Annotated in this window: 71 protein-coding genes (1 of these 71 cut by a window edge); 54 read left to right on the plus strand and 17 right to left on the minus strand. The window is 59.4% G+C overall.

Annotated elements, in window-relative coordinates:
* The first annotated feature begins 77 nt into the window (after window positions 1–77).
* From AC27KI_RS02085 to AC27KI_RS02130, 10 genes are all read left to right on the plus strand, one after another.
* Window positions 78–482, plus strand: coding sequence for a hypothetical protein (locus tag AC27KI_RS02085; protein WP_284402769.1), 405 nt, complete (start codon window positions 78–80; stop codon window positions 480–482).
* Between the two features lie 59 nt (window positions 483–541).
* A complete protein-coding gene (locus AC27KI_RS02090) occupies window positions 542–1,126 on the plus strand; it encodes a hypothetical protein (protein ID WP_284402770.1) in 585 nt (194 codons plus the stop codon).
* 42 nt (window positions 1,127–1,168) lie between these two features.
* Complete coding sequence (locus AC27KI_RS02095; RefSeq protein ID WP_487112326.1) at window positions 1,169–1,765, plus strand: hypothetical protein; 597 nt, start codon at window positions 1,169–1,171, stop codon at window positions 1,763–1,765.
* A gap of 80 nt (window positions 1,766–1,845) precedes the next feature.
* A complete protein-coding gene (locus AC27KI_RS02100) occupies window positions 1,846–3,042 on the plus strand; it encodes a PFL_4669 family integrating conjugative element protein (protein ID WP_487112328.1) in 1,197 nt (398 codons plus the stop codon).
* A gap of 44 nt (window positions 3,043–3,086) precedes the next feature.
* A complete protein-coding gene (locus AC27KI_RS02105; RefSeq protein ID WP_487112330.1) occupies window positions 3,087–3,635 on the plus strand; it encodes a hypothetical protein in 549 nt (182 codons plus the stop codon).
* Window positions 3,636–3,714: 79 nt separating this feature from the next.
* Window positions 3,715–4,182 (plus strand): single-stranded DNA-binding protein, encoded by a 468-nt coding sequence (locus tag AC27KI_RS02110; protein WP_487112332.1) that lies wholly within the window; start codon window positions 3,715–3,717, stop codon window positions 4,180–4,182.
* 83 nt (window positions 4,183–4,265) lie between these two features.
* Entirely contained in the window at window positions 4,266–4,607 is a 342-nt protein-coding gene (locus AC27KI_RS02115; protein ID WP_487112334.1) for a hypothetical protein, read from the plus strand.
* Between the two features lie 47 nt (window positions 4,608–4,654).
* Entirely contained in the window at window positions 4,655–5,005 is a 351-nt protein-coding gene (locus tag AC27KI_RS02120) for a hypothetical protein (protein ID WP_284414779.1), read from the plus strand.
* 94 nt (window positions 5,006–5,099) lie between these two features.
* Window positions 5,100–7,040: a DEAD/DEAH box helicase gene (locus tag AC27KI_RS02125; protein ID WP_487112336.1), complete on the plus strand. Its 1,941-nt coding sequence runs from the start codon at window positions 5,100–5,102 to the stop codon at window positions 7,038–7,040.
* Window positions 7,041–7,060: 20 nt separating this feature from the next.
* On the plus strand, window positions 7,061–7,324 hold the full coding sequence (locus tag AC27KI_RS02130; protein ID WP_487112338.1) for a hypothetical protein: 264 nt from the start codon (window positions 7,061–7,063) through the stop codon (window positions 7,322–7,324).
* A gap of 251 nt (window positions 7,325–7,575) precedes the next feature.
* Here AC27KI_RS02130 and AC27KI_RS02135 read toward each other — a convergent pair whose 3' ends face one another.
* Complete coding sequence (locus AC27KI_RS02135; RefSeq protein ID WP_487112340.1) at window positions 7,576–8,553, minus strand: hypothetical protein; 978 nt, start codon at window positions 8,551–8,553, stop codon at window positions 7,576–7,578.
* Between the two features lie 551 nt (window positions 8,554–9,104).
* On the opposite strand from AC27KI_RS02135, the gene AC27KI_RS02140 reads away from it, so the two are divergent.
* The 4 genes from AC27KI_RS02140 to AC27KI_RS02155 all read left to right on the plus strand — a co-directional run bounded on the left by AC27KI_RS02140 (window position 9,105) and on the right by AC27KI_RS02155 (window position 12,270).
* Window positions 9,105–10,043 carry a hypothetical protein gene (locus tag AC27KI_RS02140; RefSeq protein WP_487112342.1) on the plus strand — a complete coding sequence of 313 codons (939 nt, stop codon included), beginning with the start codon at window positions 9,105–9,107 and terminating at the stop codon, window positions 10,041–10,043.
* Window positions 10,044–10,059: 16 nt separating this feature from the next.
* Window positions 10,060–10,569, plus strand: coding sequence for a hypothetical protein (locus AC27KI_RS02145; protein WP_487112344.1), 510 nt, complete (start codon window positions 10,060–10,062; stop codon window positions 10,567–10,569).
* 248 nt (window positions 10,570–10,817) lie between these two features.
* Window positions 10,818–11,627 carry a hypothetical protein gene (locus AC27KI_RS02150; protein ID WP_487112346.1) on the plus strand — a complete coding sequence of 270 codons (810 nt, stop codon included), beginning with the start codon at window positions 10,818–10,820 and terminating at the stop codon, window positions 11,625–11,627.
* A gap of 415 nt (window positions 11,628–12,042) precedes the next feature.
* Window positions 12,043–12,270, plus strand: coding sequence for a hypothetical protein (locus AC27KI_RS02155; RefSeq protein ID WP_487112348.1), 228 nt, complete (start codon window positions 12,043–12,045; stop codon window positions 12,268–12,270).
* A gap of 549 nt (window positions 12,271–12,819) precedes the next feature.
* Here AC27KI_RS02155 and AC27KI_RS02160 read toward each other — a convergent pair.
* Complete coding sequence (locus AC27KI_RS02160) at window positions 12,820–13,734, minus strand: DNA-binding protein (protein ID WP_487112350.1); 915 nt, start codon at window positions 13,732–13,734, stop codon at window positions 12,820–12,822.
* 333 nt (window positions 13,735–14,067) lie between these two features.
* Here AC27KI_RS02160 and AC27KI_RS02165 point away from each other — a divergent pair, with 333 nt between their 5' ends.
* The 28 genes from AC27KI_RS02165 (at window position 14,068) to AC27KI_RS02300 (ending at window position 31,769) form a co-directional block, all read left to right on the plus strand.
* Window positions 14,068–14,826, plus strand: a complete 759-nt coding sequence (locus AC27KI_RS02165) for a DUF3577 domain-containing protein (protein WP_487112352.1) — start codon at window positions 14,068–14,070, stop codon at window positions 14,824–14,826.
* 130 nt (window positions 14,827–14,956) lie between these two features.
* Entirely contained in the window at window positions 14,957–15,190 is a 234-nt protein-coding gene (locus AC27KI_RS02170; RefSeq protein ID WP_487112354.1) for a hypothetical protein, read from the plus strand.
* Between the two features lie 17 nt (window positions 15,191–15,207).
* On the plus strand, window positions 15,208–15,474 hold the full coding sequence (locus tag AC27KI_RS02175; RefSeq protein WP_175537852.1) for a hypothetical protein: 267 nt from the start codon (window positions 15,208–15,210) through the stop codon (window positions 15,472–15,474).
* Between the two features lie 365 nt (window positions 15,475–15,839).
* Entirely contained in the window at window positions 15,840–16,454 is a 615-nt protein-coding gene (locus AC27KI_RS02180) for a DUF3275 family protein (RefSeq protein ID WP_487112356.1), read from the plus strand.
* Window positions 16,455–16,982: 528 nt separating this feature from the next.
* Entirely contained in the window at window positions 16,983–17,399 is a 417-nt protein-coding gene (locus AC27KI_RS02185) for a hypothetical protein (RefSeq protein ID WP_487112358.1), read from the plus strand.
* A gap of 111 nt (window positions 17,400–17,510) precedes the next feature.
* Window positions 17,511–17,822: a hypothetical protein gene (locus tag AC27KI_RS02190; RefSeq protein WP_487112360.1), complete on the plus strand. Its 312-nt coding sequence runs from the start codon at window positions 17,511–17,513 to the stop codon at window positions 17,820–17,822.
* Between the two features lie 231 nt (window positions 17,823–18,053).
* The gene (locus AC27KI_RS02195; protein ID WP_487112362.1) at window positions 18,054–18,374 is read left to right on the plus strand and encodes a hypothetical protein; all 321 of its coding nucleotides are present in this window, start codon (window positions 18,054–18,056) and stop codon (window positions 18,372–18,374) included.
* A gap of 78 nt (window positions 18,375–18,452) precedes the next feature.
* Window positions 18,453–18,737 (plus strand): hypothetical protein, encoded by a 285-nt coding sequence (locus AC27KI_RS02200; protein ID WP_284414810.1) that lies wholly within the window; start codon window positions 18,453–18,455, stop codon window positions 18,735–18,737.
* 15 nt (window positions 18,738–18,752) lie between these two features.
* Window positions 18,753–19,241 carry a DUF7673 family protein gene (locus AC27KI_RS02205; protein WP_272552844.1) on the plus strand — a complete coding sequence of 163 codons (489 nt, stop codon included), beginning with the start codon at window positions 18,753–18,755 and terminating at the stop codon, window positions 19,239–19,241.
* Window positions 19,242–19,369: 128 nt separating this feature from the next.
* A complete protein-coding gene (locus tag AC27KI_RS02210) occupies window positions 19,370–20,494 on the plus strand; it encodes a DUF6094 domain-containing protein (RefSeq protein ID WP_487112365.1) in 1,125 nt (374 codons plus the stop codon).
* 223 nt (window positions 20,495–20,717) lie between these two features.
* Complete coding sequence (locus tag AC27KI_RS02215) at window positions 20,718–21,155, plus strand: hypothetical protein (RefSeq protein ID WP_284402793.1); 438 nt, start codon at window positions 20,718–20,720, stop codon at window positions 21,153–21,155.
* 260 nt (window positions 21,156–21,415) lie between these two features.
* On the plus strand, window positions 21,416–21,829 hold the full coding sequence (locus AC27KI_RS02220) for a hypothetical protein (RefSeq protein ID WP_284402794.1): 414 nt from the start codon (window positions 21,416–21,418) through the stop codon (window positions 21,827–21,829).
* Window positions 21,830–21,953: 124 nt separating this feature from the next.
* The gene (locus tag AC27KI_RS02225) at window positions 21,954–22,265 is read left to right on the plus strand and encodes a hypothetical protein (RefSeq protein ID WP_487112368.1); all 312 of its coding nucleotides are present in this window, start codon (window positions 21,954–21,956) and stop codon (window positions 22,263–22,265) included.
* Window positions 22,266–22,278: 13 nt separating this feature from the next.
* On the plus strand, window positions 22,279–22,509 hold the full coding sequence (locus AC27KI_RS02230) for a hypothetical protein (RefSeq protein WP_487112370.1): 231 nt from the start codon (window positions 22,279–22,281) through the stop codon (window positions 22,507–22,509).
* 108 nt (window positions 22,510–22,617) lie between these two features.
* Window positions 22,618–23,058: a hypothetical protein gene (locus AC27KI_RS02235; protein ID WP_487112372.1), complete on the plus strand. Its 441-nt coding sequence runs from the start codon at window positions 22,618–22,620 to the stop codon at window positions 23,056–23,058.
* Between the two features lie 118 nt (window positions 23,059–23,176).
* A complete protein-coding gene (locus AC27KI_RS02240; protein WP_487112374.1) occupies window positions 23,177–23,467 on the plus strand; it encodes a hypothetical protein in 291 nt (96 codons plus the stop codon).
* Window positions 23,460–24,101, plus strand: a complete 642-nt coding sequence (locus AC27KI_RS02245) for a hypothetical protein (RefSeq protein ID WP_487112376.1) — start codon at window positions 23,460–23,462, stop codon at window positions 24,099–24,101. Before AC27KI_RS02240 ends, AC27KI_RS02245 begins: the two co-directional genes overlap by 8 nt.
* A gap of 92 nt (window positions 24,102–24,193) precedes the next feature.
* Window positions 24,194–26,530: a DEAD/DEAH box helicase family protein gene (locus tag AC27KI_RS02250; protein WP_487112378.1), complete on the plus strand. Its 2,337-nt coding sequence runs from the start codon at window positions 24,194–24,196 to the stop codon at window positions 26,528–26,530.
* Window positions 26,531–26,819: 289 nt separating this feature from the next.
* Window positions 26,820–27,371 (plus strand): tyrosine-type recombinase/integrase, encoded by a 552-nt coding sequence (locus AC27KI_RS02255; RefSeq protein ID WP_487112380.1) that lies wholly within the window; start codon window positions 26,820–26,822, stop codon window positions 27,369–27,371.
* 44 nt (window positions 27,372–27,415) lie between these two features.
* Window positions 27,416–27,694 (plus strand): type II toxin-antitoxin system RelE/ParE family toxin, encoded by a 279-nt coding sequence (locus AC27KI_RS02260; RefSeq protein WP_487112382.1) that lies wholly within the window; start codon window positions 27,416–27,418, stop codon window positions 27,692–27,694.
* Between the two features lie 9 nt (window positions 27,695–27,703).
* The gene (locus AC27KI_RS02265; RefSeq protein ID WP_106448344.1) at window positions 27,704–27,988 is read left to right on the plus strand and encodes a HigA family addiction module antitoxin; all 285 of its coding nucleotides are present in this window, start codon (window positions 27,704–27,706) and stop codon (window positions 27,986–27,988) included.
* Entirely contained in the window at window positions 27,988–28,230 is a 243-nt protein-coding gene (locus AC27KI_RS02270; protein WP_487112385.1) for a hypothetical protein, read from the plus strand. The genes AC27KI_RS02265 and AC27KI_RS02270 overlap by 1 nt, the downstream gene beginning before the upstream one ends.
* Window positions 28,231–28,273: 43 nt before the next feature.
* A complete protein-coding gene (locus AC27KI_RS02275; RefSeq protein ID WP_487112387.1) occupies window positions 28,274–28,432 on the plus strand; it encodes a hypothetical protein in 159 nt (52 codons plus the stop codon).
* A 28-nt stretch (window positions 28,433–28,460) separates the two neighbouring features.
* Window positions 28,461–28,739 (plus strand): hypothetical protein, encoded by a 279-nt coding sequence (locus AC27KI_RS02280; RefSeq protein WP_487112389.1) that lies wholly within the window; start codon window positions 28,461–28,463, stop codon window positions 28,737–28,739.
* Between the two features lie 28 nt (window positions 28,740–28,767).
* Entirely contained in the window at window positions 28,768–30,471 is a 1,704-nt protein-coding gene (locus tag AC27KI_RS02285) for an AcrVA2 family anti-CRISPR protein (protein ID WP_487112391.1), read from the plus strand.
* Window positions 30,472–30,509: 38 nt separating this feature from the next.
* Complete coding sequence (locus AC27KI_RS02290; protein ID WP_487112393.1) at window positions 30,510–30,890, plus strand: hypothetical protein; 381 nt, start codon at window positions 30,510–30,512, stop codon at window positions 30,888–30,890.
* Window positions 30,891–31,230: 340 nt separating this feature from the next.
* Complete coding sequence (locus AC27KI_RS02295; RefSeq protein WP_487112395.1) at window positions 31,231–31,509, plus strand: hypothetical protein; 279 nt, start codon at window positions 31,231–31,233, stop codon at window positions 31,507–31,509.
* 20 nt (window positions 31,510–31,529) lie between these two features.
* On the plus strand, window positions 31,530–31,769 hold the full coding sequence (locus AC27KI_RS02300; RefSeq protein WP_487112397.1) for a hypothetical protein: 240 nt from the start codon (window positions 31,530–31,532) through the stop codon (window positions 31,767–31,769).
* Window positions 31,770–31,779: 10 nt separating this feature from the next.
* Here AC27KI_RS02300 and AC27KI_RS02305 read toward each other — a convergent pair whose 3' ends face one another.
* On the minus strand, window positions 31,780–32,331 hold the full coding sequence (locus AC27KI_RS02305; RefSeq protein WP_487112399.1) for a hypothetical protein: 552 nt from the start codon (window positions 32,329–32,331) through the stop codon (window positions 31,780–31,782).
* Between the two features lie 301 nt (window positions 32,332–32,632).
* Window positions 32,633–33,058 (minus strand): hypothetical protein, encoded by a 426-nt coding sequence (locus AC27KI_RS02310; RefSeq protein ID WP_487112401.1) that lies wholly within the window; start codon window positions 33,056–33,058, stop codon window positions 32,633–32,635.
* A 424-nt stretch (window positions 33,059–33,482) separates the two neighbouring features.
* Here AC27KI_RS02310 and AC27KI_RS02315 point away from each other — a divergent pair, with 424 nt between their 5' ends.
* The 4 genes from AC27KI_RS02315 to AC27KI_RS02330 all read left to right on the plus strand — a co-directional run bounded on the left by AC27KI_RS02315 (window position 33,483) and on the right by AC27KI_RS02330 (window position 36,989).
* Window positions 33,483–33,770 (plus strand): hypothetical protein, encoded by a 288-nt coding sequence (locus AC27KI_RS02315; protein WP_487112403.1) that lies wholly within the window; start codon window positions 33,483–33,485, stop codon window positions 33,768–33,770.
* Window positions 33,771–33,781: 11 nt separating this feature from the next.
* Window positions 33,782–34,348: a hypothetical protein gene (locus AC27KI_RS02320; RefSeq protein WP_487112405.1), complete on the plus strand. Its 567-nt coding sequence runs from the start codon at window positions 33,782–33,784 to the stop codon at window positions 34,346–34,348.
* 632 nt (window positions 34,349–34,980) lie between these two features.
* Window positions 34,981–35,925, plus strand: coding sequence for a hypothetical protein (locus AC27KI_RS02325; RefSeq protein ID WP_487112407.1), 945 nt, complete (start codon window positions 34,981–34,983; stop codon window positions 35,923–35,925).
* A gap of 14 nt (window positions 35,926–35,939) precedes the next feature.
* A complete protein-coding gene (locus AC27KI_RS02330; RefSeq protein WP_487112409.1) occupies window positions 35,940–36,989 on the plus strand; it encodes a TRAP transporter substrate-binding protein in 1,050 nt (349 codons plus the stop codon).
* A 21-nt stretch (window positions 36,990–37,010) separates the two neighbouring features.
* Here the strand turns inward: AC27KI_RS02330 and AC27KI_RS02335 are convergent, their stop codons facing one another.
* Entirely contained in the window at window positions 37,011–37,952 is a 942-nt protein-coding gene (locus AC27KI_RS02335) for a LysR family transcriptional regulator (RefSeq protein WP_487112457.1), read from the minus strand.
* A gap of 167 nt (window positions 37,953–38,119) precedes the next feature.
* Here AC27KI_RS02335 and AC27KI_RS02340 point away from each other — a divergent pair, with 167 nt between their 5' ends.
* From AC27KI_RS02340 to AC27KI_RS02350, 3 genes are all read left to right on the plus strand, one after another.
* Window positions 38,120–39,064, plus strand: coding sequence for a tripartite tricarboxylate transporter substrate binding protein (locus tag AC27KI_RS02340; protein ID WP_487112459.1), 945 nt, complete (start codon window positions 38,120–38,122; stop codon window positions 39,062–39,064).
* 11 nt (window positions 39,065–39,075) lie between these two features.
* Entirely contained in the window at window positions 39,076–40,257 is a 1,182-nt protein-coding gene (locus AC27KI_RS02345) for a CaiB/BaiF CoA transferase family protein (RefSeq protein ID WP_487112411.1), read from the plus strand.
* Window positions 40,258–40,405: 148 nt separating this feature from the next.
* Window positions 40,406–41,497 (plus strand): tyrosine-type recombinase/integrase, encoded by a 1,092-nt coding sequence (locus tag AC27KI_RS02350; protein ID WP_487112413.1) that lies wholly within the window; start codon window positions 40,406–40,408, stop codon window positions 41,495–41,497.
* A 117-nt stretch (window positions 41,498–41,614) separates the two neighbouring features.
* On the opposite strand, the gene AC27KI_RS02355 is transcribed toward AC27KI_RS02350, so the two are convergent.
* From AC27KI_RS02355 to AC27KI_RS02375, 5 genes are read right to left on the minus strand one after another with little or no spacing between them, the layout of a single operon-like run.
* Window positions 41,615–42,544, minus strand: coding sequence for a hypothetical protein (locus AC27KI_RS02355; protein ID WP_487112415.1), 930 nt, complete (start codon window positions 42,542–42,544; stop codon window positions 41,615–41,617).
* 15 nt (window positions 42,545–42,559) lie between these two features.
* Window positions 42,560–43,189 (minus strand): hypothetical protein, encoded by a 630-nt coding sequence (locus AC27KI_RS02360; protein ID WP_487112417.1) that lies wholly within the window; start codon window positions 43,187–43,189, stop codon window positions 42,560–42,562.
* 26 nt (window positions 43,190–43,215) lie between these two features.
* On the minus strand, window positions 43,216–43,962 hold the full coding sequence (locus AC27KI_RS02365; RefSeq protein WP_487112419.1) for a DsbC family protein: 747 nt from the start codon (window positions 43,960–43,962) through the stop codon (window positions 43,216–43,218).
* 11 nt (window positions 43,963–43,973) lie between these two features.
* On the minus strand, window positions 43,974–44,189 hold the full coding sequence (locus tag AC27KI_RS02370) for a hypothetical protein (RefSeq protein WP_487112421.1): 216 nt from the start codon (window positions 44,187–44,189) through the stop codon (window positions 43,974–43,976).
* A gap of 19 nt (window positions 44,190–44,208) precedes the next feature.
* The gene (locus AC27KI_RS02375; RefSeq protein WP_487112423.1) at window positions 44,209–44,787 is read right to left on the minus strand and encodes a PH domain-containing protein; all 579 of its coding nucleotides are present in this window, start codon (window positions 44,785–44,787) and stop codon (window positions 44,209–44,211) included.
* A 32-nt stretch (window positions 44,788–44,819) separates the two neighbouring features.
* On the opposite strand from AC27KI_RS02375, the gene AC27KI_RS02380 reads away from it, so the two are divergent.
* From AC27KI_RS02380 to AC27KI_RS02390, 3 genes are all read left to right on the plus strand, one after another.
* Window positions 44,820–45,209, plus strand: coding sequence for a hypothetical protein (locus AC27KI_RS02380; RefSeq protein ID WP_487112425.1), 390 nt, complete (start codon window positions 44,820–44,822; stop codon window positions 45,207–45,209).
* An 18-nt stretch (window positions 45,210–45,227) separates the two neighbouring features.
* Complete coding sequence (locus AC27KI_RS02385; protein ID WP_487112427.1) at window positions 45,228–45,506, plus strand: hypothetical protein; 279 nt, start codon at window positions 45,228–45,230, stop codon at window positions 45,504–45,506.
* Between the two features lie 131 nt (window positions 45,507–45,637).
* A complete protein-coding gene (locus AC27KI_RS02390; RefSeq protein ID WP_487112429.1) occupies window positions 45,638–46,246 on the plus strand; it encodes a hypothetical protein in 609 nt (202 codons plus the stop codon).
* Window positions 46,247–46,541: 295 nt separating this feature from the next.
* On the opposite strand, the gene AC27KI_RS02395 is transcribed toward AC27KI_RS02390, so the two are convergent.
* Window positions 46,542–47,321, minus strand: a complete 780-nt coding sequence (locus tag AC27KI_RS02395) for a SprT-like domain-containing protein (protein ID WP_487112431.1) — start codon at window positions 47,319–47,321, stop codon at window positions 46,542–46,544.
* A gap of 74 nt (window positions 47,322–47,395) precedes the next feature.
* On the opposite strand from AC27KI_RS02395, the gene AC27KI_RS02400 reads away from it, so the two are divergent.
* Both AC27KI_RS02400 and AC27KI_RS02405 read left to right on the plus strand, forming a co-directional pair.
* The gene (locus AC27KI_RS02400) at window positions 47,396–47,653 is read left to right on the plus strand and encodes a hypothetical protein (RefSeq protein WP_487112433.1); all 258 of its coding nucleotides are present in this window, start codon (window positions 47,396–47,398) and stop codon (window positions 47,651–47,653) included.
* 122 nt (window positions 47,654–47,775) lie between these two features.
* Complete coding sequence (locus tag AC27KI_RS02405; RefSeq protein WP_487112435.1) at window positions 47,776–48,180, plus strand: hypothetical protein; 405 nt, start codon at window positions 47,776–47,778, stop codon at window positions 48,178–48,180.
* Between the two features lie 2 nt (window positions 48,181–48,182).
* On the opposite strand, the gene AC27KI_RS02410 is transcribed toward AC27KI_RS02405, so the two are convergent.
* The 6 genes from AC27KI_RS02410 to AC27KI_RS02435 all read right to left on the minus strand — a co-directional run.
* Complete coding sequence (locus AC27KI_RS02410) at window positions 48,183–48,767, minus strand: conjugal transfer protein TraG N-terminal domain-containing protein (RefSeq protein WP_487112437.1); 585 nt, start codon at window positions 48,765–48,767, stop codon at window positions 48,183–48,185.
* Window positions 48,743–49,837, minus strand: coding sequence for a conjugal transfer protein TraG N-terminal domain-containing protein (locus AC27KI_RS02415; protein ID WP_487112439.1), 1,095 nt, complete (start codon window positions 49,835–49,837; stop codon window positions 48,743–48,745). Before AC27KI_RS02415 ends, AC27KI_RS02410 begins: the two co-directional genes overlap by 25 nt.
* A 25-nt stretch (window positions 49,838–49,862) precedes the next feature.
* Window positions 49,863–50,111: a hypothetical protein gene (locus AC27KI_RS02420; protein WP_487112441.1), complete on the minus strand. Its 249-nt coding sequence runs from the start codon at window positions 50,109–50,111 to the stop codon at window positions 49,863–49,865.
* 125 nt (window positions 50,112–50,236) lie between these two features.
* Window positions 50,237–50,677: a hypothetical protein gene (locus AC27KI_RS02425; protein WP_487112443.1), complete on the minus strand. Its 441-nt coding sequence runs from the start codon at window positions 50,675–50,677 to the stop codon at window positions 50,237–50,239.
* Window positions 50,674–52,065, minus strand: coding sequence for an integrating conjugative element protein (locus AC27KI_RS02430; protein ID WP_487112445.1), 1,392 nt, complete (start codon window positions 52,063–52,065; stop codon window positions 50,674–50,676). Before AC27KI_RS02430 ends, AC27KI_RS02425 begins: the two co-directional genes overlap by 4 nt.
* Before the next feature lie 41 nt (window positions 52,066–52,106).
* Window positions 52,107–53,200, minus strand: partial view of a TraU family protein gene (locus tag AC27KI_RS02435; RefSeq protein WP_487112447.1) — the 3' portion only. 166 nt of this gene lie beyond the right edge of the window; only the last 1,094 of its 1,260 coding nucleotides appear in the window; its start codon lies beyond the right edge, outside the window; it ends in the stop codon at window positions 52,107–52,109.

The raw sequence follows: 53,200 nt of genomic DNA on the forward strand, positions 1-53,200 counted from the left end.
ACGTGGAGCGTTTTGCACCAACCTGTTCCTAGGCCACTCAATTCACTATTTCATCAACTCAATAAAAGGGAAGAACCATGGCAAAAAAGATAACGAGCGAACGCCTGTTTGTGGAGCTTTTGCACCGTCTGGGCAAGTACAGCGATGCATTGATGCTTCATACCGCGCTGCGGGAGCAAGCAGATGTCGCCGAATGGAAGACAGCAGTCACTCAAGTTTCGCAGTTCGCTCTGGACGGCCAGATCAACAAGTGGCAGGCACAGCGCGCACTGGACCGTCTTACCCAGCTGGGCCTGATCGAAGTGCGTATCCACACCAAGACCGCAACCCACATCAAGGTGGACCGCGATGCCGTCATGGAACTGCTCCAGCAGCCCGTGTCGAGCCAGTTGCCCGGCATGCGCGGCAAGGACTTCGCGTTCCTGCAGGCCTGGAACGACTCTGCCGCCGCCGCTGCGAGCGCCGTCGAGGATGCGTCGTGATGCGGGGCCTGCGTCTTTCTCAGTCGTCCGTATGGTCTCTCTTGCCGCTCTTGGGATTGATGAACGAGGCCAAGGCACAACCGGCGATCGCCACGGCGATGAACGCCCCGAAAGTCCAAAATACTGAAATAACGTTGAGTTTCATTTGCGGTCCTGACGGGCTGTTCCTGATTCACGATGCCTGGCTCATGCTCTTCATGCCTGCGATGATGGTCCTGGCATGGGGCGCCATGGTACTTGCCGACCTCATGCACTCCACAGTCAGGCAGCAGCTTCAGTCCTCCACCTTTGCGAAATCCAACGGAGCATCCTCCCTGTTGTCGGGACTGACTGGGGTCTCGGTCCGCGCCATCCTTGTCAGTGCGCCTTTGCTCGCCGTGTTCTTGCTTGTGTTCGCCACCGGACAGGCCGAGACCTCCACTGCCACCCTGCATGCCATCGGCACTTGCACAAACGGCGTTCTCCAACTTCACACGAGCTGGTTCTTCTTCGCTCTCGGCTCCATCGTGCTTGCCGTCTGGCTCGCCAGCGCTCTGCAGCTTCCTCGAGGCCAGTCCATGTATCGCGCCGCGTACCGCCCTACCGATGGTTCGGCCCACGGCAATCGACTCGCATCGTCCAGCCAGGCACGGGAGGCACCGTAATGCTGGGCCCTGTTTGCACCAGATCAGCGATCGCCTCGCTTGATGACCTCTGTCACCTTGACAACCAAGATTGCAATCTCCGCCACAGCCAGTAATCCCAGAAACCACAAGAACGGCCCAATCATGTCCCCAACAGTTTCTTTGCTCAGCATTTGTTCTCCCGATGGTGTATTGAAGGTCTTCGACGTCTGGCTGGCCATGCTCGCGCCGAGCATCTTCATCATGGCCCTGGGCGCCATCACCATCCGCAACGTCGTCGACGAAGTGTGCTGGCACCTGGCACGCCGCAGCGCTTCGCGGCGCGCGGATGGTAGCCGATCGCTTCCTGCACTCCCCAAACCCCGGATGACCGCACTGGTGGCAAGCGTGCCGTTGCTGGCCCTGCTGGCTGGCCCCCTCGCCTGGATGCTCTGGACCGACCGCATCGAGATCGGCTCTGCCACCCACACCGCCGTCGGCCTGTGCACCGAGGGCGCGCACTTCATCGGCTACTACCCCATGCTGGTCCTGGCCGGCGGCATCCTCGTTTGCCTGCTGATGGCGCGCTGGTTCTTCGACCACGTGTTCGAGCCTTGCATGGGCTGGATCGCCACCTCGATCGTTCGCCGCATCGTCCCCGGCACACCGACCAATCACTGAGGGCATCCAGCCATTCAATCGTCTTCGTCTCGCACCCCTCATCGACAACCCCTCTCACCCCTCGAATCAAGGAGGACCCCATGGCCACCAGAGCCGCAAAGAAACCCGCTTCACCGACTGCCATCGCCGCAGCCACCGCGGCCACCGTTCCCGCACCCGTCCAGAACAGCACGATCCTGGCACCGCCCCGTTCTCGCCTGACCTTCTCCACTGAACCCAAGTCGCCCTTCCAGGATGGCTACTCCATTTCGGGCGAAGAGGCGGTGCTCGCCGAGTTTCTCGCGGGCGACATGTCCGAATCCGACCCGCTGTACGACCGCTACGTGGAACTGGAAGACCGCAAGGATCGCCTGGAGCGCATGCAGGCGGACTTCCAGACCCGCCGCGGTGCCGACCCGCTGGTTGCGCCCAAGGAGTTCTTTTCCATGCTGGAGGTGGGCAATCTGGTCGATACCGATGTCGACCAGATGTCGGTGCACACCAAGGAAGCCATCCGCATGTTCATGGGGCGCACCCGCGAGCCGGGCAAGGAAGCGGCTCCCATCATCGGCGGCAAGCGGATCGCAGCCGCGCTGCGCAACCTGTGGATGCTCACGGCCAACGACAACCCCTATGCCGACTGGGCGCTCCTGCGGCACGAGGAATCCATGCAGCAGGTCCAGCGGCGGCTGGCCCGCGAATCCAAGGACGCCCTGGGCGTGCTGGAGGAGCAAAAGCGCAAGGGCCTCACCTATTCGCTGCTGCAATCGTCTCAGCCGCAGGTGCTCAACCTGGGCTTTCGGTCGCCTTATGGCTACGCTGTCTCCAGCCTCATCGTGGACTTCGATCACTACGTGCGGGTGCAAAAGACGCTGGCGCGCAAGAACCTGCGCTCGGACGACCAGACGCGCCAGTCCATCTCGGAGATCACCCGGTTCATCCGCCGCGTCTTCAACGAGACCGCGCGGTTCGATCGCTGGCTCACGCGCGAGGAAGTCCGCGGTCTGTGCCGGGCGGATTTCGTTCCGGAGGCTGGCGGGGAAGCCAGTTCGCAAGCAGCCAAGCGCCTGGAGTTCGCCACCGAGGTGTTCGGCGCGGTGCCGGCCGACGTCTTCACCACCAAGCTGCAGCCACGCCATTCGCGCCGCCGCATCCAGATCAGTGCCGTCGAGCGCCAATTGCTGCAGACGGTCGGTGCCAGATTGGCCAAGGCCGAACAGGCCGATGGGTCTGCAGTCTCCCTGGATGCAGCTGACGGAACTGCCCAAGGCGCGGAACCAGCAGAGGTCGCTCGCTGATGCCATGGTCCGGCCTCTGGGGCACACCCGCGAACCGCGCTGACTTGACCGCCGTCGTTGATGAAAGGGCTGTGGTGGTGAAAGGGCGTGTGTATGAAAGGGCCGAACAACCCACGTCGCAAGTGGAGCGTGTTGTCAATTCGGTCGAGTGGGCGCGCGAATCGCTCAAGGACGAGACGTGTCAAGAACGAGCTGACACAAAGGCCTTTACGGGTAAGGGCACCCGCCAGGAGCTGCGCCAACTGATCGCCGAGATCGACCGGCTGGAACAGGCCATGCGTGAACTGGCAAGCGTTGTCCGCCAAGTTCCTGGCGCATCCATCTATCTGATGCTGCACCACAAGCGCTCCAACGGCTACACGTTCCTGCGCTGGCGCGAACTGGGGGCCGGCAAGCGGCACCTGTCCTGGGCCGATGTTCAAGCCTTGCTGCGATCGCGGGAGGCCAGCGCCCGTGCCTGGTACGGCCAGGCCACCGAGCAGGCCCTGTCGCTCAATGCCCAGCACCTGACCGCGCGCAAGCGCATCCGCGCCCTGCGTTTCATCCTCACCCGGGCGCAGCAGCCGGTGTACGCACGCCGGATTCCCGGATGACTGATTCCCGAATGACTTCCAACCGCCCCTGGCCTGGTGCAGCCAGGGATCGGTCAATCAACGCACTGTGGAGAAATTGATGCAGAACCTTTTTATCGGCAAGGGCAACCTGGCCAAGCCGCCCACGCTGGAACGCAACATCTCGCGCAGGACTGGCGAGGAGTTCATCGTGGCCAAGATGCGCGTGATGTTCAGCCGCTATGGGCAAAACAATGATGGCGACTTCGAGCAGGTCGGCGGCTTCTGGCGCGAGGTGGAGATCTACGGCAACAAGGCCGAGGCCTGCGCGAGGTTCCTCAAGACGGGCGCGCGCGTCCTGGTGGTAGGCGAGGAGCGCGACTTCATGGCCAAAAACGAGGCCGGCGACGAGGTACAGGTCATCAAGATCGTGGCCGAGGACGTCGCGCTGCAACTGTCGCGCATCGAGTCGATCCAGTTCACCCCATCCCGTGGGCAGCAGCAAGTGCCCAACCCAGGAAGTGACCAAGGCGGTTACCAAGGCGATTACCAGAGCCAGCCGCAGGAATTCGACGAAATTCCCATGTGACCCTCAGCGCTCAGTAACTCACCTTTCCGGGAAAACGTCGCCAATATTAGAAATTAATTCAACCGGAAATATAGGAGTCGAGTATGAGTAAAACAATCGATGGAGTTCAGAGAGAGGATTTACTCGGGAAATTCGATGAAAAGTCCTGGCGCGAGGTGTGCGAAAAACTGGCCGACCAAGCCGCCAAGGGATGCGGTCTTTCCCATGATTATTACGTCACACGCTTCAGCGCTGAAATCAACATTGCATTGAAAAGTATTCCTGCGGAGTTTCATGCACAGGCAAAAGAAGCAGCGCAATATTTCGACTATGCGTCGATCGATGAAATACAGGAAACCGAGCAATCGAATGCCGATAACGGATTTTGTGCCCATGGCATAGATGACGACTGCTGTCCTTTCGGTTGTGGAGATCGCGGTGGCTGAGTTCAACAGCCAGACCATTGGCCTTGCACAACCGACCGGAGTCGACCATGAATACTGAATCAGCACGAGAACTTCAAGCCATCGATGCGCAGGGGCGTTTCGACGAGGGCGCATGGCGCAATATCTGCGCGCGCATCGCCATTGCTGCCTCCAAGGACTGCCGTCAATTCTTCGATCAATACGTCAAGGTTTTCAGCGCCGGGGTCGATGCGCTGCTTAAGACCATTCCTTCCGAGTTTCACCCAGCGGCCTTGAAAATCGCCGCACAGTGGGACTATGCCCAAACGCCCAGTGATATAGCCAGGGGTATTCGCGAACACAATCGAGCGGTTCTGGAGCGGATTCGGGCCCATGGTCTATCAGACTCATCTGATTCGAATCAGAATGCTGAGCGTTGATTAAATGATTACCGACCCAAGAACCGGGAATGGACTGACGCCCGAGGTCGAAAGCGCTCTGGCATTAGCGCCCATTTCCCTGCGCGCTCCAGACTTGCTGATCCAGGCCATCTCGGATGGCAGGCGCATTGGCCTGCAGCTGCATTACATGGCTGGAATGGGGCGCACCCTGCAGCAAGCCGGCGCCTGGTGGGTCGCAGGCCGGCGCATGTGGGCGCTGGAGCAGGCCGATCCCGAGCAGCTGGTGCATTGGCTGCGCGCGGTGTATCGCGGCCAGCATGTGGACCTAGACGATGCGTTGCCGCTCCTACGCGCTGCCGTGGCCTCTCCTGAGCCGGACTACTTCGCGCAGTTGCTCAATGTGCAGATCTTTCCGCTTGCCAAGGGCGATATGGCCCGTGGCCGGCACGCGGTGAGCTTCGCCTATGACGCGCCCTGCGTGCGGGTCGTCAAGGCGCTGCAGGGGCATTTCCATCGCCATGCAGCGGCTTGGCAGGTGCAGGGCACTGCCTTGGAGATCCTGGATGCGCTGAGCCAGTTCGCAGGTGTTGCGTCCGAGTTTGTCTTCGTCCATGAGCAGCCGGTCGTCCTGGAGGACCTGGTGGGCTCCACCTCGCAGGCCTCGCCCATCCAGGTGCCCGCTGCCCGTCCGGAATTCGGTGACAGTGGCCCGGGCGAAGCCAAGGGCGTGGCGTTCATGTCGGCCGAGCTGGATGACGGCGTGGACGTGGATATCGACGAGACCGAGCTGGCTCGCATGGCTGTGCATGCCGGGCTACGCGACTACCAGGTCGCCGGTGTCCGGCACCTGGCCTCGCAGACGGGCGCATGCCTGGGCGATGACATGGGCCTGGGCAAGAGCCGCCAGGCCGTCGTGGCCACGCGCATGGCTGCGGGGGAGGGCAGGGTGCTCATCCTGTGTCCTGCGTCGCTGCGCATCAACTGGGAGCGGGAGATCCGGGCGGTGTACCCGGATGCGATCGTGGGCATGGTCGGCGAGGACCGTATGGCCACCTTGCACGGTTGCGAGTGGATCATCGCCAACTATGAGCGCCTGGGAGGCCTGGTGCGCGAGACGGATCTGTCGTTCGCGGTGATGGCGGTGGACGAGGCCCACTACCTGAAAGAGCATCACGCTGGCCGCACGCGCAATGCGTTCATCATGGCCACGCGCATCCCGCGCCGGTATGTCATCTCGGGCACGCCGCTCTTGAACCGCGAGATCGAACTGCACACACTGCTGCGGCTCACGGGCCATCGGCTGGGGCAGATGCCGCTGAAGGACTTCCGTGGTCAGTTCACGGGCTCGCGCGAGAAGAGGGCGCTGCTCGCAGGGGCCCTCAAGGGGTGGATGCTGCGCCGGCGCAAGGACGTTCTCAAGGACCTGGGAACCAAGAGCCGCCAGGTGCGGTACATCTCGCCAGCCGAAGGCCTGGGAGCCTACAAGGCGATCCACGATGACATGGCGCTGCAAGCCATGCCCAAGATCACCAAGCTGCGCCAGGCCCTGGAGGCGCTCAAGACACCCTTCCTGATCGAGACGGTGGAAGGGCTGTCCGACGGCGACAAGATCATCGTGTTCTGCGAGTACATGGCGACGGTGGAGGCCATGAAGGGCGCCTTCGCTGCGGCCGGCATTCAGTGCGTGACGCTGGTGGGCAGCGACTCGGCCACCAAGCGCCAAAAGGCCATTGATGCCTTCCAGAACGATCCAGCGGTCACCGTGTTCATCGGCACCACGTCCGCGGCCGGCGTGGGCATCACGCTGACAGCGGCGAACTACGTGGCTTTCGCATCGCTGCCCTGGACGCCGGCACTCATGCGCCAGGCCGAGGACCGGGCCTACCGCCTGGGGCAGCTCCGCAACGTCATGGTCATCGTGCCGCTGATCGCAGGCACCCTGGACGAGGGCGTCTGGAAACTGCTCGATCGCAAGCAGGAGACCGAGCGCGACGTGGTGGAGTCGGAGATGGCTGGACCAGGTGGTGCAACGGCTACTGCCACCGAGTCACCCTGGCTGGCCGCGGCCGCGTAGGACCGGAACAGGGGTTTCCCATGGTGCCACCGGATCACCGATGCGAGGAGTTCGAGCTGGCAGCAGATGCCTGGGAGTGGCTGCATATCGAAGGGTTCGGAGCGACCTGGGATCACTTGGTCTTCGCGCATCCGGATGGGCGCCAGGCCCGCCTGTTCCTGCCGCAGGGCGAGAGCACGGACGAGACGGCGTCGATCACGATTTTTGAAATCCGAGTTAAGCGAACTGGCTTCGGTGGCGAGGATTACCGCCGCAACCCTTTTAAATCACGGAGCAATCGATGAAAAAAAACCGATCCACAGGAAATCGACCATGGCAAGGTCTACCGCGTCAAGGGATGCCCGCATTGCGGCGCCAAGCCGGTTTTATATTTCAAAAGCTATTTCTTTGCACTCGATTGCAATGAGCACAAGGACTTTGATGTCCGATCGGTCATGTTCATTTTTCCAGAAGAAAACAAATCGCGAGGCGAACATGTCGCAGAGTTAATTGCGGCTTGGAATGATGATGCGGACTACCTAGCTATGGGTGGAATTCAAAGCACACTGGAATCGAGGCGCTCTTTCAAAATAACCCTAAGCACCAAATGATTTAAATCATCAACAATCAGATCCCATCGCGCGAGTTTTTCTGAATATTCGAGTCGCCCCATGCAATACATCTTCAAGTATTTTCTTCTACCGGAATCAAGTACCTCATCCACCGAGTGCTTTAAGAATCTCCCATAGCGGTACTCTCGAAGAATTTCCGGAGAGATATAGCACTCCACGGGTTCCCCCTCGCGTTTATCGAAGAATATCAACTTGAATCCATAGCCGTATCTTGCCACCCTTCTTATGCCTCCATAAGTTATGGTACTGGCGTCCGATTTTCCAATCCATTGAAAATATTTTCGATACGTTGTTTCACCATGCCCTACGATCTGCAGGGGCAATGCCTTGAATTCAGCTTCAGATAAGTTGTGTGCTGCATCAAGATAACTATCGACAAGGCGGTCAAGATCGCTGGTGCGATTCTCGCCGATGACATCGCCGTTTCTTGTATTTCCTCTTGTGTGGCCGCCATCGGCAGAACTTGAGCCACAGTTTGCAACAGTGATTGGCATCGCTGATGTCGCTGCGGCAGTAGCCCTACTTCGCGGATCGAAGACTGTAATCAAATCAGTCATCTTTCTGCGAGCCATGCGCTGAAGCGCCTCTTGCGGCGTTTCATCCAGAACTGGCTTAATCTCCTCAGAATTCACTAGCCATTGACATTCCGGATGATGATCGTCCTTGCTTCTGAAGTATGGAACGACATATTTCTTCTTTTCCTCAGCTGGAGATCTGTAATTTGCACCAATAATGGAAACTCGTTTGGACAACGTGAGACAAGCTGGATCGTGGCAGTAGAATGTGAATCGGGCTGGAGGAGATTCCAGACTCAAATACTCGCGAAGCGCTTGTGTGATGGTGATTTCTTCACCTACCTCAACACACCAAGCCTTGAGAATTTTCGTGATTTTTTTAGTCAATGGGAGGGTGCTCCTGATTTGTGGTTGGATGGGGTGATGCGGGTTAGCTCGTGCAAGGGCAATGATCCCGCATCAAATCTACCACGGAGCACTCTCCCACCCTTTGAGGTTTCCACCACACAGGTATTCCTGTTTGACCCAATGGGTAATCACGAATGACTTACCTGCGTGCTTAAAAGCCGCTTGGAAGCTGCGGATGAACGATGACATAGCGCGCACACCATAGTCGTGATGGCGACTGAGTTGCGTGACCTGCGGGGCCGCAGTGACAGCTGGCCAATGCCCGGCGCGATCAGCTATACAAACAGCGGCGCTTGGTGGGGATGACGGCCGTGTTCTTCGGTGTCCAAGGGTTGATCAGCGCTGCTCCCGTATGAACGCCACAGTGGAACATTCCGGTGCGCCAAGTCGCTACCAGCCGTTCCGCACAAAAGATGTATGCCATCCAGGTCATTGAGCAATCAAACACCTTGTTGCATCCTGGCGTCCATGCCGTTTCTGGTAGCGGTTAGCATCCGCCCCCAACAAAAACGAAATCCTGGGGGGTTTGAATGAGCGCAGAACTTGCGGCGACGTTCTTCAACGTCGGCTATGGGCAGACCTTGGCACAGTCCATGGACAAGAATCAGGTAGACGTCCTGGTGCTGACACAGGGGCAGTACATGAGCATCCTGCAGGACAAGGCCAAAGGTAATGTCGCCCTGGAATTCAACCTGCGCAAGATGCTATCCGGCTCAACATTCGGCCAATATTGGCAGCAGACGTTCAGTCCCAATGCGGGTGAGCCGTGGGTGGGGCCAGTGGCGCAAGGCGCCAACGATGCCCTTGCCATCGGCAAGACGCTCAACGCCATCGGCATGGCCGGGATCGGCGCTTACATCAAGACCACGGCGACCGGCACATACATCATCATCAAGGGGTACTCGGCCCGGCGAAGCAGCGCCCTGCAGGGCACACGGTATCTGGCGACCAATCCCAAGATGCTGCAACTGGGTCTTGGCATGAAGAGCCTGCAGGGCATCGCAAAGGGCGGCTTCATGCTGGGTGTGGTGGTATCCACGGGCATTGAAGTGATGGACTTCATGTTCAACGACGAGAAGACCATGTACGACCTGGTCGGCGGTATCGGAGTGGAGGCGGTCAAAGGAGGCCTGGGTGCGTTGGTCGCCTACGGACTTGGCGCATTCTTTGGAGGAATGGTTACTACCGCTGCCGTGCTTCCGCTGGTCTTCATGGCTGTTGTAGCCGTAGGCGCAGGCATCGGCCTGAATGTGCTGGACCGTGACTACAAAATTAAGGCCAATGTGATTGCGGCTCTCAAGACCCTTCCCGAAAACACTGCTCAAGGTCTCTACTACATTGACACCAAGGTGCAATCCTGGCAGGACGAGTTAAGCACCGCGATTGAGCAAAAGAAGATGGAGATGGGGCGTGCGATTGACACCGGCGTTAAAGATTGGCTTTGCCGAATCTCCTGCAGACGTTATTAGCCATTCGAATCACCTAATGCACAACATTCAAAAAATCCGGCACGGCTTGGTATGGGGCATTCCGCTTTGCTTGGGAGTCGCTGCAGGCTGCATACTTATGATTTTCCATGAGATCATTCCGACACTGAGAGCAGTCGTTTCAATAGCGCCCGTGGTCAGGGTTTCTCCTGCGGCACAGTTGGCACCATTCATCGGCATTACTTGCCTTATCGGCATGGTGGTGGCTTGCATGCGAGCAATTCCCTGCAGCGACCGTGCAATCAAGAGTTCAGAGCGTGTAGCCAATATTGCGGTGATTGCCAGCGGGGTGGCCTTGTTGATGGTGCCTGTGACTGCGGTGAGTGTGAGGTATTACATGCCGAGCGTCGGCTACACAATCTGTGCGGATTTGGAGGACAACCCCAGTATATGGTTCACCGACTGGGTGCGCGATCCAGCCTGGTGTGTCAGAGGCAAGAGCCTTAATTGGGTAAACGAGCAGGCGGATAAGACCACCCAGGGCATTACTCCTCAGCCGTTGACTTGAGCATTCCGGTAATGTAATGATGACCAGTCAGTCCGGCACCATGAACACCTGCAGCAGGTATCCCCCGTCCATGGTCGCAAGCGGCCAGAAGCAGCCGTTCTACAGCGAACTATGAGCCAGGTTCGGCAACTGCGCCGGCTATGGTTGAGGGCTTCGGATGATCTTGACAATCCATCACACTCACTCACTGCAAAGGGAATATTCATGACCTTACGTGTAACGTTCGACACTAACGTTTTGGACTACGCATGCCGTCCCGAGCGTTTTCCCAAAGACCCACGCAGCCTCAGCTTGCAAATGTTCGTGATGCGCTTAGAAGCGGGGCGATCCAGGGATTCTTTTCGGTCACGCTGCTCACGATCGAAGGGATCATGAACAGGGACCGTCCAGTGGTATATGAGAGCACCACGCTTACCACAGTCCGGGAAGACCCGAAGATAACAAAGAATGCGGATCTGCCGGACGCGATCCGATCTTTCGTTGGAGACGGCGATTTGGAGACGCACTCGATCAAGCTAACTGTCAATCAGCCTGCTCGCCAAGAAGTGCACCAAGAAGTCAAGGCACGTGTAGCAGCGGCTCACGGGCTTGGAGTCCGTGTCCTAAAGGCGGTACCGCGAATCGGTGCCTATAAAATCGACGACCCTGACAGGAAGTTCTATCTGGATAATGGCACAGGCGAGAGCTTAGCTCTCTGGATCAACAGGGCGCACCAAGTATCCAATGCTATTGAAGCCAAAGGACTCGGCATCGCACAACTCAAGAAGCTTGGTTCTGAGCTGTCAATGAATCACTCGCTAGACACTTGGTTCAGTGCACTAACGAAAGCACAGGACATTCACGTACAGCGCAAAATCGAACGCGCCTTCGCCGAATGGGCGGACGCTGATTCGATCGCCTCCCATATCGCCTACGGCATTGACGTATTCTGCTCCAATGATGTTGGTAATAGTAATGCGACTAACTCAATCTTGGATGTCAATAATCGGGCGTGGCTTACGCAGACCTATGGTGTCCAATTCATGACATTCGACAATCTCTTGGCTGCGTTGACGTAACCAAGATGGATTTGGGTGTGCCAATGCCAACGTTGCCGCTAATGCAAGTTGAACTGTGCTTCGAGGAACGGTGCTTACCGTCCGCTGCGGGCCCTGAGGCGCCCTCGAAAAAACAGCTCCCGGAAGCTGCCATTGACTTGCTGCACGCGGTGATTTGAAATCCCGGTGGATACCTTCAGGCGAGCTACAGTTTGCCGATTCGAAACTCGCCGGCTTTCGCAAATTGTTATACCGCGATGCTCAAAGAGACCAGTCCCTAAAAATTATGCTACAGCATCCCCAGTAAAAACCAGCACCCAGAATATTCGACACGACCCGGACTAAATAGTATATTTTGCAGTACCCATCACATTAGCCACGAAGGATTATTTTGATATACGCAGATTTATTTAATTACATCGCCAATATCACTTCGGTGATAGCTTTTTTATTCGCAGGTTATCAATTTTTCCAGTGGAGAAAGCAGCAGAGACATAGCCTAGAGCTTGAATCCATTCTCAGCATGGAAGATAGATATGAACTTCTTATCACATCCAACATGAAAATTTTTGCAGATCTTAAAAAGGCAGAAGAAATATCAAAAGATTCTGCAGGGAAAACATCGGAGGAAAAATTAAAAATAGATTTTTGGTTAAAGAATTAATTTCGTGAGTCCGTCATAACTGCTCAACACTACGCGAATGAGTGCGCAGAGAAATACAGCCTCGCATGTTTTAAAGTAGAACGTCTCGGATTCGATGTGAAAGAAACGGATGAATTGCAATGCAAATGGATTGTCGATAAATTTAGATCATTTATAGAAAATGAAATTTCGACTGAAGAAGTTGCAAATCAAATATCAGCAATGAAGATAAGGGCACGTGACAGATTCACAGTCCTCAGAAAGACATGAGTAACTCCGCTACGGAGTGGTTCGAGTCCACCCAGCCAATGCTCTGCCGCACGCGCCCCGCATAACCGATGAGGCTTAACTCGAACGGTGTGCGCCCGCTTTCATCTGACGCCACAGCTCGCTCTTGGCCGAGTTCTGCGCTAGAAGGGCTCCTGGACGGTGCGGCTGGCGAGCTGTCATTGGTGCCGGCGGAGTGGTTAGATCGGAATGGACTCAGTGTTCTGGTGCGCCCGGCATACGCAGTTGACTCACTGACCATTGCGATGCCCGCAGATCTCATGGCAGCTTTGCTACCGATGATTACGTCTTTGAACGGGGATGCGATGCCAGGGCTTCAAGGCGGCCGCGCAGCGTAGCGGCTTCCTCCCGTGCTTGGTCGCGCTCGGCCTGGGCCGCTGTCAGCCGCTCGGCTTGGCGCAGAGCCTCGGCAGCGAGGGTCTTGCGCTGCTCCTGGTGCAGCTGGGCCGCCACCTCCGCGCCGGCCTGCAGCTTGGCCAACTCCGTGCGCGCCTGATCGGTCGACAGATGGGCCCGCTCGAGATCCGCACGCAGTTCATCGGCCCGCCGCTGGATCTCCGTCGTGCGGCTCGTCGCCCCGGCCAACTCGGTGCGCAGGCCTTCGATCTGTGCGGCATGGGCCTCGACCAGGGCCTGGGCCTTGTCGCGCTCGGCCCGCGCTTGCTGGGCGTCGCCATGGGCGCGATCCAGTTCGGTGCGCAGTTCGCCGGCACGGGCATCCGCCTGGGCCGCGCTCGCATTCGCCACCGTCAGCTTGTTCCGTAGATCGTCAGCCTCGGCCCTCGACGTGGCCAGCAGTTCCTGGAAGGCGTCGCTTCGGGCCTTGGCCTCATCCAGTTCTGCAGCGAGCGCGTTGGCCAACTCCTCCGCCTCGAGGCGCGCAGCCTGCGCCTGGTCGCGCACGACTTCCAGGTTATGTCTCTCCGCGGCCAGCCGGCCGTTGGCCGTCTCCAGGGCCAGGGACCACAGGTCGCCCGCCAACTCCCCGAGCTTGTCGGTGAACGCCTGCGGCGCCGGCTCCACGGCAGGCGTCTTTCGCGCAGTCTGCCGGGCGCGCCACTCCACCATCGCCTCGGAGATGGTCGTGAAGCTCCCACTGCCCAGTTGCTTGCGCACCGCCGCCAGGGTGGGACTGGCGCCCGCCGCGTCCAACTCGTCCGCTACCGCAAAAATCCGCTCTTTGGTAATCGCTGCCATTAGGTGCTCCCGTGGTTGTTTGTATGTTGTAGATTGTACGATACTACAAAATACAACTGATGGTATTTTTAGCCTGCGCACGGCTGGATGCCTCAGCGCGCAGAGGCATCTTGACAATCAAGGTCGGTTTGAATAACGTTCGCACCGTGAACCGCCGCAAGGCACCACGAAGCGCCTCAACTCCTGACAGGCGCGCGAATCGCCCCCCAAGGTCGATTCCGGAGTACCTTCATCCTCGTAACCCGGACAGGGAAATCATGTTTCCCTGTCCTCTGCCGCAAGGCTGTGGGTTGGGTGCGTGATTTCCTCAAGTTCATCTTTTTGGAAATCACCATGACTGCAACCACCCAAGGCAACGACTATTTCAATCTGCATACCAACGGCATCGGTTACCTCAACCGCGTCCGCTGGGTTGAAACCAAGAATGGCGGCCGCCGTGCCGACACCTTTCTGGCATGCAGCATTTCCGCCTTGCGTGGAAATGCAGACAAACCTGACTACACCTACTTCGATCTTCGGGTCAGTGGGGACGAAGCCATCGACATGGTCGAAAGACTGGGGGTCGATGTTCGGGAACAGCGCAAGGTCGTCGTGTCCTTTCGGATCGGCGACATCTACCCTCACCTGTACGAACGCGATGTGCTGGATCAGAACCGTCGCAAGACGGGTCAAAAGGAGATGGCTACCCTCATCAAGGGGCGCCTGCTTCTGATCAACAGCATCACCATCGACGGCGAGAACGTGTACCGCCGTGAGGCGGATGCACCTCAAGACGACCTGCAACCCGGTTACGACGAACCGTCGCAAGGGGAGGGGGGCGATCAAGAGTGGCACGAGCCAGAGCAAGAGCAAGAGCAAAGGCTGGAGCAACCGGCGCCAGCGCCGGCGGCACGGCCTGCAGAGCGCTCCGCGCAGCACGCTGCCCAGCAGCCACGCCAACAACGTGGCCCAGTGAACCGCCCACCGGCTCCACCACGGCACCCACAGGCTGCCCGCCCACCCGCTGCACCTCCTCAAGGAAATGCAGCGTACAACGCGGGCTATGCAACGGGAAGGGCTGTCCGCAGGACCGTCGATTCCACCCCTGCCTGATTCGCCATAAGCCCTCAAACCCCTGAACCTGCGTTGCAGGCAAGGGGGTTTTCTTTTTTCTTCCATCCCCTGGGGACCACCGATCCCCAGTGGGGGCAGGTGTCCCTTTTTTTCACGAAAGGCATACACCATGAACCAAGCTACTACCGTCTCCAGCACAGCACCCACTCTCCAGGGACATTTGGCCAAAGAGTGGTGCGGCAAGCTCCTGCCCCTGCAGGTTCTGCAATCACAGCGTGGCTACTACGTCGGCACCGCCGGTGAAGACGGCCTCTCTCGGGAGTCCAACGAATACTTTCGGACCGACGAACTCGCCCGGCAGGCCCTGCAGGACGGCAACTGGACCCAAAAGCAGGAACCCTGATGATGCAAATGCTTGACATGAACTTCACCCCCGACGAGTTGCGAGAGATCAATGACGCATTGAGCACCGCTGTACAGCGCATGCTCGACGAAGGTCAGACGCCTCAAGAGATCGAGTACCAGGCTTTGGCCATCGCGTGGTTCGCACAGCGAAAGTGCGTCGAGAAACTGCTGCCTGGTGCCGAGCCAGATTGGCTGATCGAACGCGATGAACAGGTGAAAGCTGCCGTTGCGTCTCCCAAATGTCGGAGCGAGCCTCAAACCGACGAAACGTCTATGCACTGATGCACGGAAAGTGCGAGGGCGAGTTTGACTCGCCTTCAAAAGCGCGTATGCTTTGCACCGTTTTGCGAGTGTTTACCGGTACCACTGGAATAACCGGAGCTGGTTCGCCAGCACATGAGGCACGTCAACCCCTGAAGCGTGCACGCTCTTCGGAGCTGGGGTTCCTGTCGGCATGGACCGCTGAATCGCACACCTCAAAAGTCCGCTAGTGCCCAGCCTGCCAGGTCGCAAGCCTGTCAGACATTCAAAGCCCACTGCATCCCACCTGCCTCGGCAGGTGCGGTGCTTTCTTTTCTATACCCGCCGGGACCCGTCTCCCCGCGGGTGGACGGTGGCCCGCGCACATCGCGAAAGACCACCAGCAAATGATCAGAGTTGACGACGCGACTTTGCGGATCAAGAAAATCCGCCAGAGCCGCAACGGCGCCTTTTGCATCGCGGACCTCACCACGAATTTTGGAGAATTCAAGGTAAAAGACCCGCTCCTCGACCAGTTCGAGGAAGGGGAATACAGAGCCACCGTGTGGGTCAGCGAGATCTACCTGTCGCAGTACATCTCTTTCGGCAAGGGAGTCACGGAAATCCGTGCCCGTTTGCATGACCTGCAAGTCGTCTCCCAGGACCGACTTCCCGCCGACCGCACACCCACTGAACTCGATCCACTGGACGAGCCCACACCCGTCAAGGTCCAGCCCAAACCCTCCGAGTCAACCAAGGAACAGGGCAGGGGAGTCACAAAGAACGCCGACAAGCGTTGGGACGATTTCAAGAAACCCCGACCTGCGCCGGCCCCAGAGTCAGTCGAAGCCGTGGACGAAGGATTGTTCGATGCGGACCTTCTCGAAGCCATTGAGCGCGCAGATCCGCTGAAGCTCGATCCCACGGTGGACCGGGCTTTGCTGCGGTCCCAGGCCGCATGGCTGCGCAAGCAAGGGTACGACTTCGATCCCAAGCTGCAGACCTGGTTCGCCAAGCGCTGATCTCCGCGACGTTCCAACAGGCCGCCCTTCAGGAGGGCTGTCCCTTGGCCGCTCTAGGAGCCCAAGGGACAGCCCTTCGCTGCTTGCAGCACGGACTCTGCTCTCAACTGGGTGGCGGCAACCTGATGTGCCGCGGCTTTGCGGAAGAACCCATGCGTTCACCGCGCCATTACTCGGCCACCTGGACCTTCACTCGCGGTGGCCCGCCTGCGCAACACGACAGGCCCTAACGGGCCCGTCCATACCGCAGCGAGGAGGTATCCGTTCAAGACTCATTCCAAGCCAGTGGAATCCGAAAGAGGGGTTCCCCCAGCAGCCGGTACATGGCTGATGAGGGAAACCATTTCCATCCAACCGAAACGATGGTTTCAAGCAGGCGCGTTCAACTCTGAAAACGTGCCAGGCCGCGCAAGCAGTCCGAGTGCAGTCCTTTCTATCAACCCACTGCGGGCGCCAATGCCCTGCGAGGGGGTTCGCGCTCTCGGTCTTTCTACAAGGAGCAAAAGAATAACTACCCAGTCACCTTTCATGACCCATCGTGCCAAAGTGCTTGGGCATTACAGCACCGCCTATTGGCTGCGTGATGTTGTCATGGCGTTACACAGCGGTGGCACCCATCCCGTTGGCTTATCGCGGTTGACGACCACGGATGAGGCGCACTTCACGGCGTTCAGACAAATGGTGGATCACTACCGCCGCGTCGGCGAAAACGATCCTGCATTGCATGCGCTTGTTAGCGATATCGAGGCTCGATTTGAAGAAGAACGATCGGCACAGGAGCGCAGCGACCGTCTCTATGCATGGAACGCGGAAGCACGCGGGCATCTGCGCACTTTGGGGCGTCCTTCCGATGTTGTGGATGACCGCTCCGACTGGTTCGAAGAGCGTTTTGACTTGGGGCGAACACCCGTAGAAGCGGTGACGGAGTTCGCGGCACTCGAATGATCCAGTCGCCCGGGCCGCGAATTCGGGACGAGTGCAGTTCTCTTTATCAACCCATCGGGGACATCGATCCCTGCAGGGTTCCGGTCGTCCCCATCTTTTATCGGAGACGACATGTACGACACGAATCGTGGCGGAATTAACGAGCTGGCACGCCTTCACAGGGAAGCGCCTCAGTTCCCTGTTCCATTGACCAAACAAGCGCGCACGCAAGTGGCGGCGCTCCTGATGCGCCACGGCGAAGCGGTGGTGGGAAGCACACTATTGGTTATCGCCAAAGACCGATGTTTCTCCACACCGCAGAACTGCACCGGCTTTTACATACTCGGCCTGTCGGACGATGTGTGCGCAGCGGCCAGCACAGCGGATCAGGCAGGCATTGAGGAAGCGATTCGATGGGCTGAAGCCGAACCTGTCTGGTCGTGATCGATCCCTACGGAACCCAGATGGGTTCCCCCAACAGCCGCAGTTCGGCTGATGAGGGAAACCATTTGAGTCAAACCAAAAATGGTTTCGAGCAGGCACGTTCAACTCTGAAAACGTGCCAGGGCCGCGTGAGCGATCCGAGTTCATTTCTTCATCCATCCACCCCTGCGGGACCACGGCCCGCAAGGGAACGTGCTCGCAGTTTTCTTGCAAAGGAGTAAACTTTTGAGCATGCCATCCACCATCGAACTGGGCTTGTACGAAGCGCTCACCGGCGCCGGGATTCCCCCGGACACGGCGCGCAAGGTCGAGCGGCAGTTCGAGTCAGCCATTCACGCCGGCACGGATGAGATTCGCGCAGAGATGCGCGACAAGCTCTTCACCAAAGTAGATGGTTCCGAGCTGGAAACACGTCTGCTGCGCGCCAGTGCCGAAATGGAGGTCCGCCTCCAGAGAAGCGTGGTCGATCAAACCCGCTGGATCATCACCAGCTTCTTCGGCTTTTCCGGCCTCACCATCGTGATCACGACGGCAGTCATCAAACTGCTGTAGGTCACTTCTTCTTTAAACCCGCTGGGGACTACCGTCCCCGCAGGGTTTCGGTCGTCCCCATTTTTCTTGGAGACGATCATGATTTCCCATTTTTCCCCCGTGCTTCCCCGATTGGCACAAGAGCAGCGCCAGCTATTTCACGCTGTACTGCGACAGTGGCTGACTGCAGCACCTGCACCGGAGTGCGACAAGCTGATCCTGGCGCGTGAACGCCATGCGCCAGGCCAGAGATGCTCCATGCTCACGCTGGTGCGCAGCTGCTTCATGCAACCGGCCTTGCGGGCCGACTTGCCAGAGTCGCTGGTCCACCTGCTCGTGCAACGTCAATGGCTGGCTCCTGCGCAACAGCGCAGAGCCGCCTGAGCGGGAGGGCGTGCCATGTCGAACAAGCACACCGTCGTGATGGTGCATGTACCCACGGGTTCGGAAGAGGCCTTCTTCAAGGTCTATGAAGAATTCGTGAATGCGCTGCGCATCAAGAGCGAGAAACCGCCACGTAAGCTCATGGAGATGTACTTTTCCCCGCCTTCGGACGAGGACAGGTATCAGCTGGAGCAGCGTGGAGTCGAGTCCTTAAAGGTCCTGCTGCGGATCGCGCAAGGTGAGGCCAGGCACGCCCGGTACATCGCCTGCTTTCTCGCGGGTCTGTACAACGGCGACCTGTTTGCCTTCAACCTCAACGATCTGCGGTGGCTCGATGAGTCGCTATACGCGCACGTGATCGCGGTACTCCATATGGACTGCCGACTGCGCAAGCAGGATGTCCCGCACTACTTCGACAACGGCGAAGTCCTGTGGGCCACCATGATCGCTCGTTGGGGCATCAAGGACGTGCTCACGCATCGTTCCCCACCTCGCAAAGGCTGAAACCCGTTGCGCCCCGGCTTGCATTCGTGCGAGCTTGGGCCCATGGCCCTTGTGCCATTTATCAACTACCCGGACGGGGCCATGCCCCACCGGGGCATCTCCGTCCCTCATTTGAAGGAGATGTGCCCATGGCATTGATGTTCTCGCGCCTGGCGCGCAATTTCGTGAAGAACGGGTACTTCCCGACCGACGATGAAACCCTCGCTCGCATTCAGCGTTTCATCACCCCTTGCGATCGGCCCATGCGACTGCTCGACCCGTGTTGCGGTGAAGGCGCCGCGCTAGCAGACCTACGCCACGGCATGCAGTTTGACAGTGGCACAGGTCCGACCATTGAGACCTTGGGTGTGGAGTTCGACCGCGAGCGTGCGTGGCACGCAAAGACCATCTTGGACCGCGTGCTGCACGCTGACATCCACGATGCGGTGATCAAACCCAGGTCCATCGGACTGCTGTACTTGAACCCACCTTATGGGTATGGCGTCAAGGACTCTGCCAACCGCAGCGATGCGGATAGCGATCGTGAAAAGGCTGAGCGCTTGGAGCGCACGTTTCTCAAGAAGACTGCCCCGTTGCTCATGCTCGGCGGCATCCTCGTGTACATCGCTCCGTTCTACGCACTCGACAACGAGATTCGCACCTACCTGGCACGCAACTTCCAGGATCTGCGGTTCTTCATGGCGCCGGAGCAAGAGTTCAAACAGTGTGTGATCTTCGGCACGAAATGCCGGCCGGGCCATCCCCGCAAGGATGTGCTGGACATGCTCGCGCAAGCCCAGGCCGGGGAACTGGCCCATCAAACATTGCCAGAGGAATGGCTCGACACGCCATACCAGGTGCCGCCGATCCAGGAGGGCAGTGAGATGGTCTTCCATGCAGTGCGCATGGATGCCGAGCAACTGGCTGACGAACTGCAAAAGCATCGCAACGGCCTGCTGTGGCCGAACTTCGAGGCTTGCTTCAATCAAGCGCGTGGCTCCCACCGCAGACCGCTGCGCGACATGACCCAATGGCATCTGGCGCTTGCGCTGGCAGCTGGCCAGGTCACGGGCTGCATCCGCTCCGCTACCGGGCGCACGTTCCTCATCAAGGGCGACACCTTCAAGAAGAAGGAGCGCATGGTCACGACCGAAGTGGACGACAAGGGCAAGGTCAGCGAGACGATCGTCATGCTGGACAAGTTCGTTCCGATCATCAACGCCATCGAGTTCACGCCGGACCACCGGTTGGGACAGGTCGTGCGGATCAGCTGACGCACGCATCTCAAAGAACCCACCAGATGGGTTCCCACAGCGGCCGCAAAGACGGCCGTTGCGGGAAACCATTTGCACCATTCATCAATGGTTTCAGGCACGTTCAACTCTGAAAACGTGCCCGTCTGCGATCAGCAGATGGAGTTCTTGTCAAAACCAATTCATCAACCCTGTGGGGCCTACCCACAGGGGATGGCTTCATGTTTCTCCGCAAAGGAAAGAAATGTTCATCAACACCGAGTACCGCCGCATGAACGGCCACTGCGTGGCTACCAGCGAAGGACTGACCGACCAACGGGTCGCGTTGTGGCTGGAGACGCGGCTGGACTATGACGGTCGCCTCATCACCTGGCTTTGCCGGGACGATGCGGCCTACGAGCAAAGCACCTGGACCTGCCTGGCCAACACCAGGATGCCGCCGTCGATGACGGAAAGCATTGCGGTCGCCTGGCAGCACGAGCGTGCCATGGCCGAGTTGCAGCGCATGGAAAACCTCCAGCCAGTGCATCCCGCACTGGCCATTGCCCGAAACGTGTATCGACAGATCGGGCTCGGGATCTATGTGCTGGTCAACCCGACCGTGCGTATGTTTTTGCGGCGTATGCGGCGCGTGCTTTTCCGGCGCGTGAGGCAAATGCACCGCGAGGCCTACAGGCCCTGATACCCGGCGCGCAGCGCCTCTTTCCTTGTCCTGGACAAGGCCAGAACCCATGCAAATGGGTTCCCACAGCGGCCGGACCCATGGCCTTTGTGGGAAACCATTTGAACCAATCACCAATGGTTTAAGGCACGTTCAACTCTGAAAACGTGCCCGCTTGGGCGATCAGCCAAGTGGAGTTCTCGTCAAAACCTTTTCATCAACCCTGTGGGGCCTCGCCCTGCAGGGGGTGGCTTCACGCCTTTTTGCAGGAGAGAACCACCATGGAAACGAAGATCTACAAGGACCGCGATGGCTGGAATGCCAAGACGGTCGTCCCCCTGGATGAACGGCGCGAGCTGGTCATCCGCACATCCCGTCGCCAGATCGGTGGCGGGCTGCTGACCAGCGCTGCGTGCTGGAGCGTCAATGCTGCCGGCTACCAGACCCATGCCATGGGTTTGGGCACTGGGTGCGGAGATTTCTCCACCCGCATCGTGACCACGCAGCCGCCGCGCATCACCGAAAAAGTGGTGGCGCAGCAGCACGAGATGGCCCTGCGCCAGATCGATGCCATCCGCCAGGCAGCGCAGTTGCACTACGCGGCCCAGGTGCAAGCCGAGACGGAGGCTCCGCAGCTTGACGTCGCAGAGCCCACGCAGCCGGTTGTCCACGCACCGAGCGCCATCGCTCGCTGAACGGCCTTGTGCTGACCGGCTTCGGCCGGCGCATTCAAACCGCGGCTGCTGCCGCAGCCCTTTCATCAACCCTTGGGGAACACCGCTTCCTCAAGGGGCGGTTTCCCCATTTTTGGAGAAGTCCATGAACGCTGTGTACGAAGCGCCGCAAGCGGCGCAATGCTTGCCCCGATTCCCATTGGGATCGACCGTGATGACGCAAGTTGTGAACGCCCTGGTCGCCGGCGGCCGGCTGAACCCCTATGTGCTTTTGCGCCGGCATCTGCTGGGCGACTGGGGTGATCTCTGTGAAGACGATCGCCGACTGAACGACCAGGCTGTGCGCCTTGGCAACCGCATCCTTTCGGCCTACCAGCTCGAAGGGAACACCACCGTCTGGATCATCACCGAGTGCGACCGCAGCGTAACCACGCTGCTGTTGCCTTCGGAGTATTGAGGGCGGCGTTGCCATGCCAGAAAAGCCGCTGACCAACGTGGAGCTGGTCGTCGAGATGATGGAGTACAGCCGTTACGGCGCGGTGGTGCAGCTGCTCATCGTGGAGGCGATCAGAAAGTATGCCGAAGCCGTCAGCCAAGCCGATCCCGCAACCTTCGACAGCCCATTCATCAATGGAGAGGTATGGGTCGCAGCTGCTGGGGAAGTACGGCAAAAGATGCAAGCCAACTATGGCTGGGACTGATCCCCAGCTTGATGCAGCCGACTGAGGTCGGCTGAACATTTCCACCACCCGTGCGGGGCCAGGCCCTGCACGGGACTGCCTCGCGCCTTTTTCCTGAAGGAGTCAAATATGACTAACGCAGTGCCCGTATCGGGCGCCAATTTCTGCCATTTTTGCGAATGTGAACTGGAAGCCGGGCAACTCGGTTCCTGCCCCCTATGTGCCAAGACCAGCAAGACCGGAAAGGCTCGGCTGTTCAAAGCCATCTGGGCGGCCGACGAGGTGTCGGTGGACTACTGCGAACTGGAGCAAATCAACCTGGAAGGGGGTGATCGCACGCCCTCATTCATGGTGACGGCCAGCGCACGGCGGATCGCAGTGATCGACCAGGAGATCGAGTTGACCTTCGGTGAGGACAGCAGCTTCGGCTTCTTCCTGGACATGGGTGGTGATCGCCATTTCCTCGTCGTGAACCTGATCAAGCGCGAACCGTTGACGCCTGCAGATATTGAGCGGATGGAGCACGAGTGCGGCATCGCGGCGAATGCGCAAATGAACCCACCACTTTGAAACGAAGCCACTTCGGTGGTCACTGTCTTTCAACAACCCTTGCGGGTCCAGTCCTGAAAAGGCTTGGACCCGCTTCTTTTTCAAGGAGTGAATCCATGGACAACACAGGACTCTCGCCATGCTGAGGATCGAGGAACTGGCGCAGGCCACCATCGCCAGCTGGTGCACATCCGGCCTGGCCGAATGCGTCACGGAGCTCGGCCTTCATCTGCATGAGCTACGCGGCGACAGGATCGCCTTCTCGCAAGAAATCGAGCGTGCAAGAGCGATCTATGCACAGCCATCGGACAACGACATTGAAATCGATGATGAGCCTTTCGTGGCACCAGCATCGGGTGGCGTGTGGATTGCCGCATGGCTTTGGGTGCCCGAGGCTGCATCAGCGCAGGGAGGTGACGCGCATGGCTGATTCCAACGGGCTCTACCGCATCGAGGAGTTCCCAGAGATCTTCGTGGACGCGTGCCTGAGAGACAGCGAAGGCCAATTCATGTTCCTATCAATCTACGGCCGGGACGGCTCCATCATGCAGTTCATCGCAGCGATGGAGCTGGGTGACCAGGAGCGGGGCGTGCAACGCTTTCACCTGGTGAACGCCGCCGGCGAGCGACATCCGGTGGACGTGGGCGGCACCGACCGCCTCACCAAGCATGCCGGCAGGTTGCCCAGGCAGAACCTGTTCGGTCCGTTGAGCCAGATGTGGGTGTTCGACAAGCGTCTGCAGCAGCCTGACCGCGCCAATCGGATCGCCTGGGTGTTGCACCAGGAGGGCGGCGCAAAAGCGTCTTTCGACGGCGGTCCCGTGACCAACGTGACGCTGCAGGATCGTGTGTGGAAGACCATCGTCGGGCTATCTCCCGTCGCATTGCTGGACCACTGGCGGCAACCCTTGCTGACCTGGTGTGAAAACAAGCACGCCACGCAGGCCTTGGGTGACGCGATCTATCCCGCCATTGGCCCTGTACAGGCTGTTCGCGTGAGCCTGACGGATCACTTCGTCGGCTTCATCAAGGATGGCTTGAAGAACCGCACCTTGACTCTCTGATCCCGTGGCCATCCGGCCACTCACTTTGCAACCCGCGCGGGGAACTGGCCCCCCGCTGGTTCTCCGCATTTTTTCGTTCAAGGAGAACCTCTATGCAAACCGTCAATGCCTCTCTTGCAGAAATCCCTGCAGTTCCTTCCACTCCTGCAGCTGATGCTGCCCAACCCTTGACCCAGGACGGCTTCGACAACATGGCCCTGGCCAACTTCATCGAAGAGTTTGGCGACGGGCTGCTGGCCCAGGTGCGCTCACAGAACCCGCCGATCTACGATCCGGCACGAGATGAAGGGCAGGGTGCCTGGCAAGCCCGGCAAAGCATTCTTGACTCGCTCAAGCGCAAGCCCTTCAAGGCCCAGGCCGACGCGGTTCATGCCGCCGTCAAGCTCTTGGTCGATCACGATCAACCCGCTGCCGTCATCAATGCGGAAATGGGCACAGGAAAGACCATGATGGCCATCTGCGCGGCCGCGCTGCTGCAGCGCACACATCCGCGCACGCTGGTGATCTCGCCGCCGCACCTTGTGTACAAGTGGCGGCGCGAGATCCGCGAGACGGTGCCTGACGCCAAGGTGTGGGTGCTCAATGGTCCGGACACGCTGCGAAAGCTGCTGATGCTCCGCAAATCCCTGGGCCTCAAGACCAGCCAGCCTGAGTTCTTTGTGTTGGGCCGGGTGAGGATGCGCATGGGCTTCCATTGGAAACCTGCGTTCGTCACACGGCATCAGAAGGTGCATGACCAGGTACTCGTTGTAGCAGCGTGCCCCGATTGCCTCACGCCAATCACGCGCGACGACGGCGAAGGTCATCCGATGCCCATCTCTGCGGAACTGGCAATGGTCAGCCTGGGAGACCGGCGAGGCAAGTGCGATCACTGCGGAAGTTCACTGTGGACGCTGATGCGATCGGGTCGGCCGATCCAGTCGATGCACGACCTGGTGCTGGGCGCGCTCAAGCAGATGCCGACCATCGGAGAGAAAACCGCCCGCAAATTGCTGGGCATCTTTGGCGAAGACGCATTGGGCGCCATGTTGGGCGACAACGTGTACGAGTTCCTGAACCTCATGGACGGCAATGGCGAGCTGGTGTTCAGTGATCGGCAGGCCACGCGCATGGAGCGCTCGCTGGCCAACTTCGAGTTCAGCATCGGCGAGGGCGGGTATCAGGCCACCGAGTTCGTGAAGCGCTATCTGCCCCGCGGCTACTTTGGCTTGCTGGTCGTGGATGAGGGCCATGAGTACAAGAACGAGGGCTCTGCACAGGGCCAGGCCATGGGTGTGCTGGCCAGCCAGTGTCGAAAGACACTGCTGCTGACCGGCACGCTGATGGGCGGCTACGCTGACGACCTGTTCCACCTGCTGTGGCGCCTGAACCCGGCAAGTCTGATCGAGGACGGTTTCAAGCCATCCAAGAGCGGCTCGATGGGGCCCGCCGCCATGGGCTTCATGCGCGAGCACGGCATCTTGAAGGACGTGTACAAGGAGTCCAGTGGCACCTCCCACCGGACGGCCAAGGCCAAGCAGATGACGGTACGCACCAGCAAGGCGCCGGGCTTTGGCCCGGTCGGCATCATGCGGTACGTGCTGCCCGTCACGGTGTTCCTCAAGTTGCGAGACATCGGCCAGAAGGTGCTGCCTCCCTACCAGGAGCAGTTCATCGAGGTGCCGATGGGCGAAGTGCAGAAGGATGCTTATGAGCGTTTGACCAGGGTCTTGGTCAGTGCCCTCAAGCAGGCGCTGGCCATGAAGGACAGCACCTTGCTGGGCGTCGTGATGAACGTGCTGCTGGCCTGGCCAGACTGCTGTTTTCGCACGGAGACGGTCAAGCACCCGAGAACGCGCGCGACGCTGGCTGTTCAACCGGCGGTTTTTGCCGACAGCGAACTTGCTCCAAAAGAGTTGGAGTTGCTGAGGATCTGCCAGCAAGAGAAGGCACAGGGGCGCAGGGTGTTGGTTTATTCGGTGTATTCGGGCACCCGCGACACGACAGCGCGCTTGAAGACGCTGCTGGAAATGCATGGCTTCAAGGTGGGCGTGCTGCGCGCCAGCGTGGATGCCGCCCGCCGTGAGGACTGGGTGGCCGACCAGGTAGAGAAGGGCATCGACTTGCTCATCTGCAATCCCGAGTTGGTGAAAACTGGCTTGGACCTGCTGGAGTTCCCGACCATCGTGTTCATGCAGAGCGGCTACAACGTCTATACCGTCCAGCAGGCGGCCAGGCGCTCCTGGCGGATCGGGCAGAAGTTGGCGGTGACGGTGATCTTTTTGGGTTATGCCGGCAGCACCCAGATGGACTGCTTGCGGTTGATGGCCAAGAAGATAGCGGTGTCGCAATCGACGTCAGGCGACATGCCCGACTCAGGCCTGGACGTGCTCAACGATGCGGGAGACAGCATCGAGGTGGCCCTCGCCAAGAAACTGCTGGCCGATTGACGGGCCGGCTCCTGAAAGCCCTGTCCCGGTTTGCGGGGCAGGGCTTTTCTATTGGCGCGCTTGCCGAGTGGCGCCCAACTTTCCTTGATGTTGAGGAACGGCGCGGGATATGATCGAAAAAGAGCCCACGCGGTTCCCTCTCTGCATTTCGTCAACCCCATCGAATTACAGAGAGCTGCATGCAGGACATTACACGCGCCAAGACCCTTCACCAAGGGCAATCACCCAGGGCACGTCACGCTACCCAGAACGCGACGTTCTTGTGCTCATGTTGGGTCACCACTGTGGCATGCGCATCACCGAGATTTCGCGCCTGACCGTGGCCGATGTGATGCACGCCTCGGGCAAGCTGCGCAGCGAAATCAGCATGCGCGAGGCGATCACCAAGGGGTGTCGCCAGCGATGCGCATACCTTGCATCCAAACCCGCGATTCAGGCCCTGGACAGCTACTTGCAGTACCGGATCGAGCGCTGTATCGGTACCGTGCTCGGCCCAGGCCCATACAGGGGGCTGATACCACAGCAGCCGCTGATCTACAGCGGCCGGGGCGACGGCATGTCGCAGAACACCAAACGGCGAGTACTTGAGGCGGGAGAGCGCCGCGAGTACCGCGCTTGTGACTCATTGCAAGCCCATGTGACCAAGCTGTACCAGCGCGCTGGCATCAAGGGTGGTTCCAGCCATTCAGGACGCCGCACGTTCGCCAGCAAGGTGCTGGCTACCACGGGCGACATGGAGACCGTGGCACAGCTTCTTGGGCACACCAGTATCGATTGCTCGCAGCGCTACGTGGATGTTGACCAGGCCACGCTGCAGGCGATGTTTTCCGAGGCGGTTTGATTGCTCCGTTGATGCGCGATGCGCTACACACTACAATGTCGACAATGATCAAGAGCTTCAGGCACAAAGGGCTGCAGCGGTATTTTGAGACAGGGAGCAAGGCGGGCATTCAAGCTGCACACGCCCCTCGGCTGCGTTTGCAACTGGCGGCCCTCAACCAGGCAGCCAAGCCCGAAGATATGTCGGCTCCTGCTTGGGCGCTTCACCCATTGAAAGGTGGCCTAAAAGGGCATTGGGCCGTCACCGTGAATGGCAACTGGCGCATGGTTTTCACCTTCGACGGAACCGACGCTGTATTGGTGGACTACCTGGACTACCACTGAGAGAAAGACATGACCAAGATGCACAACCCTCCGCACCCCGGCGAAGTCCTGCGCGAATACCTTGGAGAGGTAACCGTAACGGACGCGGCCCAGCAGCTCGGCGTGAACCGCGTCACGCTGACACGCATCGTCTCCGGGCATTCGGGAATTTCCCCTGACATGGCTTTTCGCCTGGCAAGCGCGTTTGGAACGAGTCCTGAACTCTGGGCGGGCATGCAGATGCAGTACGACCTGTACCAGGCCAGCAAGGCGAAGCGTCCGCGCATTCATCGCATCACTGTGGTTCCTGCGTGATGGCCGCGAAGAAAAAGGCCCCCCAAGGTGATACGACGCGCACTGAGCGCGCGAAGGCGCACCTTGAGCGCCTGGCGGAAGCCAAGGGCAAGCGGTTGCTCGTGGACCTGGATGCCGAGGGCAGTGCTGCCCTGAACGAGCTGCTCGCGAGCGGGTACGGGGCCACAAACAAGGCCGTGGTGAATCTTGCACTGATCGCCGCCAACACGCGAGTAAAAAAAGACTTGACATCGTTTATATAAACGGCAATATGGAGACTTCACATCGCTGCGGAAGCCAGAAGCCATGAAGCCCACCACCTTGTCCAAGAGCGAATGCGTACGTCGTGCTCGCAATCTGAACCAGCAGGCGGTTTCTTACCGTATGGCCGGCAAGCTGGAGTGGGCTCGTGAACTGGATATGAAGCGCAAGCAGTACATGGCCGCAGCGCGTCTTTTTGCCTAACTGAGGTCTGGAGCTGCATATGAGTCAGATGAGCATTCGCCAAGCAGCACGCTGGGCTGAGCGCAACGGCAGTGTGTACCGCGTGCAGGACGGACAGCCCGACCACATGGCGGCCGCCGTGGACGTGAACACGAACAAGGTGCTGTGCATGGGCTTTGGCGACAAGGCCTATGACTTCAAGCGCGCTCACCCAGAGCAGGACATCCACGTGTACACGATGGATGAGGTGATCCAGGGCATGGACGAAGAGGAAGGCGAAGCCGCGTGCATCCCTGGTCCACGCGACGCTGGCGCCCCCTGGCACTGAACAAGGAAGGAATGCTGGAGACCGACATATGTCGCAACAACGTCAGCCAAAAGGCGGGCCAATGGATATCGAAAGTGCAAAAGCACTTTTTGGTGAGCGCTACAACCCCGACTTGAAGGCGTACACCCGTCAAATCCAGATCAGCCCGCAAAAGGTCGCGGCGCTCGGAAAGGCATACGCTGCCCTCTTTGAGATGGACCCACCGCTGGATATTCACGGTGGTGACGAGCAGCTTCAAAGGCTGTTCAATTGGTACGCCACCGAAGAGCAAGATGCGCTGTTCTTCAAGGTAGTGGAGTCCTTGGAACACCTTGATGAGTTTTTGGAGGGGAAGAGCGACTACCTTAACTACCTGAAGGTCACCAACCACGGTCCCGATGTCACCATGGAACTCGGCTGGCAGGACAAGCGTGTTGGACGCGTCGTGTGGGATCGTTGGACGCAACCCGTCGAAGACCCCGTGATGGCCTACGTTCTGGTGGCAGACCTGTTCGGCCTTGCCCTCTACGAATGCTCGCAGAAACCGAATGAACGAGCCGAGCCACCGATGTACCGCTACCACCCAGAGCGCTACAAGGCCACTCGCACCTATGCAGAGACGATTGGCAAGATGTTCCGGCAGAGGGTAGATCCTCACACTGGATTCATGACCATTGATCAGCTCAACGAATCAATGGGGCATGTCGTGCGGGAACTCAATGCCAAAGGTATGAACCACCCCCGGCGTCTGACCCTTGATGGCCCAGGGCCGACGCTAGTCATCGACGCTGAGCAGACTCTGTGCACCGCGTATGGTCGATTCGTGCAGGCCGGCAGACAGATCATGGACTTCCCGCAAAGCCTCATGGAGATGCTGTCGAAGACCGACATTGACGACATTCCGCTGAACACGATTCGAATGCCATACGCCTCTCAATATGTCCACTTCGGTCCGCAGGCTGAACTGGAGCTTGAGCCAGGTTGGCTGGTGGACGGCGCCTACGTCGAGCAGCGCGGTGAGGTGGGGGACCTGCGCATCACCATCACCGCCGTTCCAAAGGATCACGCGGATTCTGAAAAGTGGTACGTCCGCCCCGAACCGGAGTTCAGCCAGGACTTCGTGGGCGAGTTCCGAACCATGGACCTGGCCACTGCCATCGACACCGTACTCGCGACGCACCTCGCTGCATTCGGTAAGTCGAAGGGGAGAGCTGGAGGAAACATCACCCAGGAGATCCAAGCCCAGGCGGCTGCGAACGGGCACGAAGTCCCCAAGGACCTGGATCTGGTAGATATCGGCCCCAAGATGGCTAATGTCCGTGAAGAGATCACCCTGCAGCGGTTCCCTGCCTACAAGGCCGCTATCCAGTTGGTCGTAAACGCGCTCTGCTACGTCGCCGCCTACCCAGACGACATTGATACTGCTTGGCCTGCTGGCACGCCTGAGACCCTGTTGAAGAAGGCGGTCTCCGGGGTGGGGAAGGAACAAGCCCGTGCACGTTCCAAGCTATCCGCCTTGGGCTATGTTCCGGTCCACATTTGCGGCAAGCGCATCGCAGAACAGCGAGATCGCCTGAACATGGCCGCGACGACTGTTGGCGGAAAGGCGACACACTGGCGCAGGGGGCACTGGCGCAACCAGGTGCACGGGCAGGGGCGATCCTTGCGCAAGCTGATCTGGATGATGCCTATGCTGGTGGGCGCAAAGGAGAAAGAAGAGGCAGAGTTTGGGCACCTCTACCTCGTGTCCTAATTCATAGTCAATTGAAGAGAACTCTGAGAGGAAAGACGATGAAATTTACAGACGAGAAGATTCTGGAGACTCACGCAAGGATTGCAAGTGAGATGGCAGAAGACCCATTCTTGGCGGTTTGCGATGACTTACTCGGATATACCCCGATGGGTGTCATCCTTCACGACGACTCTGAGTACAGGGCTTTCGAAGCTCGCTACCAGCAACTGATCACTCCCGCCGTAACCGCCGCAGTGGGAATCCCGCGCGCTTTGAAAGCTGCACGTATTGCGCTGGAACACGAAGGGATTGCGACGGAGGCGGCCAAGGATCGGCCGCTAGACCAGTGGTTCCGACTTCAAGATATCGTGAGCGTGCTGCAAGGCCTGGCGATGCTCATAGAGAAGCCTGGTCAGGGCAGCAGCTCTAACCAAGGCTAGGAAAGACTATGGGACAAGCGAAGCGGAGAGGAACACCGGAACAGCGCGTTGCAGAGGCGATTGAGCGCGCACGGGGCCTGTTCCCGGATTCTGTGAAGTGCAACAACTGTCAGGCCGATCTAACGGACATTCAGGCTATGGATGTACGTGGTTTGGAGGGCATGCGGCTGGCGGGAGCTGCGCACTGTGGTGCCTGCCAACACGAGACCTGGGTTCTCGATGGGGACGCCACCGGATTGCAGTTGTTCCAGAGGTTCCTGGCAGAGCAACATGGAGAAGAAGCTGTGTCGACGGGCCTCGCTCGGCGGCCAGGGCATTGAGTATTCAAGGAAAGCACGGAATGACGCTCGAATTGGACTTGCTGAGATCTGCCTGGCGCCAAGTGGCCCGATACACGGTCTACCGCAGCGAGGGTTTAGGCAGCAAGCGCCATTCAGCCAATCTGCCGTTGCACTTCAATCTGACTTGGGATGAGGCACAGCACAAGGTCGCGGAAGCTGAAGCTCTTCTCCTTCTTGAACCCGGCTATCGACCAGACGTAATGTGTCGCCCTGTTGTCGGCATTGAACTGGAGCAGCCAGAGAAAACGCGAATCGCATACCGAACGCGGATCAACTGAAGGAAAGCGGGAAGCAAGCAATGATCTACATCATGCTGGCTGCGCTAGTGCTGGCTCTCATCGTCTCGATCAGGTTGAACTACTTGCTGTGGCAGAAGACTGAGCAGCAGCCTAACTTGATCGGGCTGGCCGTGTACCTCGAATGGCGGGCGCGTGGAGCACACAACCTCCAGCGGGACACGCTTGACCGCATCGCTGACATCCTGAAGTGTGGAACAGGGCCTATTGACATCGCCCAAGGGCTGAGATCCTGCAGGTAGTAGGTGAAACTCAATCACGTGGCCTGTCGACCGCTTCCTCCCAAAATGGTTCTGACCCCGATGTCGCAATGGAGAGTATCGGCACATGCTCACCATCTTCACCATTGCTGAAACGTAGTGGTTCCTCGGGGCTCCGAGGCGGCCCTTCGCCTTGTTGACCTCCTGGCGTGTCCTCACCTTGTTTGATGCGCCTTCGCAAATTCCTGTCTAGAGCGTGTAAATCGGCAATGAAGGGCGATTTGTTGGCTGCAAGGTGGAAGAAGTGCGGCTCGTGCTCGAAATTCGGTAGACCGCCGTCATCAAGGTCAGCTACATACTCGCCCACCTCCCGCATCACCGCAATTTTCAGCATGGGTTGAATGGCCATGAATGCGTTGATTGTGGCGGAACGACTGGTCGGTTGCGTGATGTTGGTGCGCCTGGAGTGGAAGGTGTAGTCGGCCTTTGCCGCTTCACCCAACATGGTGTTGATGAACCGTGACCAGTGGTCGTTGCTTGACACCCTAAGGCCAGATACAAATAACTCGCCAATCTTCCCCATGAAAAACTCCCCGAGGGTCACGGCGAAATCTTCTGGGCACACGACCTCCTGTAGCGCAGCCCCCGGCAGCACAGGTCCATTCGCCCATGTTGTCTTGGAGGGCGGTGGTTGCCCTGCACCGAGAGGAGAGTAGTTGGAGCCCGAGAACAGAGACGTCTCCTGGCCGATGCCATTTGGAGGGGAGAACGTGTGTGCCTGGCCTTCGAATACGGCCAGATACTGGCCGAACCTGCCGCCTGGATTGCTCTGGTTGAAGTCCCAAGGGGATGGCGCTGGCGTCGGGAGTGGCGCAGCTGCATCAGGCGTTGCGCGTAAGCGTGTCTCACCATGAAACGGTGGCCAGTTTCGGTACAGGGCGTACTGGATTATGTCTTTGGGCTTCGTGAAAGTCCCACTGCTGGCGTTCACATTTTTTTTTGGCTTGAAAGAGCAGCGCCTTTCCCTGAGCGCTGCCGTTACTGGTATTGAAATGCTGCCGTATCAGGAGCAGATCCCCAATCTCCACTGGTGTCATCCCCGCAGGTCTCACCTGAGGCGTTTTGTGCGTGAAGATACTGTCGATCCGAGCGTTGGCGCTCGTGCCCAGAGCGACCTGGAAGACGGTCTGTAATCCATTTTGGATTTGGGGATCGAGGAATGCCGAGACCAAACCTGGCTCGTCCGGTTTTTTACCAGCGATCCCCGCACCTTGCCAGGCAATAGCATGCGAGAGGTTGAGTAATTTTCGAAGATCGTCTGTCAGTGCCAAGGCAGTTTCTCCCTATGGCGGCAATTGGGCCGCGTCTATGATCTTAGATTGCCTGCAGCGATCGAGGGCGCTGTAGGCGTGCAGTACGCGCGCTCAAAGGTGCAACCCAGGGCATATAGGAAAGAAGTCGATGAAGCCTATTTTCTGGTGCTTAGTGTGGGGTCACAAATGGGTTGAATCCGGTCGCACGGAGTTTCGAGACGGCGTTGATGTCAGCGAAAAGTGCGTCCGCTGCGAGGCAGAGGCCAATTTGAACACGACCCAAGGAATAGGCGAGCCAGAGTCCACCCGCCCCACTTGGGACGAAGTGATGAATGCTCATCGCAGACGCAGAACGTGAGCAACGCCTGAAGCGCAGCGCTGCCAAGACTGTCAGGCGAAAATGATCAAGCTGGTGGATAGCAAAACCAAGTAGAGGAAAGCCATGTGCACCACACTGCAGATCGTGAAGATCAACCCGGTCAGATCTGGCATTGCAAGAGATAGCCAGAAGCCTTACGAGTGGCACACTGCAGACTGTTTTTTGCTTGATGACGCCGGCAACGTTTCCACTGTGGGCGAACTGAATTTTCCGAAGGAACTTAGGGAGAGACTTGGTGGTGTGCCGCCAGTTGGAACCTACAAGGCGATCATCTCGTTTGTGGCCTTGACTGGACACCAAGTAGGGGAGATCGGGCCTCAAATCGTCGACCTAGTGCCTGCATCAAACTAAGGGAAAAAAGAATGGCAAAAATTGAACGTCACATTGAAGCGCTTTCGCCAGAATGTGAGGCCATCCTTGCGCAGCGAGGGATGCACTCTCTCGCAGATCACAAGGACGAAACCGATCCTGCGGATATTTACTCGAATGATGGTGATTTGGTGCTGTCTCAAGTGCCGCGAGACATTCCTCCCTACTACCTGACGCGACTTGTCGAGGCTTGGCAGCAGTCTGACGGGCCCCGAGACGGCCATCAACTCAAAACACGAGCGCATGTCGATTCCGAGATCGAGGCCTTTCGCACACGTCTAAAAGCGATTCGTGACCACTATGGGGCACAAGAGGGAGCGGCTGCTTGGGTTGAGATTGAAGACAAAGCCCGGCGTGCCTTTGTCAGGCTTGGGAGGGCTCGCGACGCACTTGACGATCTCAGCGATGAGGTTGCCGGGGTGGAAAAACGGGTACGCCAAATGGTTGTCATCGAGCGGGAACACAACGTGCAGCGCGGGCGATCCGGTCAATCCGAGGTGTCCTTCTGCCACGATCTTCTCGAAGAATTGTCTAGCTCTGCACTCAGGAAGTTGAGTTGAAGGAAAGAGCCTGGAGGCATTTGATGATGAATGAAGATCGATGGACAATGGTGCTAGGGCTATGTTTTGTCATCGGAGTCGCGATGTTTCTATGGCGCGTTTGGCGCGTGGCCACCAATCCCCGAATTGCCTATCTTCTCGGTCGCAAAGCGCGCGGCGTTGGCCGAACCGCAGGTCGCGTCACAGTGGGCGCAGTGCATACGGTGGGACGAGCTACAGGTAGGGTTGAGAAAGTAGTGGACGTTTTGGGGCGGTCATTTCATGAGGGGCGGAGCGCAACCAACTGCAATGGAGGCATCCGTGATGAAGGCCATCATTCTCATCAGGATCCAAGCAAACGTTCTGAATGAACGGTATTCTGATGTCATCTCAATCCCCAGCAGTAATGGTCGGTCAATGGATCACTATTGGTAGCTCGATCCCTGGATACGTCTTTCAAGTCAACGGTGATGGTTCGTTAGAAGTCGGCTATTACCAGAACCGATCCAAGGCAATCAAAGAGACTGTGGTGTGGAGGGAAGCCAGCTGGACGTTCAAATTCCAAGGGCCAAACGGGTCATACCTTCGTGGCGCCTAGGAGGAACTAGTGAAACGCGGGCCGCACGGTTTTTTAATGATCATCAAGGAAAGCAATGAGCCTTGCAGGACGGCATTTTCGGGAGCGCAGTAATGAGCAGTTCCAGAGATTAGCTGGACTAATTCGCACAGATGCCATTCGCACTAGCGCAGAGCTTGAGGCTGCCATCGCTAAGCAAGGCTGGTCGATTATTCGCTCTGGTGAAGATTTTTTCACGATCAAAACGCCAACGAGCCGCTTTCGCTTCCGTTTTGATTTGGGAGAGGCGACCGTACTAGGCTGGATATACGCTCTAGTAGCGATTGCTCCATCTCAGGAAAGAGCCTGTTATATAGGATGCACTACCAACTTTTCTGCTCGAATGGAGGAGCATTACTTGTTGTCACAGCGCACCCGATCCGCAGGACGCACATCGTCTGAACTATTTGCATGGGCGCGGTCCCGACGCGTTGAAGTGTATGTTGCTGTTTTAGAAAAGGTGCTGGGCAGATCGAGAATGTATGCACAAGAGCGCGCATGGACAGATTCTGCCAGGGGCGCCGGCTGGTTGCTGCCTGGAGAGGGGCGTTGGGCTTCGCGCGCTGCCAGGCAGATTGCATCAACTGCTGATGCACAGTGGAAGGTTCGGCAATTTGATGGCTATCAGTTGAGTAATGCGCGTCTATTAAAGAAAATTCAATCGCCAGAATTCTTGCCAGACGATCTTTTGGGAGGTAAAGAAATTACTGCTTCCAAATCACAGGAAATTTTCGAGAAACTCGCTGGAGGCGTCAGTCTGAAAAGTCCGGGAATACTTTCTGCCGATGCACCAAGCGCGCGGCCACACATGAACGGTCAACGCTGGTCCAAGGATGAGGATCAGCGTTTGCTGTGCGCATTCGATGCAGGGGCGACGCTCTATGAATTGGCGAATCTCCACGCGCGCAACCTAGGAGGAATTGAATCACGTCTTGTGCGCCATGGAAAGTTGCAAGCGAGTGCCATTGCATCGAAGAAATAGTCAAGGGAACCGCGATGAAATCTCCTATCCACACAGCCATCTCAGAAAAAACGCTCTGTCGATTGGCTGCCAGTCTGCTGATTGCAGCAGTGGCTTGCGCCATCGTGCAGCCCGTGGCCGCTCAGGCTCCGCAGAACACATGGACGCTGGCCTCGGGCTACCCAAAGGAGCTTTTTCATGGCGTTAACCTGCGCCAATTCGCGCAGAACGTGAATGACCGGACCAAGGGCGGCCTGGTCATCGAGGTGCGCACCGACGGGATTGCCGCCAGTCCATCCGAGATCGTGGGCAAAGTCCGCTCCGGAGATCTGGCTGCGGGAGAGGTCCTTCTCAGTTCCATGGCCAGCGACACCCGGATCGCCGGCGCGGACGCCATCCCCTTCATCGCCCAGAGCTACGACGATGCTTTACGGCTGTGGAATGCTCAGCGCCCAATCCTGCAGGAGACTCTGGACAAGCAGGGCCTGGTGATCCTTTACGCCGTGCCCTGGCCGGCCCAGGGCTTGTTCACCACCCGCCCAGTGCGAAGCATCGCTGATCTGCGCGGGTCGAAGATGCGCACCTACAACCCCAGCACGGTGCGCCTGGCCCAACTCATGGACGCTACGCCCGTCGACGTGCCTACGCAGGCCATCGGCGCGGCCTTCAAGGACCAGCGGCTAGACGCTATGTTCACATCGCCCGCGACCGGCGTGGACTCCAAATTGTGGGAGGGGCCGGCGAAGTATTTCTACAACGCCCGAGGCTGGTACCCGAAGAACATCGTGATCGCCAATAAGGCCAAGTGGGCCGCACTTTCCGAGGCCAACCGCAAGACTGTGATGGCGGCGGCAGATGAAGCGCAAAAGCGCGGCTGGATGGCCAGCGAAGCGGTATCCACGGTCTCGATGGCGGAGTTGACGAGCAAGGGCATCAAGGTGGACACGCCCGAGCCCGAGCTGCGCAACGAGCTGCGGCGCATCGGGGAGAAGTTTTCGCTCGAGTACCTTCGAGAGACCGGCGCCGAGGGCAACCGGATGCTAATCCCGTATTTCGCAAACGGAAGCACGACAACTCCCAAATAGGCGAGAGGTCCGATAAGGAATTCACCCAGATGCCGCAAGCATCTGGGGCGGGCTCGCTGAGAGTAGGCGACCAGCATCGTAATGCCGGCAAAGGTTGTCCACCAATGCTTGTGCATACACGGGCAGAGTTGCCCTATCACGCATCAGCAGGTGGCGTTCACGCACGCTCCACTCGTCTCGCAATTCCACCATCGCCAGTGGCATAGCCAACTGATTGCGGATGACAGCCGACTCGGGCAGCACCCCAATGCCCACATTGCTGCTGATCATGCGGCACATCGCTTCGAAACTCCGCAACCGAATTCGGGGTTTCTGACGATGCCCCAATTGCTGGGTGATCTGATCCAGAAATGCCTGCAGCGTGCTGCCTTCCGGCATCCCCACCACGTCTTCCTCTAGCGTTTCAGCGAAGTTCACGGAGCGTCGCCGTGCGAACCGGTGGCTGGGAGAGGTGACCAGAACCAGCCGGTCGGTGCTGAAATGGATAGAGACCAGTCCCAAGGTATCAATGGAACCAGCAATGATGCCCAAATCCGCACGACCTTCCAAAACACCCCGCGGAATCATCGCATTGGGCCGCTCTTCCAACTCAACGTTGACATGTGGATGATCTGAGAGGAAATCTGCCAATATTTCCGGTAAGAAATCAGTGACGGCAGTGGTGTTGGCCAACAACCGCAAATGGCCGCGCAATCCACCGCCATATTCCCCCATTTCTGCATTTAGAAGATCTGCCTGCTGCAGCATCAAGCGCGCGTGATGCACGAATGCCTCGCCCGCCGGCAGCAGCCGAACTCCCCTCGCTTCGCGTGCCAATAACAAGACGCCGGCCTGCATTTCAAGCGCCTTGATGCGCGTGCTTGCAGCCGCGAGCGACAGATTGTGTTTAGCCGCGGCTCGGGTCAAGTTGCACATCTCTGCCACGCACACATACAGACGCAAATCAGTCAGATCGAACTGCATGTAATAAAACGTATTTCGAGCATTAATGAAAAACGAAGCCTCGCTTCTGAAATAGCCAATTGTGTAGGGCGCGAATCTCTGCAGAATCCACCCCCAGCCCGAATCGTAAGCCGGGTAATAAAGGGAGTAGAAGTATGAGATTGAAAATTTTTGCAGCAACGCTGCTGATGGGGACGTTGGGCCTCGGTACCACGCTCGCACAGGCCCAGGTGGCGTATCCCACGCGCCCGCTCACGCTGGTAGTGCCGCAAACGGTAGGCGGCACCAACGACATCGTTGGCCGGGTGGTCGCCCACAAACTGGGGGAGGTGCTGGGCTCCGGCGCCATCGTCGACAACCGGCCTGGCGCTGGCGGCAACATCGGAACCCAATACGTGGCGCGAGGCCCGAAGGACGGATACACGCTGCTTGTCACGATCAGCAGCAGCCAGGCGATCAACCCTGCGCTTTATCGCAATCCAGGATTCGATCCGGTGAAGGATTTTGTGCCCGTGGCCATGATTGGCAGCGTGCCCAACGTGCTGCTGGTCAATCCATCATTCGCTGCCAAGACCTTCGGCGACTTCCTGTCCCTTGCACGGCGCAAGGACGTCCAGTACCAATACGCCTCGGCCGGCAATGGCACGCTCAATCACTTGCTGGGCGAGATGCTGAACGAGATGGCAGGAGTTTCGCTGCAACATGTCCCCTACAAAGGCATTGCACCAGCGCTGAACGACGTATTGGGAGGACAGCTGCCCATCGTGTTCGCCAGCTTGCCATCATCACTGGCACACATCAAGGCAGGCCGGCTGCGCGCCTTGGCTGTGAGCGGCGCCAAGCGCACGCCTGTACTGCCCGACGTGCCGGCGATTGCCGAAGCGGTGCCAGGCTACGAAGGTACGCTGTGGATCGGCTTGTTTGCTCCGGCTGGGGTAGCACCAGCGGTGGTGCGCACACTGCAGGATGGCATGCGAAAAACCATGGCAGCGCAGGATCTGCGCGAGAAGCTGGACCAGCAGGGCGTGGAGATCGCCGCACCAACATCTCCCGATCAGTTTGCGGCCCAGCTGCGCAGCGACCTGTCGAAGTGGGAAAAGACCGTCAGAGCTTCGCGCGCAGAAGTAGACTGAGGAGGCGCGCGATGACCCGACCTCTCGAAGGCATTACCGTTGTCTCTCTGGAGCATGCGATCGCAGCGCCTTTTTGTACTCGTCAGCTGGCGGACTTGGGCGCGCGCATCATCAAAGTTGAGCGCCCAGAGTCTGGAGATTTCGCGCGCGAGTACGACCAGCGGGTGAGGGGCATGTCATCGCACTTCGTCTGGACAAACCGATCGAAGAAGAGCCTGACGCTGGATCTGAAGCAGCCACGGGCGCTGGACGTGCTCAGGCGACTGATCGAGAAGGCGGACGTGTTCGTGCAGAACCTTGCGCCCGGCGCCACGGCCCGCATGGGCTTGGATTACGCCAGCGTCTCCCACACCAATCCCCACCTGGTGGTCTGCGATATCTCCGGATACGGTGACGACGGGCCATACCGGGACAAGAAGGCCTATGACTTGCTGATTCAGAGCGAAGCGGGCCTGCTTTCGATAACGGGCACCGAAGAGTCGCCTTGCAAGTCCGGCAACTCGATTGCCGACATCGCTGCAGGCATGTATGCATATGCCAACATCCTTGCGGCGCTGCTACGGCGCGAGAAGACAGGGGAGGGTGCCCATATCGACGTCTCCATGCTCGAGTCTCTCGTGGAGTGGATGGGCTTTCCGATGTACTACGCCTTCGAGGGAGCGGCGCCCCCGGAGCGCAGCGCCGCTTCCCACGCAACGATCTACCCCTACGGACCATTTGCCGCCGGCGATGGTGGCAAGGTCATGCTGGGCGTGCAAAACGAGCGGGAATGGCAAAGTTTCTGCACCGTTGTCTTGCGTGAACCCGCGCTCGCTCAGGCGCCACGTTTCGCCAACAGCACGCAACGCAATGCGCACCGGGATGAGCTTCGGCAGCTGATTCTGAATGTCTTCGAGAAGTTGACCACTGACGAAGTGGTGGCGCGACTAGAAAAAGCGCAAATTGCCAATGCCAGCATGAACGACATGGCACAACTGTGGGCCCATCCTCAGTTGCAAGCGCGAAAGCGGTGGCGCGAAGTTCTATCACCGGTAGGGCTGCTGCCATCACTGCTGCCTCCAGGACGCAGCAACCGCTGGGAAGCCTGCATGGAACCGATCCCAGCGGTAGGCCAGCACACCGACGCATTGCTGCGTGAAGTAGGTCTTTCAGACCAATCTATCAAAGACCTGCGCGCCCACGGCGCGATTTAGGGACCCCCATGGATTTGAAGAATCATGCCGGATGTGCCGGCGGATGGAGTGCGCGCGCTCGTCTCTGCGTCTTCGGACGCTTGGCGGATGCGCCGGTACCGCCCCCCGCTCGACGCATGCTTGATCGTCTTGGGATAGGTGATCCGTCGTGACGGGGCCGAAGCTGTTCGTGGAAGAGCGCTTCAAGGAATATCTGAAGCACGAATGCGGGTATGCGCGAAGTACCTTGCAGGTGGCCCACTATGCACTCATCGAATGGCAGCGATGGCTGCGGGAACGCTTCGGAATCACGCGGCTGGATGTCTCGGCCTTGCATCTTCGGCACTGGATGAGCGAGCAGTCGCGCAGGCACGCCCAAACCACGGTGGACAAGAAGACCTGGGTGCTTCGCACGTTCTACGCCTGGCTGGCAGGCGAGAGCATGATGGAGTGCGACCCCTGGCAATACATCGCGCCACCGCGGCGCCAGCCTTATCAGCACGGCCTGGGGTATGTCCCCTGCGAACGCACGGTGCGCCGGCTTCTGGAGCAACCCGACACCCAGTTTGCCCTGGGCATGCGCGATCGGGCGATCCTGGAACTGCTGTATGCATCCGGCCTGCGTGCCGCGGAGTTGCTGAGCCTTAGGCCGCACCAACTTTGCCTGCGCACCCGTGCGGCCCAGGTGATGGGCAAAGGGGGCAAGGAGCGGATCGTGATGTTCGGGGAATACTCCGCACAGTGGCTGGAGCGCTACCTGTGCGAAGCGCGCCCCGCGCTATTACAGGCCTGCCAGCGCCCAGTCCCGGCCCTCTTCGTCCATGCGACGGCCTCCGGCGTCCTGAACTACAGCGCCCTGCAGCGCACGATCCGCCGGCATGCCGACGCCGCAGGCCTGCCGATGGTGACGGCCCACACGCTGCGGCATGCCTTCGCCACGCACCTGTACCAGGCCGGGGCGAATCTGCGCGTGATCCAGATGTTGCTCGGGCACGCATGCCTGCAAACCACGACCATCTATGCCAGGACGTCGATGGGCTACCTGCGGGGCGTCATCGAGCGGCACCATCCCCGCGGAATCCTCTACGAACGGCAACCGCTTGGCAGGGCCGCATCACCTATGTCGGGTCAAGATGCCGAGCGCCAACGCCGTGATCGAGCAGCCGATCAGCCAGTAAAACCATGTGAACAGCTGCTCCGCCACCATGAGCACAGCGCACGCAAATCCAGCGGCCGCCGCCAAGGCCCCAACGAACGATAACTTCTGAGCGAACCATAGAAGTGCGCCAAGGATCGCGCGTGCGGAGCCGCGACACCTTGCACGGCGCTGTCGATGATTTCGTCGGCCACTTTTTTCTCCATCGCATGATCTCCTGAATCAAAAAATCGTCATCACGGCGAAGACGATCATCACGATGACGCAGCCTTTTTGCATGTACTCCATCATCGTGGCCTTGTCGATGACGCCGCGGGCGTATTGCTGCCACACGCCCACCATGGCGCTGGAGACGACCAACAGCGTGATGGCCACCAGCAGCATCTGGATGATGGAGCGCATGCGTGCCATGGACACGCCCGAGCCCTGCTCGAAGCCGATGCGCAGCGCCTCGGTGACTGGCACACACTGGCCATCGGAGGCGCGGATGCAGCTGTTGTTGAACGCGATGCCGCTACCGCCACCCGAAATCGGTGTGGAGGGCGATGTCGTGCCGGGCGTTGTGGGCGAGGGCGCATTGCCGGCGATGCGATCGGCCATGCCGCAGATGGTCGTCCCGTTGGAGTCGGCAAAGCCCGAGCAGCGCCCCGAGGCGATCATGCGCTGGCAGTTGCCGATGCCCAGTTGCACGCAGGCCAGGATCATGTTCGCGTCCACGCGGCGCCCATCGAACGTGCCCAGCGCCGCCAGGGCCTGAGCCGGGGTGGCCTGCAGCGCCTGCGACATGACTCGCGACCAGGCATCGACCTGGCGCTGCAGGCTCCATGTTCTGAACTCCGCGGGCGTCACGTCAGTTGCCTGCCGGATGTTCTCGTTGTTCATCTGCAGCACGCCGTAGCAGCATGAACCGTTATAGACCGAGAGGTAGCCACCGCTCTCGACGTTGATAGCCAGATTGCCCACGGCGTTCGCATTCGCGCGCAGCCATTGGCTGGCATTAGGGGACTTGGCGATCGCTTGAGACACCTGATCGGCGGTCACGCGGTCGTTGGTCACCAGGCGTTGCTGAGCCGAAGCAGGCATATGCGTGGCGAGCAGCGCCAGCCAGCCCAACAGGAGCGCCGAGCAAAGCGCGAAGAAGGTGCGTTGCATGGTTTGCTACCACCGTCATCCGAGGTGCAACGCACGATCACATTCAGGCACACGCTTGCCGTACTGGATCACCCGAAAGTAGGCGCTACCGGTCTTGTCGTCGAACGCGAATTCCGTGTGATTCTGCGCGAGCGGCGTATTTTCGTCGTCTATGGACAGGTGGCAGTAATTCGGAAAATCCTTTTGCTTCCTGCGTCCTGTGGATTTATCTTCCACGATAACGCGCATGGGGCAAATGCTGTACATCGGTGGTACATAGCCTTTTTGTGCAAATGGCCCGTTTGGAGGTGGCTCGCATTTGGACTCGAAGGCACTGAACGTGGTGAAAATATACCTGTTCTCCTTATTCTCATGCGTCTGATAGAGGATGAAGCTGCCCAGCCTGCTGCCGTCGTTTCGACTGAGGTTCAACGGAGTGGAATCGATGTTCTCTTTCCAGATCGGCTCAAGAAGCCTTTTTTCCTCTGGATTACCACTGATGTATTGCCGTGAATTGAAGGTCACCAGGGGCATCAATTTCCACTTCAACTCGGCGGGAAACTTGATATTCCCTCGTTCCTGCGCGCCCGCGGCGCCGGCGGCGATGCACAGCGCGGTGGCCACCAGGCCCACCGCGATCGCGCTCTTCTTGTTCGATACCTTCATGGTGCCTTCCCTTTGATTGTGTTGATTCATTTGATGCTCACGCTCGCGTCCAGCTCGGCGATGAACTGCTCGGGCGGCGTGGCGCCCACCAATCGCTTGCCATTGCCCAGGATCACGGTGGGCGTGTTCTGAATGCGGTGCCGCTCGCCGAACTTCAGGATCTCGACCAAGCCGCTGGTGTCGCAGTCCTCCCGGCCCTGTAGTCGCCGGCCCGCCATGACCTGCTGCCAGGCCTCGGCACGGTTGGGTGAACACCAGGCAGCGCGCGCGAACTGCGCTGACTCCGGGCTGATGACGGGAAACATGAACCGATAGACGGTCACGTCATCGAGTTGGTCCACGAACTTGGTGAAGACCCGGCAGATTGGGCACTGCGGGTCTTCGAACACGGCCACTTGCCGTTTGCCGTTGCCATGCACCTCCTTGATCGCGTGCTTGAGCGGGAGGCTTGCGAAGGGAACGCTGTTGAGCTTTTCAAGCTGCGGCGCGGTGAGGTCCTGCTGCGTCTTCATGTCCACCATGGCCCCACCCACGAAGCCGAAGCGGCCGGAGGCGTCGGTGTAGAAGATCTCGCCTTCAGAGACGACCTGGTAGATGCCAGGAATGGGGGAGGCTGTGATCTGCTCCACCCGGACCTTGCCCGCCGTGTTCTGCTCGATCGTGGCCTTGAGACTGGGCGGGACCGGCTGTGCGTCCACCGCCATGGACAGGCTGGCCAGCACGGTTGCGCGCAGGAGCAGGGCGCGCAACCGCGGCCGATAAATTTGGTACATCGATGATTTCCTCAACTCGTTTTGGGATGGGTCAGCAGGAGTGCCACGCTACCGGCCAGCGAGCCCAGTGCGCCGATGCGGACCAGGCCATGGAACGACGATGCGTCTCCCCAGAGCAGGCCGATGCCGGCGCCGGCCAGTACGGCAGTGGCGATCACGAGAGCACGCAACAAAGCGGTCTTTTGCTCGGCGATGATTTTTCGCCGAATGACTTCAAAGGATTGCATTGATTCCCTCATAGATTTTTTAATAATCGAATGCGCGAACGCCTTTGGCCGCGCGGCAGTCTTCCACGGCATCGCGTATTGTTTTCGAGACACCGGCCGCATTCGGCACAGCGTCGATTATCAAGGTGGGGTTGGTACTGTCCGTGGTGAGCAAGATGATTTGCCCACGGCCGAAAACGGTTTGCAACAAATTGCCCGAGACGGACAAGTCCTTGACCCGGTAGAGTTCGAGCGCTTCGATTTTCTTGACGATTTTTCCCGAGTGTTCCAGCAGCCGCTGGTCGGTCAGCACGTAATGGTGATTCGCGGTTCGCAAATACCGATACAGTGCCCAGCCGACCGGCAGGACCAGCCAGAAAAAGAGCAGCGCAAACACGAAGACACCGCAATTGCAGACCTGGCCCTGGCCAGCGGACCAGAGCACGCGAGTTTCGACCTTGTGGGTAGCGGAGATGCCGGTTTGGTTAGCCAGGCGAGCGGCATCGGAAGCATGGTTCTTGGACATCGGCAGCAATGTAGGTGCGCGCGGTCCAGACGTCAGCCGGAAACCATCCGGCACGTGGCGCACGGTTTCGGCTTGACAGCCACCGGTTCTCATGGCAATCGAAAAAACAATGACTGGGAGGTCATATGGCGAACGCTTACGAAGGCGACGACGGCAGATGGATGATCCTTGGCATGGCAGTCATCGCGTCCATCGCAGGGGCGACGGGTCTGGACCTAGCTACCGCAGTGAGGGTGACGGGCTATACGTTCGCGGTGACGTTGTGTGCCGGCTTCTTCATCTTTCTGTTCGACAGAGATTCCGTCTTCGGCATCCGAAACACCTGGCCGCTGTTCCTGGGCCTGATGGCGTGTGCATGGTTTCCGGCGATCGACCATTGGGCCTACGGCAACAGTCCCGACTCCACGCACCGGGAGTTGTTCAGCCTGTGGTGGGCCGAGTGGTACACGAAGCTGGGCGCGTTTGCGCTGCTGTGCCTGTCCGGCCACGCGGTGAACCGGCTCGTGCGCGGTTGATCGATCGGGAGCAAAAACATGAAAAGCCTTCCCGAACAAGCCCTCGATGCGCGTTGCGTATTGGCCAACGCGCGCGTCATGCAGTCTTTCGATCCCGACCAAGGAAATGCGCAGGAGAGTCGCGCTTGGTGGATGGCATATGCCCTGGGGTTGCGGCACTCGGCTGCAGAAGCTCCACCGGTGTTTTTCTCGGACGAAGCCACGCTGATGCTGGGCTGGAGGCAAGGGCAGTTCGATGCCGATCACACGCCACCCATCGTCCTGGAGACCGAGAGCCTGGCTGCCGAGTGCAGCTAACTGCAGGGGAGGTAGATTCCCTGACTGCAGGGCCCAGCCGAGGCCTGTCCGGTCACGCGGTGAATCGGCTCGTGCGCGGTTGATCGCACCCCCGAGTCCGCCTGGATTCGGAGCGCACGCGGACTGCTTGATTGGCCGCCACCTGGCGCAAAAAAGATTTCAAACAGGGAGGTACCGTGAGTAATTTTCTTTCTCGGTGGCTTGTACAGCGTCGGCTTGCACATGTCCCCAAGATCACCGTGGACGTCACGCGCTATTACTACATGACGTTCACATCACCCAATCCGGACGTAAACGTGATCATCAAAAACGAGGCAGATATCGAAGTGGGAAGGGCTTGCTACGCCGTGTCTCCACTGAATGATCGGGTCTATATCTATGAAGTGGAGATACTCGACGTACATCGGCGTAAAGGCTATGGAACCGCCTTGCTGCTATTTCTAGCCCAGACCTACGACCTACCAATCACTATTATTCAGGAGCTTTACAGCGCGTGCAGCTTTTGGCGATTTGCCAGGGGATTGGGCAGTGCCGGGATCAAGTTGACCGAGCAACTCTCTGTGTCGGGGATGGCGTGCGAAGCGGAGCGGTGGGCCCATTTAAAGCCAGAGGCAAAAAAAATTGCAGGACGCGATATTTCATCGTGTTGCTGTGGGCAAACAGTCTTGGAGCGAGGCGAAGAGCTATGGCCTGGAGGTCTGATTTTTCGTTCATCCACCTCTTTTCCACCGTTGGCTTGATATGAAGAAGATACTTGATTTGATAGGGGTTGTGCTGCTTCTGTATGGGGTCGTCTTTTTCCTGACCAGAACGACGAGGCACGTCAGACGCATCAAAAAAGACACCTTGACATTCACCCAATACGTGAAAAACCATCCGGAAGCACAAACTCCCAGAGGTATCAAGTGCGTTCGCTGCAATTCGCGCAGCATCAAGAATTGGGGTGTGACTGGCGCGACTGACCACCGAAGAGTTTTTATTTGCAATCACTGCAATACCCGGCTGTACCGCAGCGATGGTTGGTGAAAGAGAAACTCACCCCTGCATCTCGAAATCTTTCCGGCAACTCCCACAAATCAGCATCAACCCAGGCTTGCCCCACACCTGTTTCTCGCACGGGCATACGTACTTGGCACGGTTCGATTTGTTCGCCGCAGGCTTGGGGTTCTCCTCACCGTCTTGGCCTGCAATGGCCGCTGGATCGACCAGGCTGGACATCACAGCGATGGACTGCGCCGGCACGCTGCCGCCGCCCACCGATGCGGCCAGATGCATGCCCATGCTGCCCTGGCCAGCGCGCACATGCTCTGGCGCAGGGAAGCGGTCATACCAACTGATCCGGAATGATCGGGTGAGCAACTCGGCGCAGGCCTTGAGGAATAGCCCGCCCTCGATGGCGTAGTCCGCCATCATGTCCCCAGTCCGCTTGCCTCCGGGCTGGCCGGTGGAGGAGGGCATCAGTCCGATGGCTTCCATCTTTGATGTCCACTCCTCGTTGTGGTAACGGCCACGCCCGGGCTTGCCGAAATGCGATTGCCACAGGTGGCACATCTCATGGGCGAGAGTCTGCATCGTTTCCACCACCGGCACCACGGCGAAGTAGGCAGGATTCATGGCGATCTCGTCCGTCATGCCGCCCTCCAGGTTGGCGAAGCGCTGGGCCGAGAAATACCCGCACGTGCGCTTCTCGCGCTGCAGCGTGATGAGACAGCCTGGCAGGGCACCGCCGAAGAGCGACTCGTTGAAGTGGCTGTAAGCCTGCTGCAGTTCCGTGTAGGTCTGCTGTGTGGGCGTCGTGTTAGAGGGCTGGCTCATGGCTTGGAGAACTCGAATCTTGATTTGCAATACAAACACAATGGATCACAATCGCAATCGGGGAGAAAAAAGGAATGGGTTACCTGTTCGAGACCATCGTCAGCGCCATCTACCGGCAAACGCGCGCAGGGCAATCGCCGCCTGTCCGGTTGGTCCTGAATCCGGTGCAAATGCGGCAATTGCTGGCCCAGCATGCCGCCGGTCGCAGGGAACTGGGTATTGCCGTGCGGCCGGTCGACGGGATTCTGGGCGTGGCCATCACCGTCGATGCGACAGCGAGCGGATTCCTGGTGACTGCCTCCGGCATCGACGTACCGCTGATCGCCCATTAGCCGAGACCGGCAGGGATGTGGGTTTCAGCAGAAAGTTACAAGCCGTGCGCGCGCCAAGCATTGACACGCCAACAGCGCCTGTCGATGATCGCGGGCACCAATAACAAGGGAGCCTTCAGGCCATGCGGACGAATCACTATTTCTGGCGACTGCTTTTTCATGGGAGCAAATTCCTTCTGCGGGTTTCCGTCATCCTGACGCTCTGGGTGCGAGATTCCCTGAAGGAGTTCATCGCGGTATTCAAACCACTGCTGCGCTCTGTGGAGTCGCAGGCCCGTGAAGCCGCTGCCGCAGGCAGCCTCAGGGCCAGCGCCAGGCCGAAGAACGCCTTCAAGATCGGTGCTTTCCTCCTCGGCACTTTGGCGGTGATGGGAAAGATCTTCCTCTTCATCCTTTCGACTGCGCCGGATTTTGAAGAAAGGAAAGAGGATTCAATACCAGATGGTTGCATTGATAGCTTTGGAACGCCCGACATTACTAATACAGCACATACCGACTGGCCGTTATATTACGGCCCGCGGAAGTGATTTCATAGTTTTGTAATTGTTTTTCCTACCGCCTTAACAGGGCCAGCAGTGCTGCCTGCGCTACTTTTAGCCAGTCCTTCAGAACTCTTCATCATTTCATTCAGCTGGGTGCCGATATTTATTCCCACCCATCCCATCATAATTGTCCAAACCATGGGCAATCCTACAAAAAGGCAAATCATCAGGATATTCAGGATCATCCGCTTGTAGCCCGATGAGGCCATCGAGCCTGCGAGCTGGGAGATTTCCTGCACGAAGATGTTGCCCTGCGCTCCGGGGTACATCGCGTCGATGAGCCGGGCGTCGATCCACTGGGCGATGAACCACATGGTCGCCCATAGCTTCACGGTGAAGATCGCCACGGCCCCATAGAACAACACGCGCAGGTCGTAGCCGCTCAGGAAGGTGATCAGCGGCAGGAACATGTAGATCGCCATCAGCACCAGCGCCTGGATCATCGGCAGGCCGGTGATGAGCGGCTGCATCGACAGGCTGGCCAGGGTGGCTTCCCAGCCCACGCCGAGTACCGTAGCCGCACCCACGACCGTCCGGCTGAACGAGGTCACCGTGTCGTAGTCGGTGCCCATGATGCGATCGGGGTCCACGAACTGGGGGGTTGGCGCGCTTTTGCGCCAGGCGCGCGAAGGAATCCTTGGTCTGGTCCATGCTGCTCCAGTTCATGGCGCTGCTCGCCACGTCCACGAGTTTGCCGAAGCTGCCGGCGTGGCCCACCATCTTCTCGCGCACCCCGTTGGTGCCATCCTCCCACCACTGCTTGCACGTGGGCCGGCCCCACTCGGGATTGACCACGCCGGAGTGGGGGCGGGGCGATGCCGCTGGCGGGGTTGTAGTAGTCGATGTCCCGGGAGAAATCCACCGGGAAATCCGGCACCGGGTTGTACGAACGCATGTCAGCGTAGTAGCCCGGCTCCGTGCGAAACAGCTGGCTGCCGATCCAGTCCACGTCCGTGGGGCCGTACTCCTTGTTGTCCACCGCCACGAGGCTTTGCCCTGTCGGCGACAGGGCGCCGCTGGCGGCCGCCAGGTAGCGGCTTCGGGCCGGGATGAAGCACTCGCTGTAGAAGCGCTGGATGGCGTTGAGCACACGCGGGTCCTGGATGGTCGCGTTGCGGGCCATGTCCTCGACCATGCGGATCTGGCGGTCGCCCGATCGAATGCCAGCGCGCACGGCGCGGTTGATGCCCGAGGAGATGGCCATGGTGGAGAACCACCAGGCCGGCACCTGGGAGAGGTTGCCCGCCGTACTCATAGTGCCATCCGAGGCATCCTTCATCGCCGCGTCGTAGCCCGAGCCCGTACCGCCGTTGCGCGAGACCATGGTGGGGTTGGGCTCCTGGGGAGTCGCATCGGGCAAGTAGCTCAGGTTGACGGAGCTGAGCGACGTGATGGGCGTCGTGGCGAAGCACAGCGACATCACGAACAGGGCGACGATGATCTTCGTGCCCACGCTCTCCAGGAGGGGCAGCACGCCGACGCTCTCCAGGCCCTGCTCCTTGGCATCGCGCCAGGCGTTGAAGAGGATGACCGCGAAGGGCACGATGATCAGGCCGGTGCCGGTGATCACCTCGCCGATGATGTTGGCGAAGGCCCACCCGTACATGGTGGTGAAGATTTCGAGGTAGCTGTCGAGCTGCATGGTGGTGCTGGGGGGAGGCGTTGGATCAGTGCAATCTGCAGGGCGTGTCGGCCAGCTGGCCGGGCTCGGCGAGGAAGTCTTCGAGCGTCGGCCCCTGCAGCGTGGCCAGGAGGGCGGCGGGCAGGGCCGGCCGACCCGGCTCCTGCAGGGCATCGGCGAGTTGCGCGAGCAGGCGGTGGACGTGGCGCAGCCTCGCCGCACGAGAGCAAACACAGGGCAGGGGTGTGGTCCCGTTCGACGGAATCGAGGCCTGTTTGGGTTGGACTTTGGACATCGACTTGTTTTGGTTCTGGTTGTTTGATATCTCGCTGCTCCCAATGCAGCAGTGACTTGGAGCCAAGCCTCCACATCTCACTGCGGCAATTTGCGCAGTGAGACCGAGCCGCGTCTTGAGGCCTGTCATGCCTGCATCCAGCGCAGCAACGTGTTGGGCCCGATCGGAATCAGCAGCAGGTAGGCGATCAAGAACGCCATCACCTTCCACCGCAGGGCGATGACCTGTGCACGCTCCTGCGGTCGCACGATGCCGCGGCGCGCACCCCAGTCCACGATGGCCTGCCACCAGATCCCGATGCCGGCAACGACCATGCACTGCACCAGCGCACCGTAGTGCCGAATCTGGGTCGCCCAGACCTGGAGCGTGGCCAGGGTCTCGGGCTGCACCTGCAGGTGCGACAGCAGCGCGACCAGGACGAACCCCATGGCGCTGGCGCCGGCCAGCCAGGTCAGGCCGATGAACGCCAGGCGCAGCAGCCGCAGGCGCCGGGATGACCCCGGACGCTCGGTCTCTGCTCCACCCACGGGCTCTCCCGTTTCGGTTTCACGAGGCTGCGTGCTCATGGCGTCACCTTCACGCGACCGTTTTCCATCGGCTGAGGATCGGCTGCCCGCCCATCGGGCACGCGCATCGAGCGCGAGTCGGCTTGGAACTGGCTGCCCATGATGGCCAAGGCCGTGTCGGAGGTCAGTTCCTTGCGAATCCGGGCCTCGAACATCAGGTCGTTGATGAATTGCGTCAGCCGGTCGATCTGCGACTGCGTATCCCGCATGGCGTCGCCCGCGGCCGTCACCTCGGGCAGGCTCAGGCCCGTGAGCAGCACGGCGCGCGCCACCAGCGCCTTGTCGATGACCCGGTGCATCGCCAACTCCTGCCCAAGCCGGGTCACAGCAATGCCGCGCGTGTCGGGAGGCAGCTTGCGCAGCGCGTCCAGCAGCTGCGGGCTGATGGCCATGCCGGGCGCGGCGATCGTGTTCAGATCGGCGTAGGGACTGCCCGAGGGGGCGCCCGCCATCGCCTGCAGCTTCGGCAGCACCTGGTCCACCTCCGCTTCGTACTTCGGGCCCAGGCCCGACGCCGTGGTCACCGCCGTCGCAACCGGGCAGTCCGCGCTTTGCGAGCAGGTATAGACGCGCTTGTCGCCCAGCACCTCGGTGGTGAACCGGGCCAGGTCGTCCGGCGATGCGAAGGCCTGCACCAAGCGCGTGGACTTGTCGGTCGAGCCGGTATAGCTGGTGCTGGAGGAGGCGGTGACGGACTTGTTCAGCGTCGCGTTGTAGCCGGCCACCGAGAGATCCCGGATGGGGCGAAGGGGAAGCGAATTGATGCCGCCCGCCTTCTGGCCGAACACCCAGTTGACGCCCGTGCGCTGCGCTTCCTCATTCTTGTTGATGTCGATCTTGGCCTGCACGATGTCGCCGGACGTGTTGGCCTTGACCTTCCAGGCATCGCCCTTGGCCACTTTGATCCAGTCCTCGTAGGGATTCTGGCCGGCGCGGATCATCGCCTCGGTTTCCTCACAGGTCTTGAGGGAGGAGGCGACCAGCAGATCCGCCTTCTGGCTGTAGTTCTGGAAGAGCTGGTACAGGCCCGGCTGGGCACGCTGCAGGACGTACAGCGGCAGCGAGGCGATGCCCGCCTGCACGGCATTGGTCACCTGCTGACCCAGCCGCGAGATGTTGTTCATGATGTTGCCCCAGGACATGCCCACATCGAACTTGCCGCAGGAATAGTTCAGGCGCAGGTTGGCCTGCAGGCCCATGGCCTGGGAGGTCTGCCCGCGGTTGTTGGCTGCGCCGCCAGGTGTGCCGCCCCCCATGCGGTAGTACAGGGTGGAGTTGGAAACCGGCTGTGCATGCAAGGCCGATGTGGTGCCCATGCTGGCCAGGGCAAGCGCCGCGGCCAGCGCGTGGGGGCGCCATGGGGATTTCGAGATCGAGATGAATCGCATGAGAGTGCTGAAAGGTGTGCGGAGGGCGTCCGAGGGATGGATCAGGGAACCGAGAACAGGTAGATGCCGCGGGTTTGGCAACAGTCGTATTTGTTCCAGAGGTTCCAGACATAGCCATTGACGGCGCTGGTGCGGCCATCGCCAAAGGACAACAGCGACAGAGAGTCGTTCTCGCCGAACCGCACGCAGCTGGGGGTGGTGCGGGGATAGACCATCGACCAGCGAGTGTCGGAGTCCTCGATGGAGGAGAAATACTTGAAGTTGCCGCTGGTCTCCAGGCGCTTGTAGATGTGGGGTTGGGCGCGCTTCTTGATGATGCTGGCCACGCGCTCGGCCAGCACGGCCGAGGCCTTGACCGGGTGCTGCTGGACCACCTCGCCCGTGCGCGGGTAGATGCTGCCCCAGGTACTGGTGATCCCCGACGAGTGGCTCACCTCCTTGCGGGTGGGCACCCAGGAGGATGCGTACAGCATCTCCACCGGCAGGATGCCGCGCCAGAACAGCGCATCCAGTTCGGACTGGTAGTGCAGTCCGAACGCGGACGCGCCGCCCGGGCAAAAAAGACCGCCCGGCCCCAGGTCCATGCTGCCGCCGGCAAGCGATGCGATCGAGACGACCTGCTGCAGCGGCCCCAGATCGATGCCCGCCAGCGCCGCGGCGTCCATGCCCAGCGTGGCCAACCCGCTGCTGGAGCCCAGGAAGCTGCCGACGTTACCGGCCGCGGACTGCAGTTGCGACAGGCGCCCGGGCAGGCTCGTGATCTTGCCGATGATGTCCATGGGGGCCTTGGCGAGACTCGCCGCGCCCTGCAGGACCGAATTGGCCGCATCCATTGGCACGGACATCCATTCGCGCTGGATGTCGGGCAGTTCTTCGGTGGGGAACTCCATCAGTTCCGAGATGCCTGGGATGCCGAACATGGATGGCACGTTCGGCAGCGTCCCGGTGGAGAGCGCGCTCGCCACCATGCCCACGGGGTTGCCAATGGCGTCGGCCCCTTTGAAGGTGGTGATCTCGGTGTCGCCCCGCGCGGTATCGGCCGCGGAGTCCAGCGGCATGCCGGCCATGGCCGAGCCCACGCCCGCCATGGTTGCGGCGATCGGCTTGCCCACCTCCAGCCAGGGATGCATCAGCG

The sequence above is a fragment of the Acidovorax sp. KPB24-03 genome (genome assembly GCF_057546605.1).

What these genes read in the sequence shown, in the direction of transcription:
- AC27KI_RS02330 (WP_487112409.1), top strand. Translation starts at nt 35,940, where the DNA reads ATGAAATCTCCTATCCACACAGCCATCTCAGAAAAAACGCTCTGTCGA.
- AC27KI_RS02335 (WP_487112457.1), bottom strand. Translation starts at nt 37,952, where the DNA reads ATGCAGTTCGATCTGACTGATTTGCGTCTGTATGTGTGCGTGGCAGAG.
- AC27KI_RS02250 (WP_487112378.1), top strand. Translation starts at nt 24,194, where the DNA reads ATGCAAACCGTCAATGCCTCTCTTGCAGAAATCCCTGCAGTTCCTTCC.
- AC27KI_RS02315 (WP_487112403.1), top strand. Translation starts at nt 33,483, where the DNA reads ATGTGCACCACACTGCAGATCGTGAAGATCAACCCGGTCAGATCTGGC.
- AC27KI_RS02265 (WP_106448344.1), top strand. Translation starts at nt 27,704, where the DNA reads ATGACCAAGATGCACAACCCTCCGCACCCCGGCGAAGTCCTGCGCGAA.
- AC27KI_RS02260 (WP_487112382.1), top strand. Translation starts at nt 27,416, where the DNA reads ATGATCAAGAGCTTCAGGCACAAAGGGCTGCAGCGGTATTTTGAGACA.
- AC27KI_RS02230 (WP_487112370.1), top strand. Translation starts at nt 22,279, where the DNA reads ATGCCAGAAAAGCCGCTGACCAACGTGGAGCTGGTCGTCGAGATGATG.
- AC27KI_RS02270 (WP_487112385.1), top strand. Translation starts at nt 27,988, where the DNA reads ATGGCCGCGAAGAAAAAGGCCCCCCAAGGTGATACGACGCGCACTGAG.
- AC27KI_RS02235 (WP_487112372.1), top strand. Translation starts at nt 22,618, where the DNA reads ATGACTAACGCAGTGCCCGTATCGGGCGCCAATTTCTGCCATTTTTGC.
- AC27KI_RS02395 (WP_487112431.1), bottom strand. Translation starts at nt 47,321, where the DNA reads ATGAGCCAGCCCTCTAACACGACGCCCACACAGCAGACCTACACGGAA.
- AC27KI_RS02120 (WP_284414779.1), top strand. Translation starts at nt 4,655, where the DNA reads ATGAATACTGAATCAGCACGAGAACTTCAAGCCATCGATGCGCAGGGG.
- AC27KI_RS02240 (WP_487112374.1), top strand. Translation starts at nt 23,177, where the DNA reads ATGCTGAGGATCGAGGAACTGGCGCAGGCCACCATCGCCAGCTGGTGC.
- AC27KI_RS02405 (WP_487112435.1), top strand. Translation starts at nt 47,776, where the DNA reads ATGCGGACGAATCACTATTTCTGGCGACTGCTTTTTCATGGGAGCAAA.
- AC27KI_RS02255 (WP_487112380.1), top strand. Translation starts at nt 26,820, where the DNA reads ATGCGCATCACCGAGATTTCGCGCCTGACCGTGGCCGATGTGATGCAC.
- AC27KI_RS02220 (WP_284402794.1), top strand. Translation starts at nt 21,416, where the DNA reads ATGGAAACGAAGATCTACAAGGACCGCGATGGCTGGAATGCCAAGACG.
- AC27KI_RS02285 (WP_487112391.1), top strand. Translation starts at nt 28,768, where the DNA reads ATGTCGCAACAACGTCAGCCAAAAGGCGGGCCAATGGATATCGAAAGT.
- AC27KI_RS02170 (WP_487112354.1), top strand. Translation starts at nt 14,957, where the DNA reads ATGAACCAAGCTACTACCGTCTCCAGCACAGCACCCACTCTCCAGGGA.
- AC27KI_RS02290 (WP_487112393.1), top strand. Translation starts at nt 30,510, where the DNA reads ATGAAATTTACAGACGAGAAGATTCTGGAGACTCACGCAAGGATTGCA.
- AC27KI_RS02140 (WP_487112342.1), top strand. Translation starts at nt 9,105, where the DNA reads ATGAGCGCAGAACTTGCGGCGACGTTCTTCAACGTCGGCTATGGGCAG.
- AC27KI_RS02295 (WP_487112395.1), top strand. Translation starts at nt 31,231, where the DNA reads ATGACGCTCGAATTGGACTTGCTGAGATCTGCCTGGCGCCAAGTGGCC.
- AC27KI_RS02200 (WP_284414810.1), top strand. Translation starts at nt 18,453, where the DNA reads ATGATTTCCCATTTTTCCCCCGTGCTTCCCCGATTGGCACAAGAGCAG.
- AC27KI_RS02095 (WP_487112326.1), top strand. Translation starts at nt 1,169, where the DNA reads ATGACCTCTGTCACCTTGACAACCAAGATTGCAATCTCCGCCACAGCC.
- AC27KI_RS02185 (WP_487112358.1), top strand. Translation starts at nt 16,983, where the DNA reads ATGACCCATCGTGCCAAAGTGCTTGGGCATTACAGCACCGCCTATTGG.
- AC27KI_RS02115 (WP_487112334.1), top strand. Translation starts at nt 4,266, where the DNA reads ATGAGTAAAACAATCGATGGAGTTCAGAGAGAGGATTTACTCGGGAAA.
- AC27KI_RS02375 (WP_487112423.1), bottom strand. Translation starts at nt 44,787, where the DNA reads ATGAGAACCGGTGGCTGTCAAGCCGAAACCGTGCGCCACGTGCCGGAT.
- AC27KI_RS02380 (WP_487112425.1), top strand. Translation starts at nt 44,820, where the DNA reads ATGGCGAACGCTTACGAAGGCGACGACGGCAGATGGATGATCCTTGGC.
- AC27KI_RS02430 (WP_487112445.1), bottom strand. Translation starts at nt 52,065, where the DNA reads ATGCGATTCATCTCGATCTCGAAATCCCCATGGCGCCCCCACGCGCTG.
- AC27KI_RS02145 (WP_487112344.1), top strand. Translation starts at nt 10,060, where the DNA reads ATGCACAACATTCAAAAAATCCGGCACGGCTTGGTATGGGGCATTCCG.
- AC27KI_RS02195 (WP_487112362.1), top strand. Translation starts at nt 18,054, where the DNA reads ATGCCATCCACCATCGAACTGGGCTTGTACGAAGCGCTCACCGGCGCC.
- AC27KI_RS02340 (WP_487112459.1), top strand. Translation starts at nt 38,120, where the DNA reads ATGGGGACGTTGGGCCTCGGTACCACGCTCGCACAGGCCCAGGTGGCG.
- AC27KI_RS02205 (WP_272552844.1), top strand. Translation starts at nt 18,753, where the DNA reads ATGTCGAACAAGCACACCGTCGTGATGGTGCATGTACCCACGGGTTCG.
- AC27KI_RS02245 (WP_487112376.1), top strand. Translation starts at nt 23,460, where the DNA reads ATGGCTGATTCCAACGGGCTCTACCGCATCGAGGAGTTCCCAGAGATC.
- AC27KI_RS02365 (WP_487112419.1), bottom strand. Translation starts at nt 43,962, where the DNA reads ATGTACCAAATTTATCGGCCGCGGTTGCGCGCCCTGCTCCTGCGCGCA.
- AC27KI_RS02360 (WP_487112417.1), bottom strand. Translation starts at nt 43,189, where the DNA reads ATGAAGGTATCGAACAAGAAGAGCGCGATCGCGGTGGGCCTGGTGGCC.
- AC27KI_RS02370 (WP_487112421.1), bottom strand. Translation starts at nt 44,189, where the DNA reads ATGCAATCCTTTGAAGTCATTCGGCGAAAAATCATCGCCGAGCAAAAG.
- AC27KI_RS02165 (WP_487112352.1), top strand. Translation starts at nt 14,068, where the DNA reads ATGACTGCAACCACCCAAGGCAACGACTATTTCAATCTGCATACCAAC.
- AC27KI_RS02345 (WP_487112411.1), top strand. Translation starts at nt 39,076, where the DNA reads ATGACCCGACCTCTCGAAGGCATTACCGTTGTCTCTCTGGAGCATGCG.
- AC27KI_RS02130 (WP_487112338.1), top strand. Translation starts at nt 7,061, where the DNA reads ATGGTGCCACCGGATCACCGATGCGAGGAGTTCGAGCTGGCAGCAGAT.
- AC27KI_RS02385 (WP_487112427.1), top strand. Translation starts at nt 45,228, where the DNA reads ATGAAAAGCCTTCCCGAACAAGCCCTCGATGCGCGTTGCGTATTGGCC.
- AC27KI_RS02180 (WP_487112356.1), top strand. Translation starts at nt 15,840, where the DNA reads ATGATCAGAGTTGACGACGCGACTTTGCGGATCAAGAAAATCCGCCAG.
- AC27KI_RS02215 (WP_284402793.1), top strand. Translation starts at nt 20,718, where the DNA reads ATGTTCATCAACACCGAGTACCGCCGCATGAACGGCCACTGCGTGGCT.
- AC27KI_RS02410 (WP_487112437.1), bottom strand. Translation starts at nt 48,767, where the DNA reads ATGGGCACCGACTACGACACGGTGACCTCGTTCAGCCGGACGGTCGTG.
- AC27KI_RS02320 (WP_487112405.1), top strand. Translation starts at nt 33,782, where the DNA reads ATGGCAAAAATTGAACGTCACATTGAAGCGCTTTCGCCAGAATGTGAG.
- AC27KI_RS02110 (WP_487112332.1), top strand. Translation starts at nt 3,715, where the DNA reads ATGCAGAACCTTTTTATCGGCAAGGGCAACCTGGCCAAGCCGCCCACG.
- AC27KI_RS02355 (WP_487112415.1), bottom strand. Translation starts at nt 42,544, where the DNA reads ATGCAACGCACCTTCTTCGCGCTTTGCTCGGCGCTCCTGTTGGGCTGG.
- AC27KI_RS02225 (WP_487112368.1), top strand. Translation starts at nt 21,954, where the DNA reads ATGAACGCTGTGTACGAAGCGCCGCAAGCGGCGCAATGCTTGCCCCGA.
- AC27KI_RS02400 (WP_487112433.1), top strand. Translation starts at nt 47,396, where the DNA reads ATGGGTTACCTGTTCGAGACCATCGTCAGCGCCATCTACCGGCAAACG.
- AC27KI_RS02425 (WP_487112443.1), bottom strand. Translation starts at nt 50,677, where the DNA reads ATGAGCACGCAGCCTCGTGAAACCGAAACGGGAGAGCCCGTGGGTGGA.
- AC27KI_RS02415 (WP_487112439.1), bottom strand. Translation starts at nt 49,837, where the DNA reads ATGCAGCTCGACAGCTACCTCGAAATCTTCACCACCATGTACGGGTGG.
- AC27KI_RS02190 (WP_487112360.1), top strand. Translation starts at nt 17,511, where the DNA reads ATGTACGACACGAATCGTGGCGGAATTAACGAGCTGGCACGCCTTCAC.
- AC27KI_RS02160 (WP_487112350.1), bottom strand. Translation starts at nt 13,734, where the DNA reads ATGGCAGCGATTACCAAAGAGCGGATTTTTGCGGTAGCGGACGAGTTG.
- AC27KI_RS02175 (WP_175537852.1), top strand. Translation starts at nt 15,208, where the DNA reads ATGAACTTCACCCCCGACGAGTTGCGAGAGATCAATGACGCATTGAGC.
- AC27KI_RS02090 (WP_284402770.1), top strand. Translation starts at nt 542, where the DNA reads ATGAACGAGGCCAAGGCACAACCGGCGATCGCCACGGCGATGAACGCC.
- AC27KI_RS02420 (WP_487112441.1), bottom strand. Translation starts at nt 50,111, where the DNA reads ATGTCCAAAGTCCAACCCAAACAGGCCTCGATTCCGTCGAACGGGACC.
- AC27KI_RS02100 (WP_487112328.1), top strand. Translation starts at nt 1,846, where the DNA reads ATGGCCACCAGAGCCGCAAAGAAACCCGCTTCACCGACTGCCATCGCC.
- AC27KI_RS02300 (WP_487112397.1), top strand. Translation starts at nt 31,530, where the DNA reads ATGATCTACATCATGCTGGCTGCGCTAGTGCTGGCTCTCATCGTCTCG.
- AC27KI_RS02280 (WP_487112389.1), top strand. Translation starts at nt 28,461, where the DNA reads ATGAGCATTCGCCAAGCAGCACGCTGGGCTGAGCGCAACGGCAGTGTG.
- AC27KI_RS02275 (WP_487112387.1), top strand. Translation starts at nt 28,274, where the DNA reads ATGAAGCCCACCACCTTGTCCAAGAGCGAATGCGTACGTCGTGCTCGC.
- AC27KI_RS02085 (WP_284402769.1), top strand. Translation starts at nt 78, where the DNA reads ATGGCAAAAAAGATAACGAGCGAACGCCTGTTTGTGGAGCTTTTGCAC.
- AC27KI_RS02325 (WP_487112407.1), top strand. Translation starts at nt 34,981, where the DNA reads ATGAGCCTTGCAGGACGGCATTTTCGGGAGCGCAGTAATGAGCAGTTC.
- AC27KI_RS02150 (WP_487112346.1), top strand. Translation starts at nt 10,818, where the DNA reads ATGCCGTCCCGAGCGTTTTCCCAAAGACCCACGCAGCCTCAGCTTGCA.
- AC27KI_RS02210 (WP_487112365.1), top strand. Translation starts at nt 19,370, where the DNA reads ATGGCATTGATGTTCTCGCGCCTGGCGCGCAATTTCGTGAAGAACGGG.